General features: G+C 50.7%; 32 protein-coding genes, 1 tRNA gene and 3 pseudogenes. 19 read left to right on the top strand and 17 right to left on the bottom strand.

The window, feature by feature from the left end:
* Positions 1-265: 265 nt before the first annotated feature.
* A complete protein-coding gene (aqpZ, locus tag ACJHWR_RS22695; RefSeq protein WP_000488716.1) occupies positions 266-961 on the bottom strand; it encodes an aquaporin Z in 696 nt (231 codons plus the stop codon).
* A gap of 425 nt (positions 962-1,386) precedes the next feature.
* Between aqpZ and ACJHWR_RS22690 the strand changes: the two genes are divergently transcribed.
* The gene (locus ACJHWR_RS22690; protein ID WP_000599806.1) at positions 1,387-3,045 is read left to right on the top strand and encodes an ATP-dependent endonuclease; all 1,659 of its coding nucleotides are present in this window, start codon (positions 1,387-1,389) and stop codon (positions 3,043-3,045) included.
* On the opposite strand, the gene ACJHWR_RS22685 is transcribed toward ACJHWR_RS22690, so the two are convergent.
* Positions 3,042-3,998, bottom strand: coding sequence for a VirK/YbjX family protein (locus ACJHWR_RS22685; RefSeq protein WP_001355621.1), 957 nt, complete (start codon positions 3,996-3,998; stop codon positions 3,042-3,044). The genes ACJHWR_RS22690 and ACJHWR_RS22685 overlap by 4 nt on opposite strands.
* A gap of 150 nt (positions 3,999-4,148) precedes the next feature.
* Between ACJHWR_RS22685 and macA the strand changes: the two genes are divergently transcribed.
* A complete protein-coding gene (gene macA, locus ACJHWR_RS22680; RefSeq protein ID WP_000746458.1) occupies positions 4,149-5,264 on the top strand; it encodes a macrolide transporter subunit MacA in 1,116 nt (371 codons plus the stop codon).
* On the top strand, positions 5,261-7,207 hold the full coding sequence (gene macB / locus ACJHWR_RS22675) for a macrolide ABC transporter ATP-binding protein/permease MacB (protein ID WP_000188130.1): 1,947 nt from the start codon (positions 5,261-5,263) through the stop codon (positions 7,205-7,207). The genes macA and macB overlap by 4 nt, the downstream gene beginning before the upstream one ends.
* A 72-nt stretch (positions 7,208-7,279) precedes the next feature.
* On the opposite strand, the gene cspD is transcribed toward macB, so the two are convergent.
* On the bottom strand, positions 7,280-7,504 hold the full coding sequence (gene cspD, locus ACJHWR_RS22670) for a cold shock-like protein CspD (protein WP_000410785.1): 225 nt from the start codon (positions 7,502-7,504) through the stop codon (positions 7,280-7,282).
* A 149-nt stretch (positions 7,505-7,653) separates the two neighbouring features.
* Between cspD and yljB the strand changes: the two genes are divergently transcribed.
* The 3 genes from yljB to clpA all read left to right on the top strand — a co-directional run bounded on the left by yljB (position 7,654) and on the right by clpA (position 10,454).
* Complete coding sequence (yljB, locus tag ACJHWR_RS22665) at positions 7,654-7,728, top strand: protein YljB (protein ID WP_001406719.1); 75 nt, start codon at positions 7,654-7,656, stop codon at positions 7,726-7,728.
* Positions 7,729-7,826: 98 nt separating this feature from the next.
* Positions 7,827-8,147: an ATP-dependent Clp protease adapter ClpS gene (gene clpS, locus ACJHWR_RS22660; protein ID WP_000520781.1), complete on the top strand. Its 321-nt coding sequence runs from the start codon at positions 7,827-7,829 to the stop codon at positions 8,145-8,147.
* Positions 8,148-8,177: 30 nt separating this feature from the next.
* Entirely contained in the window at positions 8,178-10,454 is a 2,277-nt protein-coding gene (gene clpA / locus ACJHWR_RS22655; RefSeq protein ID WP_000934041.1) for an ATP-dependent Clp protease ATP-binding subunit ClpA, read from the top strand.
* A 283-nt stretch (positions 10,455-10,737) separates the two neighbouring features.
* Here the strand turns inward: clpA and ACJHWR_RS22650 are convergent.
* From ACJHWR_RS22650 to trxB, 8 genes and pseudogenes are all read right to left on the bottom strand, one after another.
* Positions 10,738-10,825 (bottom strand) — tRNA-Ser (locus tag ACJHWR_RS22650).
* A 253-nt stretch (positions 10,826-11,078) separates the two neighbouring features.
* Positions 11,079-11,297, bottom strand: a complete 219-nt coding sequence (gene infA, locus ACJHWR_RS22645) for a translation initiation factor IF-1 (RefSeq protein WP_001040187.1) — start codon at positions 11,295-11,297, stop codon at positions 11,079-11,081.
* Positions 11,225-11,377 (bottom strand): annotated as a pseudogene (locus ACJHWR_RS22640) (hypothetical protein); the annotation flags it as partial. The pseudogene ACJHWR_RS22640 and the gene infA, both read right to left, overlap by 73 nt.
* A 59-nt stretch (positions 11,378-11,436) precedes the next feature.
* Positions 11,437-11,581: pseudogene (locus ACJHWR_RS22635) on the bottom strand (hypothetical protein); the annotation flags it as partial.
* Complete coding sequence (aat, locus tag ACJHWR_RS22630; protein WP_001241678.1) at positions 11,582-12,286, bottom strand: leucyl/phenylalanyl-tRNA--protein transferase; 705 nt, start codon at positions 12,284-12,286, stop codon at positions 11,582-11,584.
* Positions 12,287-12,327: 41 nt separating this feature from the next.
* Positions 12,328-14,049 carry a heme ABC transporter ATP-binding protein/permease CydC gene (gene cydC / locus ACJHWR_RS22625; RefSeq protein ID WP_001202209.1) on the bottom strand — a complete coding sequence of 574 codons (1,722 nt, stop codon included), beginning with the start codon at positions 14,047-14,049 and terminating at the stop codon, positions 12,328-12,330.
* Complete coding sequence (gene cydD, locus ACJHWR_RS22620) at positions 14,050-15,816, bottom strand: heme ABC transporter permease/ATP-binding protein CydD (protein ID WP_001043594.1); 1,767 nt, start codon at positions 15,814-15,816, stop codon at positions 14,050-14,052.
* 122 nt (positions 15,817-15,938) lie between these two features.
* Positions 15,939-16,904 carry a thioredoxin-disulfide reductase gene (trxB, locus tag ACJHWR_RS22615; RefSeq protein WP_000537432.1) on the bottom strand — a complete coding sequence of 322 codons (966 nt, stop codon included), beginning with the start codon at positions 16,902-16,904 and terminating at the stop codon, positions 15,939-15,941.
* A 544-nt stretch (positions 16,905-17,448) separates the two neighbouring features.
* Between trxB and lrp the strand changes: the two genes are divergently transcribed.
* The 8 genes from lrp (at position 17,449) to dmsC (ending at position 29,792) form a co-directional block, all read left to right on the top strand.
* Positions 17,449-17,943, top strand: a complete 495-nt coding sequence (gene lrp / locus ACJHWR_RS22610; protein ID WP_000228473.1) for a leucine-responsive transcriptional regulator Lrp — start codon at positions 17,449-17,451, stop codon at positions 17,941-17,943.
* 134 nt (positions 17,944-18,077) lie between these two features.
* A complete protein-coding gene (ftsK, locus tag ACJHWR_RS22605) occupies positions 18,078-22,109 on the top strand; it encodes a DNA translocase FtsK (protein ID WP_139499024.1) in 4,032 nt (1,343 codons plus the stop codon).
* Positions 22,110-22,267: 158 nt separating this feature from the next.
* Positions 22,268-22,879 (top strand): outer membrane lipoprotein chaperone LolA, encoded by a 612-nt coding sequence (gene lolA / locus ACJHWR_RS22600; RefSeq protein WP_001295343.1) that lies wholly within the window; start codon positions 22,268-22,270, stop codon positions 22,877-22,879.
* Between the two features lie 10 nt (positions 22,880-22,889).
* Positions 22,890-24,233 carry a replication-associated recombination protein RarA gene (gene rarA / locus ACJHWR_RS22595; RefSeq protein ID WP_000067755.1) on the top strand — a complete coding sequence of 448 codons (1,344 nt, stop codon included), beginning with the start codon at positions 22,890-22,892 and terminating at the stop codon, positions 24,231-24,233.
* 90 nt (positions 24,234-24,323) lie between these two features.
* Positions 24,324-25,616, top strand: coding sequence for a serine--tRNA ligase (serS, locus tag ACJHWR_RS22590; RefSeq protein ID WP_000886683.1), 1,293 nt, complete (start codon positions 24,324-24,326; stop codon positions 25,614-25,616).
* Positions 25,617-25,854: 238 nt separating this feature from the next.
* On the top strand, positions 25,855-28,299 hold the full coding sequence (dmsA, locus tag ACJHWR_RS22585; protein ID WP_000850334.1) for a dimethylsulfoxide reductase subunit A: 2,445 nt from the start codon (positions 25,855-25,857) through the stop codon (positions 28,297-28,299).
* A gap of 10 nt (positions 28,300-28,309) precedes the next feature.
* A complete protein-coding gene (gene dmsB / locus ACJHWR_RS22580) occupies positions 28,310-28,927 on the top strand; it encodes a dimethylsulfoxide reductase iron-sulfur subunit DmsB (protein ID WP_000213103.1) in 618 nt (205 codons plus the stop codon).
* Position 28,928: 1 nt separating this feature from the next.
* Positions 28,929-29,792, top strand: a complete 864-nt coding sequence (gene dmsC / locus ACJHWR_RS22575; protein ID WP_000534644.1) for a dimethyl sulfoxide reductase anchor subunit DmsC — start codon at positions 28,929-28,931, stop codon at positions 29,790-29,792.
* Between the two features lie 35 nt (positions 29,793-29,827).
* On the opposite strand, the gene ycaC is transcribed toward dmsC, so the two are convergent.
* Entirely contained in the window at positions 29,828-30,454 is a 627-nt protein-coding gene (ycaC, locus tag ACJHWR_RS22570) for an isochorismate family cysteine hydrolase YcaC (protein ID WP_000165876.1), read from the bottom strand.
* Positions 30,455-30,768: 314 nt separating this feature from the next.
* Here ycaC and ACJHWR_RS22565 point away from each other — a divergent pair, with 314 nt between their 5' ends.
* A complete protein-coding gene (locus ACJHWR_RS22565; RefSeq protein ID WP_000109295.1) occupies positions 30,769-31,917 on the top strand; it encodes an MFS transporter in 1,149 nt (382 codons plus the stop codon).
* Positions 31,918-32,126: 209 nt separating this feature from the next.
* Complete coding sequence (locus ACJHWR_RS22560; protein ID WP_000918513.1) at positions 32,127-33,557, top strand: APC family permease; 1,431 nt, start codon at positions 32,127-32,129, stop codon at positions 33,555-33,557.
* Here ACJHWR_RS22560 and ACJHWR_RS22555 read toward each other — a convergent pair.
* The 5 genes and pseudogenes from ACJHWR_RS22555 to ycaO form a co-directional block, all read right to left on the bottom strand.
* A pseudogene (locus tag ACJHWR_RS22555) lies at positions 33,558-33,668 on the bottom strand (LysR family transcriptional regulator); the annotation flags it as partial. It lies immediately after the preceding gene.
* 98 nt (positions 33,669-33,766) lie between these two features.
* Positions 33,767-34,507: a pyruvate formate lyase 1-activating protein gene (pflA, locus tag ACJHWR_RS22550; RefSeq protein WP_000111039.1), complete on the bottom strand. Its 741-nt coding sequence runs from the start codon at positions 34,505-34,507 to the stop codon at positions 33,767-33,769.
* A 191-nt stretch (positions 34,508-34,698) separates the two neighbouring features.
* The gene (pflB, locus tag ACJHWR_RS22545) at positions 34,699-36,981 is read right to left on the bottom strand and encodes a formate C-acetyltransferase (protein ID WP_001292812.1); all 2,283 of its coding nucleotides are present in this window, start codon (positions 36,979-36,981) and stop codon (positions 34,699-34,701) included.
* Positions 36,982-37,035: 54 nt separating this feature from the next.
* Complete coding sequence (gene focA, locus ACJHWR_RS22540; protein WP_000642546.1) at positions 37,036-37,893, bottom strand: formate transporter FocA; 858 nt, start codon at positions 37,891-37,893, stop codon at positions 37,036-37,038.
* A 405-nt stretch (positions 37,894-38,298) separates the two neighbouring features.
* Positions 38,299-40,059, bottom strand: coding sequence for a 30S ribosomal protein S12 methylthiotransferase accessory factor YcaO (ycaO, locus tag ACJHWR_RS22535; RefSeq protein ID WP_001361418.1), 1,761 nt, complete (start codon positions 40,057-40,059; stop codon positions 38,299-38,301).
* A 129-nt stretch (positions 40,060-40,188) separates the two neighbouring features.
* Between ycaO and ACJHWR_RS22530 the strand changes: the two genes are divergently transcribed.
* From ACJHWR_RS22530 to aroA, 3 genes are all read left to right on the top strand, one after another.
* The gene (locus ACJHWR_RS22530; RefSeq protein ID WP_000642852.1) at positions 40,189-40,881 is read left to right on the top strand and encodes a DUF421 domain-containing protein; all 693 of its coding nucleotides are present in this window, start codon (positions 40,189-40,191) and stop codon (positions 40,879-40,881) included.
* A 198-nt stretch (positions 40,882-41,079) separates the two neighbouring features.
* Positions 41,080-42,168, top strand: coding sequence for a 3-phosphoserine/phosphohydroxythreonine transaminase (serC, locus tag ACJHWR_RS22525; protein ID WP_000057149.1), 1,089 nt, complete (start codon positions 41,080-41,082; stop codon positions 42,166-42,168).
* A gap of 70 nt (positions 42,169-42,238) precedes the next feature.
* Positions 42,239-43,522: a 3-phosphoshikimate 1-carboxyvinyltransferase gene (aroA, locus tag ACJHWR_RS22520; RefSeq protein ID WP_000445250.1), complete on the top strand. Its 1,284-nt coding sequence runs from the start codon at positions 42,239-42,241 to the stop codon at positions 43,520-43,522.
* Positions 43,523-43,691: the final 169 nt, after the last annotated feature.

Genomic DNA, 43,691 nt, shown 5'->3' with positions numbered 1-43,691 from the left:
CATTGCATTCCGGGAGCGTCCATATATGTTACCTCGCGCCCGACCCGGTAGCCGCAAGGGATAAGCCGAGGGTACCGCGCAGCGGCGATTTTGTTCGCCAGAGCCCGGGGGGCAGGGGGCGGCGGCGATTGGCCGCCCCCTGCGCGCTCCTTGCGTCAGTGGCAATATGTGGCTTAGCTCATGAAAGGAGCGCAACAAGATGATGAATCAACATATAACAACATTTTAAAAAAAGCCTGACATTGCGCCAGGCCTTCTGCGTTAATTAATTACGCTTTTCCAGCAGGGTCCGGTAAATCAGACCACCGATAATACCGCCGACAATTGGCACCACCCAGAAGAACCACAGTTGTTCTAACGCCCAGCCGCCCTGGAAGATAGCAACCGCGGTGCTGCGCGCCGGGTTAACAGAAGTGTTAGTCACCGGAATACTGATTAAGTGAATCAGGGTTAAGGCCAGACCAATAGCTATCGGCGCAAAACCTGCCGGAGCGAATTTGTCGGTTGCGCCGTGGATCACTAACAGGAAGCCCGCACTCAATACCAGTTCAACTACCAGCGCGGAAAGCATGGAATAACCGCCTGGCGAATGCTCGCCATAACCGTTAGAAGCAAAACCGCTGGCTGCCGCGTCAAAACCTGTTTTACCACTGGCAATTAAATACAGCAGCGCCGCCGCAACAATACCGCCGACAACCTGGGCAATTACGTAGCCAACGACTTCTTTTGCCGGGAAACGTCCGCCAGCCCATAAACCAATAGTGACCGCCGGGTTAAAATGACCACCAGAAATATGACCAACAGCAAAGGCCATCGTCAGAACGGTCAGACCGAATGCAAGCGCCACGCCGGCAAAACCAATGCCTAATTCCGGGAAGCCTGCGGCCAGTACGGCACTACCACAGCCACCAAAAACAAGCCAGAAAGTACCAAAACATTCAGCTGCTAATTTTCTGAACATATCCACCTCAATTAAAAATTGACCCTGTGAAAAATATGGTCGTTTTATAGGGTCGTCGTAAAAAAGTGACGACGGAAATAATGCGCGGCTATTTTAAAAACGAAGGCGAGTCATTCACCAGATAAATAAATCCAGTAAATTTGATTTAGGGCAACAGCGGGTTGCCCCATATAGTCATTTGTCTGATTGACAGTGTAGTGCAAGCAAAAGATTTAATCCTTTAGGCGTAATAAAAAATAATTTATCATGCTAATTATTTGATTTTGTTGTTTTTGCAGGCTTATCAGCAAGAGGGAGTATAACGCGATTATTCGCTCATTTTTCAGACATTTGCCATGCTTAAATGTGATGTCATCACGTATTAGCATGGCCTTTCCCGTTATACTGCCAGCGTAAAGGATAAGTCACATATTTCTGGAGGGGATATGATTCTTGAGCGCGTTGAAATTGTGGGTTTTCGCGGTATCAACCGTTTGTCGTTGATGCTGGAACAAAACAACGTCCTGATTGGGGAGAACGCGTGGGGTAAATCCAGCTTGCTGGACGCCTTAACCCTGCTGCTATCGCCAGAATCAGATCTCTACCATTTTGAGCGCGACGATTTCTGGTTCCCGCCGGGAGATATCAACGGACGGGAACATCATTTGCATATTATTTTGACCTTCCGCGAATCGCTGCCAGGCCGACATCGGGTACGCCGCTATCGGCCACTGGAAGCGTGCTGGACGCCATGCACCGATGGCTATCACCGTATTTTTTATCGTCTGGAAGGGGAGAGTGCGGAAGACGGCAGCGTGATGACACTCCGCAGTTTTCTCGATAAAGACGGACATCCGATTGATGTCGAGGATATTAACGATCAGGCACGCCATCTGGTGCGTTTAATGCCGGTGCTGCGCTTGCGTGATGCCCGTTTTATGCGCCGTATTCGTAACGGCACGGTGCCAAATGTCCCTAATGTGGAAGTCACCGCGCGCCAGCTCGATTTCCTCGCCCGTGAGTTATCCTCACATCCGCAAAATCTCTCTGATGGGCAGATTCGTCAGGGACTTTCCGCAATGGTACAGCTGCTTGAGCATTATTTCTCTGAGCAGGGGGCCGGACAGGCGCGATATCGTTTAATGCGGCGGCGAGCCAGCAATGAGCAACGAAGCTGGCGCTATCTGGATATCATCAACCGGATGATTGACCGACCTGGAGGGCGCTCGTATCGGGTTATTTTGCTCGGCCTGTTTGCTACTTTGTTGCAGGCAAAAGGCACATTGCGACTGGATAAAGACGCCCGTCCATTGTTGCTGATCGAAGATCCAGAAACCCGTTTACACCCCATTATGCTTTCAGTTGCCTGGCATCTGTTGAATCTTCTGCCATTGCAGCGCATCGCTACTACCAACTCGGGAGAGTTGCTTTCGTTAACGCCGGTAGAGCATGTTTGCCGACTGGTACGTGAGTCCTCGCGCGTTGCCGCCTGGCGTCTGGGGCCGAGTGGTTTGAGTACCGAAGATAGCCGACGCATCTCTTTCCACATTCGTTTTAATCGTCCATCATCGCTGTTTGCACGCTGCTGGCTGCTGGTGGAAGGGGAAACAGAAACCTGGGTTATCAACGAACTGGCGCGCCAGTGTGGACACCATTTCGATGCCGAAGGGATTAAGGTCATTGAATTTGCCCAGTCCGGGCTAAAACCACTGGTGAAATTTGCCCGGCGAATGGGGATTGAATGGCATGTACTGGTCGATGGCGATGAAGCAGGGAAGAAATATGCCGCTACGGTACGCAGCCTGTTGAATAACGATCGGGAAGCCGAACGAGAACATTTAACGGCGTTACCGGCGCTGGATATGGAACATTTTATGTATCGCCAGGGATTTTCCGATGTGTTCCACCGCGTGGCGCAAATCCCGGAAAATGTACCGATGAATCTGCGCAAAATTATCTCGAAAGCGATCCATCGCTCTTCCAAACCCGATCTTGCCATTGAAGTGGCAATGGAGGCCGGACGTCGTGGTGTGGATTCCGTACCGACGCTGCTGAAAAAAATGTTCTCACGCGTGCTGTGGCTGGCGCGCGGTCGCGCGGATTAACCGCGAAACATCGTGGCCATTTGTGGCTGAATAGCGTCGAGCATCTCATAGCGCCGACGGTATTCAGCCCGTTTTTTACTGGCGATTTCGGCAATCTCTTTTCGTGCTATCTGTGCTGGAAGGCGGTAATGGCGTTCAGCATCACATACGCCGCCAACCGATTCCCAGAAAGCGTTGTAATCAGCGTGGATCTTGCCTTCTTTATCGCGATAACGCAGGCTGCGGTAAATATGCGTTTCATTGCTGACGGCAATAATCTGCTCTACCTGCAAACGTTGGGCAAACAGACAGGCCGCTTCCATCACGAGGCGTTTGGGAAATAGCCCGTGGCAGGCTTTCGTCGCATTCTGGATTTCCTGATGTGGGATTTCCCATTTTGCGCCTTGCAGTCCGCCAATAAACATTGTTCTTTTCCCCTGATATTCACACAGGGTAAACGTGATCTCTGCCAGAGGAATACCTTCGCTGTTGCGAAACAGGATTGTGCTGTCACCTTCTTTATCCATTGAGATCATCATGGTCAGCTCAAGTGTGAACTGCTCGCCGTTTTTGCCTTCCAGCTTCGCCAGTTGCAGCCCGGGGGTATTCAAATATAAGCTGAATTCTTCCGCCGACATACACCCGCGGAGTAACGCATAATGGTAACGTAACGCCTCCAGCAATTGCTTACGGCTAAGATTCGCCGCAAGGTAAGGGCGATGCAGACGCACAGGCAGTCGCGGCTGGCGCGTTAACAACACATTGAGATTAGGCCAGTGGGAAAGTTCGTTCATCCACTCAACGCTTAAACGCGGCATAATCAACGAGCGCAGCAAAAATTTCTGGCGAAAACTACGGCGATGCCAGAATTTACCCGGCCGACACTGTCCACGTGCCAGACTAAGAAAAAGTGACAGGCTGCTGAGAGATTCAGATGGCGTAAAGGTCCGTTCAGTTAGCTGCGACATATTCATGAAATCAATGGTTATACATGACGTCGATTTCACCATTGCGTATCTTAACCAAACATCAATAGTGTGATTACTAACGTAAATTTTAGGGTTTTGTTGATATTTCGTTGAAGTTAATGACCCGGATTGGCATATGGAGTATTCAGAATATTTATGAAAAAGCGGAAAACCGTGAAGAAGCGTTACGTTATTGCGCTGGTGATAGTCATCGCCGGACTGATTACGTTATGGAGAATTCTTAACGCACCCGTTCCGACTTATCAGACGCTGATTGTGCGCCCCGGTGATTTACAGCAAAGCGTGCTGGCGACCGGAAAGCTGGACGCGCTGCGTAAGGTTGACGTGGGCGCGCAGGTCAGCGGTCAGTTGAAAACGCTGTCGGTGGCGATTGGCGATAAAGTAAAAAAAGACCAGCTTTTAGGGGTTATTGATCCTGAACAGGCTGAAAACCAGATCAAGGAGGTGGAAGCAACGCTGATGGAGCTACGCGCGCAGCGGCAGCAGGCGGAAGCGGAGCTGAAACTGGCGCGGGTGACGTATTCCCGTCAGCAACGTCTTGCACAAACGCAAGCGGTTTCACAGCAGGATCTCGATACCGCCGCGACGGAGATGGCTGTGAAACAGGCGCAAATTGGCACCATTGACGCGCAAATCAAGCGCAATCAGGCCTCACTCGATACGGCTAAAACCAATCTCGATTACACCCGCATCGTTGCCCCGATGGCCGGGGAAGTCACGCAAATCACCACTCTGCAAGGCCAGACGGTGATTGCCGCACAACAAGCACCGAACATTCTGACGCTGGCAGATATGAGCACCATGCTGGTAAAAGCGCAGGTTTCTGAAGCGGATGTAATCCACCTGAAGCCGGGGCAAAAAGCCTGGTTTACGGTACTAGGCGATCCGCTGACGCGCTATGAGGGGCAAATCAAGGATGTGCTACCGACGCCGGAAAAGGTTAACGACGCTATTTTCTATTACGCCCGTTTTGAAGTCCCCAACCCCAATGGTTTGCTGCGGCTGGATATGACCGCGCAAGTGCATATTCAGCTCACCGATGTGAAAAATGTGCTGACGATCCCTCTGTTGGCGTTAGGCGATCCGGTTGGCGATAATCGTTATAAAGTCAAATTGTTGCGTAATGGTGAAACACGCGAGCGTGAAGTGACGATTGGCGCACGTAACGATACCGATGTTGAGATTGTCAAAGGGCTGGAAGCGGGCGATGAAGTGGTGATTGGTGAGGCCAAACCAGGAGCTGCACAATGACGCCTTTGCTCGAATTAAAGGATATTCGTCGCAGCTATCCTGCCGGTGATGAGCAGGTTGAGGTGCTGAAGGGCATCAGCCTCGATATTTATGCCGGTGAGATGGTAGCGATTGTTGGCGCTTCGGGTTCCGGCAAATCGACCCTGATGAATATTCTCGGCTGCCTGGATAAGGCCACCAGCGGCACCTATCGCGTCGCCGGTCAGGATGTTGCCACGCTGGACGCCGATGCGCTGGCGCAACTGCGCCGCGAGCATTTCGGCTTTATTTTCCAGCGTTACCATTTGCTTTCGCATTTAACCGCCGAGCAGAACGTTGAAGTTCCCGCCGTCTATGCTGGTCTTGAGCGGAAACAGCGGCTGCTTCGCGCCCAGGAGTTGCTGCAACGACTGGGGCTGGAAGACCGTACAGAGTATTATCCGGCACAGCTTTCGGGTGGTCAGCAACAGCGTGTCAGCATCGCGCGGGCATTGATGAACGGCGGTCAGGTAATTCTTGCCGATGAACCAACCGGTGCACTGGACAGCCATTCTGGCGAAGAGGTGATGGCGATCCTGCATCAGCTGCGCGATCGCGGGCATACGGTGATTATCGTCACCCACGATCCGCAGGTTGCTGCTCAGGCCGAGCGGGTGATCGAAATTCGTGACGGCGAAATTGTGCACAATCCTCCCGCCGTTGAAAAAGTGAATGCTACTGGCGGGACGGAACCTGTTGTCAACACGGCGTCTGGCTGGCGGCAGTTTGTCAGCGGTTTTAACGAGGCGCTGACGATGGCATGGCGGGCGCTGGCAGCGAATAAAATGCGTACTTTACTGACCATGCTGGGGATTATTATCGGTATTGCGTCGGTGGTTTCCATTGTCGTGGTGGGCGACGCCGCCAAACAAATGGTGCTGGCGGATATTCGTTCTATTGGTACGAATACTATTGATGTCTATCCCGGGAAAGATTATGGCGATGACGATCCGCAATATCAGCAGGCGCTGAAGTACGACGACTTAATCGCCATCCAAAAACAACCGTGGGTCGCCTCAGCCACACCTGCCGTCTCGCAAAACCTGCGCCTGCGTTATAACAATGTTGATGTGGCTGCCAGTGCCAATGGCGTGAGCGGCGATTATTTTAATGTCTATGGCATGACCTTCAGTGAAGGGAACACCTTTAATCAGGAGCAGCTGAACGGTCGTGCGCAGGTGGTGGTTCTCGACAGTAATACTCGCCGCCAGCTTTTCCCCCATAAAGCAGATGTGGTTGGCGAGGTGATTCTGGTCGGCAATATGCCCGCCAGAGTCATTGGTGTGGCGGAAGAAAAACAGTCGATGTTTGGTAGCAGTAAAGTGCTGCGTGTCTGGCTACCTTACAGCACGATGTCCGGGCGAGTTATGGGCCAGTCGTGGCTGAACTCCATTACTGTCAGGGTGAAAGAAGGATTTGACAGCGCCGAGGCGGAACAGCAACTCACGCGTTTACTTTCACTGCGCCACGGTAAGAAGGATTTCTTTACCTGGAACATGGATGGTGTCTTGAAAACCGTTGAAAAGACCACACGTACTTTACAACTGTTTCTGACGCTGGTGGCGGTGATTTCGCTGGTGGTGGGCGGTATTGGTGTAATGAATATTATGCTGGTGTCAGTGACCGAGCGGACGCGGGAAATTGGCATTCGCATGGCTGTAGGTGCGCGAGCAAGCGATGTTTTGCAACAGTTCCTGATCGAAGCCGTACTGGTTTGCCTGGTCGGTGGCGCGTTGGGAATAACACTGTCACTGTTAATTGCTTTCACCTTGCAGCTTTTCTTACCCGGCTGGGAGATTGGTTTTTCACCGTTGGCACTGCTGCTGGCGTTTCTCTGCTCGACGGTCACCGGGATTTTATTTGGCTGGTTACCCGCACGAAATGCGGCACGACTGGATCCAGTAGATGCTCTGGCACGAGAGTAATTTTTGAGATAAAAATGCCAGCCGATCGGGCTGGCATTTTGCCTTTAGGATGTACACAATGAGACAGAAGAGCTATGCGACTGCCGCTTCTACTTCGACGGGCACAATAACACTGGCGTGATTGCCTTTTGGCCCCTGGTGGACATCAAACTGAACGGATTGTCCAGCTTTTAGCGTTCTGTAACCATCCATCTGAATGGTGGAATAATGAGCGAAAATATCTTCGCCGCCGCCTTCAGGGCAGATGAAACCAAACCCTTTGGCATTGTTGAACCACTTAACAGTACCCTTTTCCATGCTTCGACATCCTTCGCAAATCTTATACAAGTAAGATGGAATAAACCGGGGTCAGAGAGGGGGCTGTTCAAAACCTCGCCAACTCTAGAAATACAATTTAGAGAATTAGGGCGAGCCGTCAAGCATTTGACAGGGGACAGGGGGCAGGTATGAATCAAAAATTTGAAGCAGTTAACGCTATTGACAGGAATGTGACAGATGTCGCTGATGCCAACGATAGATGATAGTTATCTATCATGTGGAGTAGATTGGTCAGGCAAATAAGCTCTTGTCAGCGGCAGGGCGTTCTGCCGATAACCGTAACCGAAGATGATAACTGACAATGGGTAAAACGAACGACTGGCTGGACTTTGATCAACTGGCGGAAGAAAAAGTTCGCGACGCGCTAAAACCGCCATCTATGTATAAAGTGATATTAGTCAATGATGATTACACTCCGATGGAGTTTGTTATTGACGTGTTACAAAAATTCTTTTCTTATGATGTAGAACGTGCAACGCAATTGATGCTCGCTGTTCACTACCAGGGGAAGGCCATTTGCGGAGTCTTTACCGCCGAGGTTGCAGAAACCAAAGTGGCGATGGTGAACAAGTACGCGAGGGAGAATGAGCATCCATTGCTGTGTACGCTAGAAAAAGCCTGAATGCAGGCATAAAAATTGGGGGAGGTGCCTATGCTCAATCAAGAACTGGAACTCAGTTTAAATATGGCTTTCGCCAGAGCGCGCGAGCACCGTCATGAGTTTATGACCGTCGAGCACTTGTTACTGGCGCTGCTCAGTAACCCATCTGCCCGGGAGGCGCTGGAAGCGTGTTCTGTGGATTTGGTTGCGCTCCGTCAGGAACTGGAAGCCTTTATTGAACAAACCACACCCGTTCTGCCTGCCAGTGAAGAGGAGCGCGACACACAGCCGACGCTGAGTTTTCAGCGTGTACTGCAACGTGCGGTCTTCCATGTCCAGTCCTCCGGTCGCAATGAGGTTACCGGTGCAAACGTTCTGGTCGCTATTTTTAGCGAACAGGAGTCGCAGGCGGCATATCTGTTGCGTAAACATGAAGTCAGCCGTCTCGATGTGGTGAACTTTATCTCTCATGGCACGCGTAAAGACGAGCCGACACAGTCTTCTGATCCTGGCAGCCAGCCAAACAGCGAAGAACAAGCTGGTGGGGAGGAACGTATGGAGAATTTCACGACGAACCTGAATCAGCTTGCGCGAGTGGGCGGAATCGACCCACTGATTGGTCGTGAGAAGGAGCTGGAGCGTGCTATTCAGGTTCTCTGCCGTCGCCGTAAAAACAACCCGCTGCTGGTGGGGGAATCTGGTGTCGGTAAAACCGCGATTGCGGAAGGTCTTGCCTGGCGAATTGTTCAGGGCGATGTGCCGGAAGTGATGGCTGACTGTACGATTTACTCTCTCGATATCGGTTCTCTGTTAGCGGGCACTAAATATCGCGGCGACTTTGAAAAACGTTTTAAAGCGTTGCTCAAGCAGCTGGAGCAGGACACTAACAGCATCCTGTTTATTGATGAGATCCACACCATTATCGGTGCGGGTGCAGCGTCTGGTGGTCAGGTCGATGCGGCTAACCTGATCAAACCGTTGCTCTCCAGCGGTAAAATTCGCGTAATTGGTTCGACAACCTATCAGGAGTTCAGCAACATTTTCGAGAAAGACCGTGCTCTGGCGCGTCGCTTCCAGAAAATTGATATTACTGAACCGTCGATCGAAGAAACTGTTCAAATCATCAATGGCCTGAAACCGAAGTACGAAGCGCACCATGACGTGCGTTATACCGCAAAAGCGGTGCGTGCAGCGGTAGAGCTGGCGGTGAAATACATTAACGATCGTCATCTGCCGGATAAAGCCATTGACGTTATCGACGAAGCGGGCGCTCGCGCACGCCTGATGCCGGTAAGCAAACGCAAGAAAACCGTTAATGTGGCGGATATTGAGTCTGTGGTGGCCCGTATTGCGCGCATTCCAGAGAAGAGTGTTTCGCAGAGTGACCGCGATACCCTGAAAAACCTCGGCGATCGCCTGAAAATGCTGGTCTTCGGTCAGGATAAAGCCATTGAGGCGCTGACTGAAGCCATTAAGATGGCGCGTGCAGGTTTAGGTCACGAACATAAACCGGTCGGTTCGTTCCTGTTTGCCGGTCCTACCGGGGTCGGGAAAACAGAGGTGACGGTACAGCTTTCGAAAGCTTTGGGCATTGAGCTTCTGCGCTTTGATATGTCCGAGTATATGGAACGCCATACCGTCAGCCGTCTGATTGGTGCGCCTCCGGGATACGTTGGTTTTGATCAGGGGGGGCTGCTGACCGATGCGGTCATCAAGCATCCGCACGCGGTACTGCTGCTGGACGAAATCGAGAAAGCGCATCCGGACGTGTTCAATATTCTGTTGCAGGTGATGGACAACGGTACGCTGACCGATAACAACGGACGCAAAGCGGACTTCCGTAACGTGGTATTGGTGATGACCACCAACGCTGGGGTACGAGAAACTGAGCGTAAATCGATTGGTCTTATCCATCAGGACAACAGCACCGATGCGATGGAAGAGATCAAGAAGATCTTTACGCCGGAGTTTCGTAACCGTCTCGACAACATTATCTGGTTCGATCATCTCTCCACCGACGTGATCCATCAGGTAGTGGATAAATTCATCGTCGAGTTGCAGGTTCAGCTGGATCAGAAAGGTGTTTCTCTGGAAGTGAGCCAGGAAGCGCGTAACTGGCTGGCCGAGAAAGGTTACGACCGGGCAATGGGCGCACGTCCGATGGCGCGTGTCATCCAGGACAACCTGAAAAAACCGCTCGCCAACGAACTGTTGTTTGGTTCGCTGGTGGACGGCGGTCAGGTGACGGTTGCGCTGGATAAAGAGAAAAATGAGCTGACTTACGGATTCCAGAGTGCACAAAAGCACAAGGCGGAAGCAGCGCATTAATCTGATTGTCTGGTAGGTTGGTGAAGTCCGTAATCTCGAAAGAGGTTACGGACTTTTTGTTTGTAGGGTGGAGGAGGTTCAGACCCTTTTTTTGATGATGATGGTAAGTTGTTGATAATTAGTGCTGCGGGAAGGTAAGGATAAAAAAGGGTGGTAGCAGGAAAATGAGATGGTTTTGCTTTATTAATAACGGACTAAACGTGTAGTATTTGAGCTCACTGCCGTACAGGCAGATAAAATGCGAAAAAAAGCCCGTACTTTCGTACGAGCTCTTCTTTAAATATGGCGGTGAGGGGGGGATTCGAACCCCCGATACGTTGCCGTATACACACTTTCCAGGCGTGCTCCTTCAGCCACTCGGACACCTCACCAAATTGTTTTGCTGCCAAACCTCATGGGTGGCAACGGGGCGCTACTATAGGGAGTTGGAGTAAAACGGTCAAGAAGAATTTTAATGATAATTATTGTTTGCTCATACTGTAAACAAGTTGTGCAGTATATCTACATCGAGACAAGTTATGGACTTATACTTCCAAAGTACTTCATACATATCACAAAATAAAAAGGTCGGTTAAACCGACCTTTTACTCGTTCTTTCTCTTCGCCCATCAGGCGGTAAAACAATCAGCGACTACGGAAGACAATGCGGCCTTTGCTCAGGTCGTACGGGGTCAGTTCAACAGTCACTTTGTCGCCCGTCAGGATGCGGATGTAGTTTTTGCGCATTTTACCGGAGATGTGTGCAGTAACCACGTGACCGTTTTCTAACTCTACGCGGAACATGGTATTAGGCAACGTTTCAAGAACGGTACCTTGCATTTCAATATTGTCTTCTTTGGCCATCTAATCCTCTGGGGTATCACTACCGTAATTTGAACCGGCAAGATAATGCCGAAGTTCTGTAAATAAGTAAAGATTTGCGCGCTAAATCGCAACAAACAGGTTCGGCACATTACTCCGAAAACACACGGCTAAGCCGCACCAAAAGCGCAACGTATAAGGGAGCGGTGAGATAAACGATGGGCGTTACCTGACGCGAAAAATTCCTTATCGGCAGCGGGGTAATGAGCGTAACCAACTCTGCGACCGCAATTATAACACTCTGGGGAGAAATGTGCCGAAAACATTCATTCTTGTGGTGAAAACAAGCACCGTGGTACCCAGAAATTATTCGGCAATCGTCCGAGGCGCATTTGATTGAGATAATTTAGATAATCCCGGCGGGGAATTTCGCAGGCACCAAGCGAAGCTGTGTGATCGTTAAGGACCTGGCAGTCGATAAGCTTACCGCCATGACCAATAAATTCCTCACAGAATACCAGAAGCGCCGTTTTAGACGCATTTTCCATCCGGCTGAACATGGACTCGCCACAAAATAGCGTTCCCTGGGCCACGCCGTACATACCGCCGACAAGCTCATCTTCACGCCAGACTTCAATAGAGTGGGCATGACCGAGTTCGTGAAGGCGATGGTAGGCTTCGACCACGCCACGCGTGATCCAGGTTCCTTCTTCGCGATCGCTGGCACAGCCTTCAATGACCTGACCAAAAGCGTAATTCATCGTGACTCGATAGGGCGAGCGTTTATGAAATCGCTTCATACTACGGCTGATATGCAGTGATTCTGGCCATAGCACCGCGCGGGGATCGGGCGACCACCAGAGGATGGGGTCGCCTGGAGAAAACCACGGAAAAATACCACGCTGGTAAGCCATTAACAGGCGCGCAGGGCTAAGATCGCCCCCCAGTGCCAGCAGGCCGTTAGGCTCACGTAATGCGCCTTCCGGGGAAGGGAAGGCTATTGAATGGCGAGAAAGCTGAACCAGGCGCATGACCGCAAAACTCCACGCAAGTCGGATCGTTCAATAATAGCTTACAAACCCTGCTTAAACTGGTAATAACGCCCCTGTCGGGCAAGCAGTTCTGCGTGAGTACCTTGCTCAATAATTTGCCCGTTGTCCATCACTATTATTTGCTGGAAACGAGAGAGCCCGCGAAGTCGATGGGTGACCATTAACACCGTTTTCTCACGCATCATTTCTGCAAGTAATTCAAGGATCTGACTTTCAGTTGTGGCATCTAAGCCTTCGGTAGGTTCATCCAGCAATACCAGTGGCGCATCATGTAACAGCGCACGGGCGATAGCCAGACGGCGCAGTTCACCACCGGAGAGCTGGCGTCCGCCTTCACCCAACCAACTGTTGAGACCTGCATCCTCGAGCAGCTTCTCCAGACCAACGCGACGCAAGATCTCCGCCAGAGCCTCATCACTACTATCAGGCGAGGCGAGTAACAGATTATCACGCAGCGTGGCGCTAAACAGATGCACTCGCTGTGGCACAACGCTGATGGTCTGTCGTAGAGTCGCTTCATTCAGGCTGGCTATGGGGCTATCGTTAAGCAAAATCTCGCCCTGTTGCGGGTCCCATGCGCGGGTCAGCAGTTGTAACAATGTTGATTTGCCGCATCCGGTTCGCCCGAGAATCGCTATATGTTCTCCGGCGTTTACCTGAAGAGAAATCCCTTTAAGTGCCTGTTGGGATTGCTCTGGATAAGTGAACTGAACATCCCGTAATGTCAGCGAAACACGATCGGCAACACGAGTTTGGGTATCAGGGAAGGTGACTTCCGGTTTTTGATCCGTTAAGTCAGTGATCCGTACGGCAGAGGCAATGACTTGCCCCAGATGCTGAAATGCACCCGTTACTGGTGCCAGTGCTTCAAACGCGGCTAACGCGCAGAAGACAAACAGGGCAATTAACGCGCCGGGTTGAGCATTGCCGCCAACGCCGCCAGACGCCATCCACAGCATCAGGATCACCGCTAACGCGCCAATGAGCAGCATTATCGCTTGCGACAATGCGGTGAGTTCAGATTGACGACGTTGCGATTCCAGCCACTGAATTTCGGTATTCTCTAACTGCGTGCGATAACGATCGCTGGCACCAAAAATGGTCAGCTCAGCTTGCCCTTGCAGCCAGGCCGTCAGTTGTTGGCGATACTGCCCGCGAAGATGAGTCAGATTTTGCCCGGTGCTTTTTCCCGCACGATAAAACAGTGGTGGCATAAGGAAAAGCGTCAGTAACATAATGCCGCCCAGCGTAAAGGCGAGGGTGAAATCAAGGAAACTTAACCCGATTGTCACCACCATAATCACCACAAAAGCGCCCACCAGCGGCGAGATAACGCGCAGGTAAAGATGATCGAGCGTATCAACATCCGCCACCACGCGGTTGAGCAATTCGCCCTGACGATAGCGCGCCAGTCCGGCAGGGGAGAGGGGCAGCAATTTGCTGAAGGTATAAATGCGCAGATGCTGCAACACGCGGAAAGTCGCGTCGTGACTTACCAGGCGTTCAAAATAGCGCCCGGCAGTACGGGTGATTGCTGCGCCACGCACGCCCGCAGCGGGTAGCATATAGTTGAAGCTGTACAGTCCGGCAACCCCCGCAACCGCTGAGGCGGAGAGGAACCAGCCCGAAAGTGTCAACAGACCGATGCTGGCGAGCAGCGTGACAATTGCCAGCACAATACCAAGACTTAACATCCATTTATGACGTTTATACAGTGCCAGATAGGGTAGCAAAGCGCGCATTTAAATCTCCTCCTGACGATGGGCCAGCAATGTGGCGAAAGGACCACCAGCCACGCTTAATTCCGCGTAACGTCCTTGCTCAATAATCTGACCATCCTGCATTACCCAAATGACATCCCAGTCAGCAAGATCTTCTAACTGGTGGGTGACCATTAACGTTGTCTGGCGCAGAGAGGCGGCATTAAGCGCCTCCATTACGCGCTGTTCACTGTGAGCATCAAGGCTGGCAGCGGGTTCATCCAACAGTAATAGCGAACAGGGATTCAGTAATGCTCGGGCCACCGCCACGCGCTGCGCCTGCCCCACGGAAAGGCGGGCAGCCTGGTCACCAACAGGCGTATCAACGCCTTGTGGCAGGAGCGGTAGAAACTCACTGACCCAGGCGTTATCCAGTGCTGCTTGTAACTCGTGTTCGTTGGCATCAGGTCGCGCCAGTAGTACGTTATCCCGTAGTGTTGCTGCCGGTAATTGTGGGTTTTGCCCAACCCAGGAGAGATGTTTACGCCATGATTCTGGTGATAAATCGCGTAATTCTATCCCGTTGATTCGTAGCGATCCCTGATATGAGAGAAAACCAGAAAGCGCGTTCAGCAGTGAGCTTTTACCTGAACCGCTGCGACCAACCAACACTGCACGTTGGCCTGCTGGCAAAGTAAAGTTCAGCGGTCCGGCCAGCGTTTTACCTTCTGGTGATGTAATAAACAGCTCCTCGGCTTCAATGGTCACCGGATCGGTCGATGCTAATTCCGCCTCACCACGCTGCGGATGGGCAAGCGGGGTTTCCATAAACGTTTTCAAACTGTCAGCTGCACCAACAGCCTGGGCTTTAGCATGATAAAACGTACCGAGATCGCGTAATGGCTGGAAAAACTCCGGCGCAAGGATCAGGGCCAGAAAACCCGCAGCCAGCGTCACGCCAGTATCATAGTGACCAAAATCCAGCTCGCCGAGATAGGAAAAACCAAAGTAGACCGCCACCAGAGCAATTGACAGCGAGGTAAAAAATTCGAGAATGCCGGAGGATAAAAACGCCAGCCGTAGCACTTCCATTGTCCGTTGGCGGAAATCTTCCGAAGCAGAACGAATACTTTCAATTTCAGCTTCACCACGACCAAAAATACGCAATGTTTCCATGCCGCGCAGGCGATCGAGAAAATGCCCACTTAAGCGAGCAAGAGCGAGAAAGTTACGTCGGTTAGCATCGGCAGCCCCCATTCCAACCAGCGCCATAAACAACGGAATTAACGGAGCAGTGCCCAGCAGAATGAGCGCCGCAGCCCAGTTAGAGGGGAAGATAGCCACCACAATCAGCAACGGCACCGACACTGCCAGCGCCATTTGCGGCAGGTAGCGTGCATAGTAATCATGCATATCGTCAATTTGCTCGAGTACCAGCGTCGCCCAGCTCCCCGCCGGTTTACCCTGAATCCACGCTGGCCCTGCTTGTTGCAGACGGTCGAGAACCTGACGGCGGATGGCAAAGCGGATATGCTGCCCGGCGTGATAACCCACCCGTTCGCGTAACCAGACCACCCATGCGCGCAGTACAAAGGTCAGAACCAGTAACGTAAAGGGAAGCAGCAGGGCTTCACGGGGAATATTCTCCATAATCATATGTTGCAGAATTCGCGCCATGAACCAGGCCTGGGCAATGATCAATATGCCGCTCACAAAGCCCAGCAGACGAGAAATATTCAGCCAACGTTGGGAGATGACGCTTTGCTGTTTTAACCAGCGGGTTAACTCTTTTTGACGGGATTTATTCATTGCACGCTTAGCAGGTGAGTTATCAGAATTATTTGCAGAGCAATGTTACAACGAGGAAAAAATAAAGGCGACCCATAGTCGCATGGTGTCGCCTTCTTTACTTTTGTTACTGATTTGTAAAATTATTTTGCGTCAGCTAAACCATCGAGGTAGCGTTCCGCATCAAGTGCTGCCATGCAGCCTGTACCAGCAGATGTAATAGCCTGGCGATAAATGTGATCCATCACGTCGCCTGCGGCAAAGACGCCAGGGATGCTGGTCTGGGTGGCATTACCATGAATACCCGACTGTACTTTGATGTAGCCGTTTTCCAGTTCCAGCTGCCCTTCGAAAATAGCCGTATTCGGGCTGTGACCGATAGCAACAAACAGACCGGCAACGTCGAGTGACTCGATGTTATCGCTGTTTTGCGTATCGCGCAGACGAACGCCAGTGACGCCCATCTGATCGCCGGTCACCTCTTCCAGCGTACGGTTGGTGTGTAGAATGATGTTGCCGTTCTCCACTTTATCCATCAGACGCTTAATAAGGATTTTTTCCGCGCGGAAACCGTCACGGCGGTGAATCAGATGCACTTCCGAAGCGATGTTAGACAGATACAGCGCCTCTTCAACCGCGGTATTGCCGCCGCCGATGACCGCAACTTTCTGGTTGCGATAGAAGAAACCGTCGCAGGTAGCACAAGCAGAAACCCCACGGCCTTTAAACGCTTCCTCAGAAGGAAGGCCGAGATAGCGTGCAGAAGCTCCGGTGGCAATAATCAGCGCGTCGCAAGTGTATTCGCCGCTATCGCCAGTCAGACGGAACGGACGATTCTGCAAATCAACTTTGTTGATGTGATCAAAGATGATTTCAGTTTCAAATTTGGTGGCATGTTCGTGCATGCGCTCCATTAATAACGGACCGGTCAGATCGTTTGGATCGCCAGGCCAGTTTTCCACTTCCGTGGTGGTGGTCAGTTGGCCGCCTTTTTCCATGCCGGTAATCAGCACAGGTTGCAGGTTGGCGCGCGCCGCGTAGACAGCAGCGGTGTATCCCGCCGGGCCTGAACCCAGGATAAGCAGTTTACTGTGTTTGGTCGTGCCCATGAGATCCCCATAGTTGTTGGCAGACAATGGGCAGGATTGTAGGGAATTTACAGACGTAAAAAAAGAGTATGACGATTTTGTTAACAATTTGTGCAATCGGCAGCATCGATAAGCAGGTCAAATTCTCCCGTCATTATCACCTCTGCTACTTAAATTTCCCGCTTTATAAGCCGATTAAATGATGAATAAACGCCCCTGTTAATGAATATCTGGCATGTTGTACTAAAAATCGATGTTTTGCTTTGACAATCCCCTGGTGTTTTGCGAAAACATTCTAGGAAGAAAAAAAACAGTATTCTTATATGCGCATAATCATGCATGTAAATACCATGTTTACCGTGCTAGTGAAATCTACGTATGGCGTGGACAGACGCCATTCGTGATGTCGATAGCTGCCACAAGGCAACGGTCTTCTCACCGTAGACCCAGGCATTGCGCGCCGTGAATCTTCATGATTTCGGTCTATCGTGACGGGTAGCGACTCTGAACAGTGATGTTTCAGGGTCAGACAGGAGTAGGGAAGGAATACAGAGAGACAATAATAATGGTAGATAGCAAGAAGCGCCCTGGCAAAGATCTCGACCGTATCGATCGTAACATTCTTAATGAGTTGCAAAAGGATGGGCGTATTTCTAACGTCGAGCTTTCTAAACGTGTGGGACTTTCCCCAACGCCGTGCCTTGAGCGTGTGCGTCGGCTGGAAAGACAAGGGTTTATTCAGGGCTATACGGCGCTGCTGAACCCCCATTATCTGGATGCATCACTTCTGGTATTCGTTGAGATTACTCTGAATCGTGGCGCACCGGATGTGTTTGAACAATTCAATACCGCTGTACAAAAACTTGAAGAAATTCAGGAGTGTCATTTAGTGTCCGGTGATTTCGACTACCTGTTGAAAACACGCGTGCCGGATATGTCAGCTTACCGTAAGTTGCTGGGGGAAACCCTGCTGCGTCTGCCTGGCGTCAATGACACACGGACATACGTTGTTATGGAAGAAGTCAAGCAGAGTAATCGTCTGGTTATTAAGACGCGCTAACACGGAACAGGTGCAAAATCGGCGTATTTTGATTACACTCCTGTTAATCCATACAGCAACAGTACTGGGGTAACCTGGTACTGTTGTCCGTTTTAGCATCGGGCAGGAAAAGCCTGTAACCTGGAGAGCCTTTCTTGAGCCAGGAATACACTGAAGACAAAGAAGTCACATTGACAAAGTTAAGTAGCGGCCGCCGCCTTCTGGAGGCGTTGCTGATCCTTATTGTCCTGTTTGCCGTCTGGTTGATGGCTGCCTTACTAAGCTTTAACCCTTCGGACCCCAGCTGGTCGCAAACGGCCTGGCATGAACCTATCCATAATTTAGGTGGGATGCCCGGTGCATGGCTGGCAGATACGCTGTTCTTTATTTTTGGAGTGATGGCTTACACCATTCCCGTCATTATTGTCGGCGGTTGTTGGTTTGCCTGGCGTCATCAGTCCAGCGACGAATACATTGATTATTTTGCCGTTTCGCTACGCATCATTGGCGTTTTGGCGCTCATCCTTACCTCCTGTGGTCTGGCGGCAATCAACGCTGACGATATCTGGTATTTTGCCTCCGGTGGCGTCATTGGCAGCTTACTGAGCACTACGCTACAACCACTGCTACACAGTAGCGGGGGAACTATTGCACTGCTCTGCGTTTGGGCAGCGGGCCTGACGCTGTTCACCGGTTGGTCATGGGTGACCATTGCTGAAAAACTCGGCGGCTGGATTTTAAATATTCTTACCTTCGCCAGTAATCGTACCCGTCGCGATGATACCTGGGTCGATGAAGATGAGTATGAAGACGACGAAGAATATGAAGAAGATGAAAGTCACGGCAAACAGCATGAATCACGCCGTGCCCGTATTCTTCGCGGCGCGCTAGCGCGTCGTAAACGGTTGGCGGAAAAATTCATTAATCCGATGGGGCGGCAAACAGACGCTGCGTTGTTCTCCGGTAAGCGGATGGATGATGACGAAGAGATTACCTACACTGCACGCGGTGTGGCTGCCGACCCTGACGACGTCCTCTTTTCGGGCAATCGTGCAACGCAGCCAGAATATGACGAGTACGATCCATTATTAAACGGTGCGCCAATTACCGAACCTGTTGCTGTAGCAGCTGCTGCTACCACGGCGACACAAAGCTGGGCTGCGCCGGTTGAACCTGTGACTCAGACGCCGCCTGTTGCCTCTGTTGATGTTCCACCTGCACAACCTACAGTAGCCTGGCAGCCTGTACCGGGGCCACAAACGGGAGAGCCGGTTATTGCTCCTGCACCGGAAGGTTACCCACAGCAGCCACAATATGCGCAGCCTGCAGTGCAATATAATGAGCCGCTGCAACAACCAGTACAGCCACAGCAGCCGTATTATGCACCTGCAGCTGAACAATCTGCGCAACAACCTTACTACGCTCCTGCGCCGGAACAGTCTGCGCAACAGCCGTATTACGCCCCTGCGCCAGAACAATCGGTGGCAGGTAACGCCTGGCAAGCCGAAGAGCAGCAATCCACTTTTGCTCCACAGTCTACATACCAGACGGAGCAAACTTATCAGCAGCCAGCCGCTCAGGAGCCGTTGTACCAACAGCCGCAACCCGTTGAACAGCAGCCTGTTGTGGAGCCTGAACCCGTTGTAGAAGAGACAAAACCCGCGCGTCCGCCGCTTTACTATTTTGAAGAAGTGGAAGAGAAGCGTGCCCGTGAACGTGAACAACTTGCGGCCTGGTATCAACCGATTCCAGAACCTGTTAAAGAACCAGAACCGATCAAATCTTCGCTAAAAGCACCTTCTGTTGCAGCAGTACCTCCAGTGGAAGCCGCTGCCGCCGTTTCTCCGCTGGCATCTGGCGTGAAAAAAGCGACACTGGCGACGGGGGCTGCCGCAACCGTTGCCGCGCCAGTCTTCAGTCTGGCAAATAGCGGTGGACCGCGTCCACAGGTCAAAGAGGGGATTGGCCCCCAGTTGCCACGACCGAAACGCATCCGCGTGCCAACTCGTCGTGAACTGGCGTCTTACGGTATTAAGCTGCCCTCACAGCGTGCGGCAGAAGAAAAAGCCCGTGAAGCCCAGCGCAATCAGTATGATTCTGGCGATCAGTATAACGATGATGAAATCGATGCGATGCAGCAGGATGAACTGGCGCGTCAATTCGCCCAGACACAGCAGCAACGCTACGGCGAACAGTATCAACATGATGTGCCCGTGAACGCAGAAGATGCAGATGCTGCGGCAGAGGCTGAACTGGCTCGTCAGTTTGCTCAAACTCAACAACAACGTTATTCCGGCGAACAACCGGCTGGGGCGAATCCGTTCACTCTGGATGATTTTGAATTTTCGCCAATGAAAGCGTTGCTGGATGATGGTCCACACGAACCGCTGTTTACGCCAATTGTTGAACCTGTACAGCAGCCGCAACAACCGATTGCACCGCAGCAACAGTATCAGCAGCCGCAGCAACCAGTTGCGCCGCAGCCGCAGTATCAGCAGCCGCAACAGCCGGTTGCACCGCAGCAGCAATATCAGCAGCCGCAACAGCCGGTTGCACCACAGCCGCAATATCAGCAGCCACAACAGCCAGTTGCGCCGCAGCCGCAGTATCAGCAGCCACAACAGCCAGTTGCGCCACAGCCGCAGGATACCCTGCTTCATCCGCTGTTGATGCGTAATGGCGACAGCCGTCCGTTGCATAAACCGACGACGCCGCTGCCTTCTCTGGATTTGTTGACGCCGCCGCCGAGCGAAGTGGAGCCGGTAGATACCTTTGCGCTTGAACAAATGGCGCGTCTGGTGGAAGCGCGTCTGGCTGATTTCCGTATTAAAGCCGATGTCGTCAATTACTCTCCGGGGCCAGTTATCACTCGCTTTGAACTTAACCTGGCACCTGGCGTAAAAGCGGCGCGCATTTCTAACTTGTCACGGGACCTTGCCCGTTCACTTTCGACGGTGGCGGTGCGTGTCGTTGAAGTTATTCCTGGCAAACCCTATGTAGGTCTGGAGTTACCGAATAAAAAACGACAAACCGTTTATCTGCGCGAAGTTTTGGATAACGCCAAATTCCGCGATAATCCGTCGCCATTAACCGTGGTGCTGGGTAAAGATATCGCCGGTGAGCCGGTGGTTGCCGATCTGGCAAAAATGCCGCACTTGTTGGTTGCGGGGACTACCGGTTCCGGTAAGTCTGTCGGGGTGAACGCGATGATCCTGAGCATGCTTTATAAAGCACAGCCAGAAGATGTGCGTTTCATCATGATCGACCCGAAAATGCTGGAGCTTTCGGTTTATGAAGGCATTCCGCATCTGTTAACGGAAGTTGTTACTGATATGAAAGATGCCGCCAACGCGCTGCGCTGGTGTGTTAACGAGATGGAGCGTCGTTATAAACTGATGTCTGCGCTGGGTGTGCGTAATCTGGCGGGTTATAACGAAAAAATTGCTGAAGCCGATCGCATGATGCGTCCGATTCCAGACCCGTACTGGAAGCCGGGTGACAGTATGGATGCCCAGCATCCGGTGCTGAAAAAAGAACCGTACATTGTGGTGTTGGTGGACGAATTTGCCGACCTGATGATGACGGTAGGTAAAAAAGTGGAAGAGCTTATAGCACGTCTGGCGCAAAAAGCCCGTGCCGCGGGTATCCACCTCGTACTGGCAACGCAGCGTCCATCGGTTGATGTTATTACTGGTCTGATTAAAGCGAATATTCCGACCCGTATCGCCTTTACCGTATCCAGTAAGATTGACTCACGTACCATTCTTGATCAGGCTGGCGCGGAATCACTGCTGGGTATGGGGGATATGCTTTACTCTGGGCCGAACTCCACGTTGCCGGTACGTGTTCATGGTGCTTTTGTTCGCGATCAGGAAGTTCATGCCGTGGTGCAGGACTGGAAAGCGCGTGGTCGCCCACAGTATGTTGATGGCATCACCTCCGACAGTGAAAGCGAAGGTGGCGCGGGCGGTTTCGATGGCGCTGAAGAACTGGATCCGTTGTTCGATCAGGCGGTGCAGTTTGTCACTGAAAAACGCAAAGCATCAATTTCTGGCGTACAGCGTCAGTTCCGCATTGGTTATAACCGTGCAGCGCGTATTATCGAACAGATGGAAGCGCAGGGGATTGTCAGCGAACAGGGGCACAACGGTAATCGTGAAGTGCTGGCCCCACCGCCGTTTGACTAATTAATGCATCGTATGCCGGAAAAGGCGCGGTAGCGTCGCATCCGGCACTCTATCAACTGAAAATTCAGTATTTTCTTCTTTCCTCAAGCTGATTATTAGCCTGGAATAGAGAGTAGAGGGAGCTCCCGGTCGGGAGTGACGTAATTTGAGGAATAATGATGAAAAAAATTGCTATCACCTGTGCATTACTCTCAAGCTTAGTAGCAAGCAGCGTTTGGGCTGATGCCGCAAGCGATCTGAAAAGCCGCCTGGATAAAGTCAGCAGCTTCCACGCCAGCTTCACACAAAAAGTGACTGACGGTAGCGGCGCGGCGGTGCAGGAAGGTCAGGGCGATCTGTGGGTGAAACGTCCAAACTTATTCAACTGGCATATGACTCAACCTGACGAAAGCATTCTGGTTTCTGACGGTAAAACACTGTGGTTCTATAACCCGTTCGTTGAGCAAGCTACGGCAACCTGGCTGAAAGATGCCACCGGTAATACGCCGTTTATGCTGATTGCCCGCAACCAGTCCAGCGACTGGCAGCAGTACAATATCAAACAGAATGGCGATGACTTTGTCCTGACGCCGAAAGCCAGCAATGGCAATCTGAAGCAGTTCACCATTAACGTGGGACGTGATGGCACAATCCATCAGTTTAGCGCGGTGGAGCAGGACGATCAGCGCAGCAGTTATCAGCTGAAATCCCAGCAAAATGGGGCTGTGGATGCAGCGAAATTTACCTTCACCCCGCCGCAAGGCGTCACGGTAGATGATCAACGTAAGTAGAGGCACCTGAGTGAGCAATCTGTCGCTCGATTTTTCGGATAATACTTTTCAACCTCTGGCCGCGCGTATGCGGCCAGAAAATTTAGCACAGTATATCGGCCAGCAACATTTGCTGGCTGCGGGGAAGCCGTTGCCGCGCGCTATCGAAGCCGGGCATTTGCATTCTATGATCCTCTGGGGGCCGCCGGGTACCGGCAAAACAACCCTCGCTGAAGTGATTGCCCGCTATGCGAACGCTGATGTGGAACGTATTTCTGCCGTCACCTCTGGTGTGAAAGAGATTCGCGAGGCGATCGAGCGCGCTCGGCAAAACCGCAATGCAGGTCGCCGCACTATTCTTTTTGTTGACGAAGTTCACCGTTTCAACAAAAGCCAGCAGGATGCATTTCTGCCACATATTGAAGACGGCACCATCACTTTTATTGGCGCAACCACTGAAAACCCGTCGTTTGAGCTTAATTCGGCACTGCTTTCCCGTGCCCGTGTCTATCTGTTGAAATCCCTGAGTACAGAGGATATTGAGCAAGTACTGACTCAGGCGATGGAAGACAAAACCCGTGGCTATGGTGGTCAGGATATTGTTCTGCCAGATGAAACACGACGCGCCATTGCTGAACTGGTGAATGGCGACGCGCGCCGGGCGTTAAATACGCTGGAAATGATGGCGGATATGGCCGAAGTCGATGATAGCGGTAAGCGGGTCCTGAAACCTGAATTACTGACCGAAATCGCCGGTGAACGTAGCGCCCGCTTTGATAACAAAGGCGATCGCTTTTACGATCTGATTTCCGCATTGCATAAGTCGGTACGTGGTAGCGCACCCGATGCGGCGCTGTACTGGTATGCGCGAATTATTACCGCCGGTGGCGATCCGTTATATGTTGCGCGTCGTTGCCTGGCAATTGCTTCCGAAGATGTCGGCAATGCCGACCCACGGGCGATGCAGGTGGCAATTGCGGCCTGGGATTGCTTTACTCGCGTTGGCCCGGCGGAAGGTGAACGCGCCATTGCTCAGGCGATTGTTTACCTGGCCTGCGCGCCAAAAAGCAACGCTGTCTACACCGCGTTTAAAGCCGCGCTGGCCGATGCTCGCGAACGTCCCGATTATGACGTGCCGGTTCATTTGCGTAATGCGCCGACGAAATTAATGAAGGAAATGGGCTACGGGCAGGAATATCGTTACGCTCATGATGAAGCAAACGCTTATGCTGCCGGTGAGGTTTATTTCCCGCCGGAAATAGCACAAACACGCTATTATTTCCCGACAAACAGGGGCCTTGAAGGCAAGATTGGCGAAAAGCTCGCCTGGCTGGCTGAACAGGATCAAAATAGCCCCATAAAACGCTACCGTTAATGTTATCGTTGCGGTAATGTTGTTACTGTATCCCTGTGGTCGCAGGCTGTGGCCACATCTCCCATTTAATTCGATAAGCACAGGATAAGCATGCTCGATCCCAATCTGCTGCGTAATGAGCCAGACGCAGTCGCTGAAAAACTGGCACGCCGGGGCTTTAAGCTGGATGTAGATAAGCTGGGCGCTCTTGAAGAGCGTCGTAAAGTATTGCAGGTCAAAACGGAAAACCTGCAAGCGGAGCGTAACTCCCGATCGAAATCCATTGGCCAGGCGAAAGCGCGCGGGGAAGATATCGAGCCTTTACGTCTGGAAGTGAACAAACTGGGCGAAGAGCTGGATGCAGCAAAAGCCGAGCTGGATGCTTTACAGGCTGAAATTCGCGATATCGCGCTAACCATCCCTAACCTGCCTGCAGATGAAGTGCCGGTAGGTAAAGACGAAAATGACAACGTTGAAGTCAGCCGCTGGGGCACCCCGCGTGAGTTTGACTTTGAAGTTCGTGACCATGTGACGCTGGGTGAAATGCACTCTGGCCTCGACTTTGCAGCCGCAGTTAAGTTGACTGGTTCCCGCTTTGTGGTAATGAAAGGGCAGATTGCTCGCATGCACCGCGCACTGTCGCAGTTTATGCTGGATCTGCATACCGAACAGCATGGCTACAGTGAGAACTATGTTCCGTACCTGGTTAACCAGGACACGCTGTACGGTACGGGGCAACTGCCGAAATTTGCTGGCGATCTGTTCCATACTCGTCCGCTGGAAGAAGAAGCAGACACCAGTAACTATGCGCTGATCCCAACGGCAGAAGTTCCGCTGACCAACCTGGTACGCGGTGAAATCATCGATGAAGATGATCTGCCAATTAAGATGACCGCCCACACCCCATGTTTCCGTTCTGAAGCTGGTTCATATGGTCGTGACACTCGTGGTCTGATCCGTATGCACCAGTTCGACAAAGTTGAAATGGTGCAGATCGTGCGCCCGGAAGACTCAATGGCGGCGCTGGAAGAGATGACCGGTCATGCGGAAAAAGTCCTGCAGCTGCTGGGCCTGCCGTACCGCAAAATCATCCTTTGCACCGGCGACATGGGCTTTGGTGCTTGCAAAACTTACGACCTGGAAGTATGGATCCCGGCGCAAAACACCTACCGCGAGATCTCTTCATGCTCTAACGTCTGGGATTTCCAGGCACGTCGTATGCAGGCACGCTGCCGCAGCAAGTCTGACAAGAAAACCCGTCTGGTTCATACCCTGAACGGTTCTGGTCTGGCTGTTGGCCGTACGCTGGTTGCGGTAATGGAAAACTATCAGCAGGCTGATGGTCGTATTGAAGTACCAGAAGTTCTACGTCCGTATATGAACGGACTGGAATATATTGGCTAATACCCAATTTTTCTGAATCTAAAAAGCGCCTGCGGGCGCTTTTTTTGTCTCCCTTTGATACCGAACAATAATTACTCCTCACTTACACGTAATACTACTTTCGAGTGAAAATCTACCTATCTCTTTGATTTTCAAATTATTCGATATATACAAGCCTATATAGCGACCTGCTATAGAAATAATTACACAATACGGTTTGTTACTGGAATCAATCGTGAGCAAGCTTGAGTGAGCCATTATGAAAACGAAAATCCCTGATGCGGTATTGGCTGCTGAGGTGAGTCGCCGTGGTTTGGTAAAAACGACAGCGATCGGCGGCCTGGCAATGGCCAGCAGCGCATTAACATTACCTTTTAGTCGGATTGCGCACGCTGTTGATAGTGCCCTTCCGGCAAAGTCAGACGAAAAGGTAATCTGGAGCGCCTGTACAGTTAACTGTGGTAGCCGCTGCCCGCTACGTATGCACGTTGTGGACGGTGAAATTAAATATGTTGAAACGGATAATACCGGCGATGACAACTATGACGGCCTGCACCAGGTGCGCGCCTGTCTGCGTGGGCGTTCCATGCGTCGCCGTGTCTACAATCCGGACCGCCTGAAATATCCGATGAAACGAGTCGGGGCGCGCGGTGAAGGCAAATTCGAGCGCATTAGCTGGGAAGAAGCCTACGACATCATCGCGACCAATATGCAGCGCCTGATCAAAGAGTACGGCAACGAGTCTATCTATCTGAACTATGGTACCGGTACGCTGGGCGGCACCATGACCCGCTCCTGGCCGCCGGGAAATACCCTGGTCGCTCGCCTGATGAACTGCTGCGGCGGTTATCTGAACCATTACGGTGACTACTCTTCCGCGCAAATTGCGGAAGGTTTGAACTATACCTACGGCGGCTGGGCAGATGGTAACAGCCCGTCGGATATCGAAAACAGTAAACTGGTAGTGCTGTTTGGTAATAACCCTGGCGAAACGCGAATGAGTGGCGGTGGGGTGACTTACTATCTTGAACAGGCGCGCCAGAAATCTAATGCTCGCATGATCATCATCGATCCGCGCTATACCGACACCGGTGCCGGGCGCGAAGATGAGTGGATCCCTATTCGTCCGGGAACAGATGCCGCACTGGTTAACGGTCTGGCGTATGTCATGATCACCGAAAACCTGGTGGATCAGGCATTCCTCGATAAATATTGCGTTGGCTACGACGAGAAAACACTGCCAGCCAGTGCGCCGAAAAATGGTCACTATAAAGCTTATATTCTGGGTGAAGGGCCAGATGGCGTGGCTAAAACGCCGGAATGGGCCTCGCAAATCACTGGTGTTCCGGCAGACAAAATCATCAAATTGGCTCGTGAAATCGGTAGTACCAAACCGGCGTTTATCAGCCAGGGATGGGGCCCGCAGCGTCACGCTAACGGTGAAATCGCAACCCGTGCTATCTCGATGCTGGCGATTCTGACCGGTAACGTTGGTATTAACGGAGGCAACAGCGGCGCGCGTGAAGGTTCATACAGCTTACCGTTTGTCCGTATGCCGACCCTCGAAAACCCGATCCAGACCAGCATTTCGATGTTTATGTGGACCGATGCCATTGAACGTGGCCCGGAAATGACAGCGCTGCGTGATGGTGTGCGCGGGAAAGATAAGCTGGATGTGCCGATCAAAATGATCTGGAACTATGCCGGTAACTGCCTGATTAATCAGCATTCTGAAATCAACCGTACCCATGAAATCCTTCAGGATGATAAGAAGTGCGAGCTGATTGTGGTTATCGACTGCCACATGACCTCATCGGCGAAATATGCTGACATCCTGCTGCCTGACTGCACCGCTTCAGAACAGATGGACTTTGCACTGGATGCATCCTGCGGGAATATGTCTTACGTGATTTTCAACGATCAGGTGATTAAACCGCGCTTTGAATGTAAGACCATCTATGAAATGACCAGCGAACTGGCAAAACGTCTTGGCGTTGAGCAACAATTTACTGAGGGCCGTACCCAGGAAGAGTGGATGCGGCATCTGTATGCCCAGTCGCGGGAAGCGATTCCTGAACTGCCAACGTTTGAAGAGTTCCGTAAGCAGGGGATCTTTAAAAAGCGCGACCCACAAGGGCATCACGTTGCTTATAAAGCTTTCCGTGAAGATCCGCAGGCAAATCCACTGACCACGCCATCGGGGAAAATTGAGATTTATTCGCAGGCGCTGGCTGACATTGCCGCGACCTGGGAATTGCCAGAAGGTGATGTGATCGATCCACTGCCGATCTACACGCCGGGCTTTGAAAGTTATCAGGATCCGCTGAACAAACAGTATCCGCTGCAGCTTACGGGTTTCCACTATAAATCTCGCGTTCACTCAACTTACGGCAACGTTGATGTGCTGAAAGCAGCTTGCCGTCAGGAAATGTGGATCAACCCGCTTGATGCGCAAAAACGCGGTATCAACAACGGCGATAAAGTCAGGATCTTTAACGATCGTGGTGAGGTTCATATTGAGGCGAAAGTGACGCCACGAATGATGCCGGGTGTGGTCGCACTGGGTGAAGGTGCCTGGTATGACCCGGATACAAAACGTGTCGATAAGGGCGGTTGTATCAACGTACTGACCACTCAACGTCCGTCTCCTCTCGCTAAGGGGAATCCGTCACATACAAACCTTGTTCAGGTTGAAAAGGTGTAAGGAGTAACCGATGACAACCCAGTATGGATTTTTTATTGATTCCAGCCGTTGCACCGGTTGCAAAACCTGCGAGCTGGCCTGTAAAGACTACAAAGATTTGACGCCAGAAGTCAGTTTCCGCCGCATTTATGAATATGCTGGCGGCGACTGGCAGGAAGATAACGGTGTCTGGCACCAGAACGTGTTTGCCTACTATCTGTCGATTTCATGTAACCACTGCGAAGATCCGGCTTGTACTAAAGTCTGCCCGAGCGGTGCGATGCATAAACGTGAAGATGGTTTTGTTGTGGTCGATGAAGATGTGTGCATTGGCTGCCGCTACTGCCATATGGCTTGCCCGTATGGCGCACCGCAATATAACGAAACGAAAGGCCGTATGACCAAATGCGATGGTTGTTATGACCGTGTTGCGGAGGGGAAAAAGCCGATCTGTGTTGAATCTTGCCCGCTGCGGGCGCTGGATTTCGGCCCTATCGACGAGCTGCGTAAAAAACATGGCGATCTGGCGGCCGTTGCGCCGTTGCCGCGAGCTCACTTTACCAAACCGAATATTGTGATCAAACCCAATGCCAACAGCCGCCCGACCGGGGATACCACTGGCTATCTGGCAAACCCGAAGGAGGTGTGAGATGGGAAGTGGATGGCATGAATGGCCGCTGATGATCTTCACGGTCTTCGGGCAATGTGTAGCGGGTGGTTTTATCGTTCTGGCTTTGGCGCTGCTCAAAGGCGACCTGCGAGCAGAAGCCCAGCAGCGTGTTATTGCCTGCATGTTTGGTTTATGGGTGCTGATGGGCATTGGCTTTATCGCCTCTATGCTTCATCTTGGTTCACCGATGCGCGCCTTTAACTCGCTCAACCGGGTAGGGGCTTCAGCACTCAGTAACGAAATCGCCAGCGGTTCGATCTTTTTTGCTGTTGGTGGCATCGGCTGGTTACTGGCAATGCTGAAAAAGCTGTCACCGGCATTGCGTACGCTGTGGCTGGTGGTGACGATGGTTCTTGGCGTCATCTTTGTCTGGATGATGGTGCGTGTCTATAACAGCATCGATACCGTACCTACCTGGTACAGCATCTGGACGCCGATGGGCTTCTTCCTGACGATGTTTATGGGCGGCCCGTTACTGGGTTACCTGTTGTTGAGTCTGGCTGGCGTCGATGGCTGGGCGATGCGTCTGCTGCCAGCAATTTCTGTACTGGCACTGGTAGTGAGTGGCGTGATGTCAGTGATGCAGGGCGCAGAGCTGGCGACTATTCATAGTTCTGTGCAGCAGGCCGCAGCGCTGGTGCCGGACTATGGTGCGCTGATGTCCTGGCGGATCGTGCTTTTGGCCGTTGCCCTGTGCTTGTGGATTGCACCACAGCTAAAAGGTTATCAGCCTGCGGTTCCGCTACTTTCTGTATCATTCATTCTGCTTCTGGCAGGGGAATTAATCGGTCGCGGCGTATTCTATGGTTTGCATATGACCGTGGGGATGACCGTCGCAAGCTAATCAGTAACAACCGGGGTTTCGGCCCCGGTTCTCTTTTATTTCTGCTTCGTTAACGTGTCATAACTGGTCATCAAATTACGATAATCAGGAATGTGGTTAGAGAACAACGTCGCCAGTCCTTCAATATCATTACGCCAGTCACGGTGCAGCTCGCAAGCCACGCCGAACCATGTCATCAATTGCGCACCTGCTTGCGACATGCGATCCCATGCCGAATGCCGGGTAATTTCATTAAAGGTCCCTGAGGCGTCAGTCACGACAAAGACGTCAAACCCTTCTTCAATGGCTGAAAGCGCCGGGAATGCCACGCAAACTTCAGTTACCACACCGGCAATAATTAACTGTTTTTTACCTGTCGCTTTGACTGCTTTTACAAAATCTTCGTTATCCCAGGCGTTAATATTTCCCGGGCGAGCAATGTAAGGTGCATCGGGGAATTGTGCTTTCAGTTCTGGAACTAATGGACCGTTAGGACCGGTTTCAAAACTGGTGGTAAGAATAGTTGGTAAGTTAAAATACTTAGCCAGGTCACCCAGCGCCAGCACGTTATTTTTAAACTTATCGGGTTCGATATCCCGTACAAGGGAAAGTAAACCAGCCTGGTGATCAACAAGCAAAACGGCAGCATCATTTTTATCAAGACGAACATACGGTTTGGTCATCCTCTTCTCCTTTCGAGAGTCAGTGGTACGTCTGAAATCGGTCAGACGCGATGCATTGCTCTGAAAGCATAGACGGGAAATATGAGTTTGCTGTGACCATGAAATTTTTCGACTGAACGAAGCGTATGAAATTTGTGTTAGATCAATAAAAACAATCAGATGAGATTAATCGTCTCTCCAGCATTAGCGTTATGAATGAGTAATATAAATCGATAATACCTCAGCTGCGATATGCGCGTATTTTCACCCATTGACAATGTTTTTGGCGGTGGCATGATGCGCATGAAATTTGAACTTCCTCACGGTTTTAATTCATGTCCACGTATACCCGGCCTGTCATGCTTTTGCTGTCTGGCCTGCTTTTGTTGACTCTGGCGATTGCGGTGTTAAATACACTCGTGCCGCTTTGGCTCGCCCAGGAACACATGTCCACATGGCAGGTAGGCGTTGTCAGCTCATCCTATTTTACCGGCAACCTGGTCGGTACATTGCTGACAGGGTATGTCATTAAGCGCATTGGCTTTAACCGCAGCTATTATCTGGCCTCCTTCATTTTTGCCGCTGGCTGTGCCGGCCTTGGCCTGATGATTGGATTCTGGAGCTGGTTGGCTTGGCGTTTTGTCGCCGGCGTCGGCTGTGCCATGATTTGGGTGGTTGTTGAGAGCGCGCTGATGTGCAGTGGGACGTCACGTAACCGTGGGCGTTTGCTTGCTGCGTATATGATGGTTTATTACGTGGGAACGTTTTTAGGCCAGTTACTGGTCAGCAAAGTTTCAACCGAGCTGATGTCCGTATTGCCGTGGGTTACAGGTTTGACGTTGGCAGGGATCTTACCGCTGTTGTTTACGCGTGTGCTGAATCAGCAGGCTGAAAACCATGATTCGACGTCAATTACGTCAATGCTAAAACTCCGTCAGGCGCGGCTTGGCGTGAATGGCTGCATTATCTCAGGAATCGTTCTGGGATCTCTATATGGCCTGATGCCGCTGTACCTCAATCACAAAGGGGTGAGCAATGCCAGCATTGGTTTCTGGATGGCGGTACTGGTCAGTGCGGGTATCCTTGGACAATGGCCGATTGGACGTCTGGCGGATAAGTTTGGTCGACTGCTGGTGTTGCGTGTTCAGGTCTTTGTCGTCATTCTCGGCAGTATCGCGATGCTTAGCCAGGCGGCGATGGCCCCAGCGTTATTCATCCTCGGTGCCGCTGGCTTTACGCTATATCCGGTGGCGATGGCATGGGCTTGCGAGAAAGTTGAACATCATCAACTGGTGGCGATGAACCAGGCCTTACTGTTGAGCTATACCGTGGGAAGTCTGCTTGGCCCGTCATTTACTGCCATGCTAATGCAGAATTTCTCCGATAATTTATTGTTTATCATGATCGCCAGCGTATCGTTTATCTATTTGCTGATGCTGCTTCGCAACGCCGGTCATACGCCGAAACCCGTTGCTCACGTGTAAATGAATTAACGCAGAGTGTGAACTTACTGTTTCACACTCTGTTTTTTTGTTTCTTCTATCTGACTTGCTTTTTTCAAAATTTTATTCGTTTCAAAATAAAATGTGCAGCAGGTTATAATTTTGCATTTCGCTATTTCCGCACTTCTTATTTGCCGCGCATAATCCCTCGTTTTACAGATGCCCCTTTACTTTTGGCGAAGGATTTGTCTATGGCTGGGAATGTTCAGGAAAAACAGCTGCGATGGTACAACATTGCGCTGATGTCTTTTATCACTGTCTGGGGTTTTGGCAACGTTGTTAATAACTACGCCAACCAGGGGCTGGTGGTTGTTTTTTCATGGGTGTTTATCTTTGCGCTCTATTTCACACCTTATGCGCTAATTGTTGGTCAGTTAGGCTCGACCTTCAAAGATGGGAAGGGCGGGGTCAGTACCTGGATTAAACACACGATGGGACCCGGACTGGCTTACCTCGCCGCGTGGACCTACTGGGTAGTGCATATTCCCTATCTGGCACAAAAACCCCAGGCAATACTGATTGCGCTCGGTTGGGCGATGAAAGGCGACGGTTCGTTAATCAAAGAATATTCAGTCGTAGCGTTACAGGGGTTAACGCTGGTGCTGTTTATCTTCTTTATGTGGGTTGCTTCACGCGGTATGAAATCGCTGAAAATCGTCGGTTCTGTGGCAGGGATTGCGATGTTTGTTATGTCGCTCCTGTATGTGGCGATGGCGGTAACCGCGCCTGCGATTACTGAAGTGCATATTGCGACCACAAACATTACCTGGGAAACGTTCATTCCTCATATCGACTTTACCTACATCACCACTATTTCAATGCTGGTTTTCGCGGTTGGCGGAGCAGAGAAGATTTCTCCTTACGTTAATCAAACGCGCAACCCAGGAAAAGAATTTCCAAAAGGGATGTTATGCCTGGCGGTGATGGTTGCGGTTTGTGCCATTCTGGGCTCGCTGGCGATGGGGATGATGTTTGATTCGCGTAATATCCCGGATGACTTAATGACTAACGGTCAGTATTACGCCTTTCAGAAACTGGGCGAGTATTACAACATGGGTAATACTTTAATGGTGATTTACGCCATTGCGAATACCCTGGGACAAGTAGCTGCGCTGGTATTCTCGATTGATGCGCCGCTTAAAGTACTATTAGGCGATGCTGATAGCAAATATATTCCAGCCAGTTTATGTCGTACCAACGCTTCTGGTACGCCCGTTAATGGCTATTTTCTGACCCTGGTGCTGGTGGCGATCCTGATTATGCTGCCGACGCTGGGTATCGGCGATATGAATAATCTCTACAAGTGGTTGCTGAATCTTAACTCGGTGGTGATGCCACTACGTTATCTGTGGGTATTTGTTGCATTTATTGCAGTCGTTCGTCTGGCGCAGAAATATAAACCAGAGTATGTCTTTATTCGTAACAGGCCGCTGGCGATGACTGTCGGGATCTGGTGTTTTACCTTTACCGCTTTTGCCTGCCTGACAGGGATCTTCCCGAAAATGGAAGCCTTCACTGCAGAGTGGACCTTCCAGTTAGCGCTGAATGTTGCAACGCCGTTTGTCCTGGTTGGACTGGGGCTGATATTCCCGCTGCTGGCGCGTAAAGCGAATAGTAAATAATTATTGTGGTCGGTGACGCTGACTCTGGCAGATCTGACCCGTTTTTACATAATCGAGAAATGCGCGCAAGCCGCAGGACATATACTGGCGGTTTGGGTAATACATTTGGAAGCTGTGCTGTAAGGGCGCTAGAAATAGAGCCCTGAATTATTTATGCAGCACGGAATAAAAAAGCGGCAACTCAATAAAGTTGCCGCTTTACGGGGAAATTAGAACATTACCTTATGACCGTACTGCTCAAGAATGCTTTTCACGCGTTCCATGGTCTCTTTCTTCGGTGGTTTAACACCATCAAGTTTGTATTCTTCACCCATCGCCACCCATTTGTGTTTGCCCAGCTCGTGGTAGGGGAGAAGCTCGATTTTCTCAACGTTGCCCATATCACGGGTAAATTCACCGAGGCGATGCGCTGAATCGTCATCGTCAGACCAGCCAGGGACAACAACGTAGCGGATCCACACCTTAACATCTTTGTTCGCCAGATATTTAGCGAACTCCAGTGTACGGTGGTTAGATACGCCAACCAGATTCTGGTGAATTTCGTCGTTCATCTGTTTGAGATCGAGCATTACCAGGTCGGTTACTTCCAGCAGTTCATCAATCACCGGATCGTAACGACGAACAAAACCGTTGGTATCCAGACAGGTATGAATGCCTTCTTTTTTGCAGGCGCGGAACCAGTCACGAACAAACTCAGCTTGCAGGATTGCTTCACCGCCGGATGCGGTAACGCCGCCGCCGGAAGCGTTCATAAAGTGGCGATAGGTCACCACTTCCTTCATCAAATCTTCAACGGTAACTTCTTTACCGCCATGCGTGTCCCAGGTGTCGCGGTTATGACAATACAGGCAGCGCATCAGGCAGCCCTGGAAAAAGGTGATAAAGCGAATACCCGGGCCGTCTACGGTTCCACAGGATTCAAAGGAGTGAATGCGACCAATAACTGACATTGCGGTGTTTCTCCAGATGTGGCCCATCTGAGGCCGTGTTGGTGCGCAGCTCGAAGGCTACGTCGAGTCTGTTTTGGCAGTCACCTTAAAGTATAGATAGCTGACAAAAAAGGCTCTCGTGCTAAAAAAGGCCCCACTTTCGTGGAGCCTTTATTGTACGCTTTTTACTGTACGATTTCAGTCAAATCTAATTACATAGATTGAGTGAAGGTACGAGTAATAACGTCCTGCTGCTGTTCTTTAGTCAGCGAGTTGAAACGTACTGCGTAGCCAGATACACGGATGGTCAGCTGCGGATATTTTTCCGGGTTTTCCATCGCGTCGAGCAGCATTTCACGGTTCATCACGTTAACGTTCAGGTGCTGACCACCTTCGATGGACGCTTCGTGGTGGAAGTAACCATCCATCAGACCAGCCAGGTTGGTCTTACGAACTTCGTCGTCTTTACCCAGTGCGTTCGGAACGATAGAGAAGGTGTAGGAGATACCATCTTTAGCGTAAGCAAACGGCAGTTTAGCAACGGAAGTCAGAGAGGCTACTGCACCTTTCTGGTCACGACCGTGCATCGGGTTAGCACCCGGCCCGAACGGCGCGCCAGCACGACGACCGTCTGGGGTGTTACCAGTTTTCTTACCATACACAACGTTAGAAGTGATGGTCAGAACAGACTGAGTCGGGATAGCGTCACGGTAGGTGTGCAGTTTCTGAATTTTCTTCATGAAACGTTCTACCAGGTCAACAGCCAGGTCATCTACACGCGGATCGTTGTTACCAAACTGCGGGTATTCGCCTTCGATTTCGAAGTCGATAGCCAGACCGTCTTCGTCACGAATCGGTTTAACTTTCGCATATTTGATTGCAGACAGGGAGTCAGCAGCAACGGACAGACCAGCGATACCACACGCCATGGTGCGGATAACGTCACGGTCGTGCAGCGCCATCAGAGAGGCTTCGTAGCTGTACTTGTCGTGCATGTAGTGGATGATGTTCAGTGCAGTGATGTACTGTTTAGCCAGCCAGTCCATGAAGTGATCCATGCGCTCCATCACTTCATCGTAGTTCAGGAGATCGCCTTTGATCGGTTCAGACTTCGGACCAACCTGCATTTTCAGTTTTTCGTCAACGCCGCCGTTGATTGCGTACAGCATGGTTTTCGCCAGGTTTGCACGCGCACCGAAGAACTGCATTTGTTTACCAACGATCATCGGGCTTACGCAGCAAGCGATAGCGTAGTCATCGTTGTTGAAGTCCGGACGCATCAGGTCATCGTTCTCATACTGCAGAGAAGAGGTGTCGATGGACACTTTAGCAGCGAATTTCTTGAAGTTCAGCGGCAGTTTTTCGGACCACAGAATGGTCATGTTCGGTTCCGGAGACGGACCCATGGTGTACAGGGTGTTCAGGAAACGGAAGCTGTTTTTGGTAACCAGGGTACGACCGTCGAGGCCCATACCACCGATAGATTCGGTTGCCCAGATTGGGTCGCCAGAGAACAGTTCATCGTATTCCGGAGTACGCAGGAAGCGAACCATACGCAGTTTCATGACCAGGTGGTCAACCATTTCCTGCGCTTCTTGTTCGGTGATCTTGCCAGCTTTCAGGTCACGTTCGATGTACACATCCAGGAAGGTGGAGGTACGACCGAAGGACATTGCAGCACCGTTCTGAGACTTAACAGCAGCCAGGTAGCCGAAGTAAGTCCACTGGATAGCTTCCTGAGCGTTGGTAGCCGGACCAGAGATGTCGTAGCCGTATTTCGCAGCCATTTCTTTCATCTGACCCAGAGCGCGGTGCTGTTCAGCGATTTCTTCGCGCAGACGGATAGTCTGTTCCAGGTTTACGCCGTTTTCCAGATCAGCCTGCAGAGAGGTGAACTGAGCGTATTTGTCTTTCATCAGGTAGTCGATACCGTACAGCGCAACGCGACGGTAGTCACCGATGATACGACCACGGCCATAAGCATCTGGCAGACCGGTCAGAACACCGGATTTACGGCAACGCAGGATGTCCGGAGTGTAAACGTCGAACACGCCCTGGTTGTGAGTTTTACGGTATTCAGTGAAGATTTTTTTGATCATCGGGTCCAGTTCGCGGTTGTACGCTTTGCAGGAACCTTCGATCATTTTGATACCACCGAACGGGATAAGAGCACGTTTCAGCGGAGCTTCAGTCTGCAGACCAACAACTTTTTCCAACGCTTTGTTGATGTAGCCAGCGTCGTGAGAGGTGATGGTGGAAGCAACAGCGGTGTCAAAGTCAACTGGCGCGTGAGTGCGGTTTTCCAGTTTAACGCCTTCCATTACTTTGTCCCACAGGGTGGTGGTCGCTTCAGTAGCGCCAGCCAGGAAGGACTCGTCACCCTCGTACGGAGTGTAGTTTTTCTGAATGAAGTCACGGACGTTTACTTCATTCTGCCAGTCACCTTTGGTAAAACCTTCCCAGGCTGTGGCTAACTTTTCATTAAGCTCGGACATGTAACACCTACCTTCTTAAGTGGATTTTTTATTTACTGCGTACTTCGACAACCATTAATGGTGATCGTTTTCACGCAGGTAAATGACCCAGTATGTCAACCCAACCAACAAACCACCGCCGATAATATTACCGATCGTAACCGGAATCAGGTTATCAGTGATGAAGTTCATCACGGTCAGGTGAGAAAAATTTTCCGGTGCAGAACCGACAGCGGTCCAGAATTCCGGAGATGCGAAGTCGCGGATTACAATACCCATCGGGATCATAAACATGTTTGCGATACTGTGCTCAAAACCGCTGGCAACAAACATCGCGACCGGCAGCACCATAATGAACGCTTTATCCATCAGGCTGCGGCCAGAATAACTCATCCATACTGCCAGACATACCATCAGGTTTGCCAGGATACCAAGGCAGACGGCCTCAATAAAAGTATGGTGCACTTTGTGGTCGGCGGTTTGTAGGACGTTTAGTCCCCATTGACCATTCGCGGTCATATACTCGCCGGAAAGCCACATTAAAAGTACAAACAGCAGTGCGCCGACCAGGTTGCCAAAATAGACATTTAGCCAGTTTTTCGCCAACTGACCCCAGGTGATGCGCCCACTCGCCTTAGCAACAACAATCAACACTGTGGAAGTAAAGAGATCGGCTCCGCAGACAACACAAAGAATCAGCCCCAGAGAGAAGCAAATGCCGCCAACCAGTTTTGCCATGCCGAAGGGCATTGTTCCTGTGCCAGTGGTTGCTGTGATATAGAAGACGAATGCGATTGAGATGAAAACACCGGCGGTAATCGCCAGATAGAAAGTCTTAAGCGGATGTTTCGTTGCTTTATAGACACCTGCCTCTTCGGCCACTTTGGCCATTGCTGCAGGAAGTAAAAGATCAAAAGGGTTGTCAGCTTTCACACTAACTCTCTCTTTATTAAGTCGGCGACGAGATACTAACAAAGCATTATAGATGAGAAATTGATATAGATCATATCTCGCCTGGCTTATAGGCCCGTAACTCGCATGGTTTTTATGCAAATACGGAGTAAATATTTGATTATCCAAATAAAAATAAATTTTAAAAATTAACAAATGAGTTGAATTTTTTCCGCATCCTCCGCTAAAACAGTTAATTAAAAGGGAGCACCAGGCGAATAAAGTAACAATATCGATCGTATTTATTAAATACAAATTACCGATACTTAACTTTATAATTACAATTATTTTATTAATGCAAATATATGTAAAGCGGGGCATTAAAAAAACGCCCCGTAATATAACTCAGATGAATCAAATAGCCTACATTGCGTAGGCTATTTGATTTTATTTTGCCCAGAATGCCGCTTTGGCGCGCTGCAGCTTTTCGTAGGCTTTCAGCAACGATTGATGTGCAGCAAACGCGTGCAGATCGCTATCTACTGGTTGCAAGCCATAAAACGCCGCTTCGCCGCTCATTGCCGCACTGGCGGCTTCCACGGCGTCTGCGCCATACATACGAACGAAGGCATTCAGATATTGCAGCGGTTGGCGGTCTTCTTCCTGTGCCAGTAATAACAACGTTTGCAGACAGCGATAATAGTTGGCGCGTTCCGGACTGAACACTGATGAGTTAAATTCCATCGTCCATTCAGTCCAGACCAGAGCCTGTTCCAGATCGCCACCAGCCAGCGCCAGCATGGCTTTTAATTCACCGATACGCAGGGTGTACCAACCGTTATCCGGTCCGGTCGCCAGACCCAGTAGTTCACGTACGCGAGTAAAGTCATCAAAACCTTCTTCATCCAGTTGCTCGATGAGGTTCAGGTAATCTTCTTTTTCCCACACACTGCCTGGTAGCGAGAGAATGGTTTCACGTAAATGGCTACCCATACTGTTATTCGCTAACCACAGATCTTCAGCCGGATAAATATCGGACATGCCAGGCACGATAATACGGCAAGCATAAACGCCCAGATGCTCGTAATCGGCAATATAAACTTCTTTATCTTCTTTGTTGAAGATAGCCATCAGCGTAGCAAACTCTTCTTCCGTAGTGCCGGAGAAATTCCAGTCCACAAACGGATAATCGGCATCCTGCTTGAACAGGTCCCAGGAGATTAAACCGCTGGAATCGATAAAGTGCGTTTCGAGGTTGGTATGTTCAGCAACTTCTTCATCATCGAAGGTTGGCGGAGTAAACACATCCAAATCTTTCAGGCCACGACCTTGCAGCAGCTCGGTCACGGTACGTTCCAGTGCTACGCCAAAATCAGGATGCGCACCGAAAGAGGCAAAGCAGGTGCCGTTAGCAGGATTAAACAGAACCACGCAAATCACCGGATACTGGCCGCCAAGCGAACCATCATAAGCAAAGATTGGGAAACCTTCTGCTTCCAGTGTTTCGATCGCTTCAACCACCGCTGGGTAACGCGCCAGCACGTCTGCCGGGATTTCCGGCAAGCTGATGCTTTCAGCAATAATGCGGTTTTTCACGTAGCGTTCGAAAACTTCGGACAATCCCTGAACGCGTGCTTCGTTACGGGTATTGCCAGCAGACATACCGTTAGAAACGTACAAGTTACCAATGATATTCATCGGAATATAAATGGTCTGGTTGTCGGACTGGCGCGTAAACGGTAGACCACAAATACCACGATCTTCGTTACCGGATTGCAGGTCAATCAGCATACTACCGGTCAGTTCATTCTCCGGATCGTAAAATGCGCGCAGACGGTCATCGAGCAGCCCTTCTGGTACATCGTCATTTTCGGTCAGTGGGAACCATTTTTCGTTGGGATAATGCACGAATGGGCCGTTGGCGATGGTTTCGCCCAGCCAGAAGTCCGCAAAAAAGTAGTTGGTTGAGAGACGCTCGAAATATTCACCGAGTGCAGAAGCCAGCGCCGCTTTTTTGGTTGCGCCTTTACCGTTGGTAAAACACAGTGCGCACTCTTTGTCGCGAATATGTACAGACCAGACGTTAGGCACGGGATTCAGCCAGGAGGCCTCTTCAATCTGAAAGCCGAGGTCTGAAAGTTTTTGCTGGAAGCGAGCGATGGAATCTTCCAGTGCGGCATCTTTGCCGGGGATAAATGTTTGCGTCATGAAAATCACTTTAGTCGTACGGAAAGCGCGCAATAATACGGGTTTTATCTCAAAGGCGCTATCACCGCCGCCATGCCGATGAACTGTTGACTATGCTTTTAGTGGATAAACCACGATAAGAGCATAAAAATGAAGGCGTTCGATCTCCACCGTATGGCATTTGATAAAGTGCCTTTTGATTTCCTTGGCGAAGTGGCACTACGTAGTCTTTATACCTTTGTACTGGTTTTTTTGTTCCTCAAAATGACCGGAAGACGCGGTGTGCGGCAGATGTCGCTTTTTGAAGTGTTAATCATTCTGACGCTGGGATCAGCGGCGGGAGATGTGGCGTTTTATGATGATGTGCCGATGGTCCCGGTACTTATCGTCTTTATCACTCTGGCGTTGTTATACCGCCTGGTAATGTGGTTGATGGCGCACAGTGAAAAACTGGAAGATCTTCTGGAAGGCAAGCCGGTTGTCATTATTGAAGATGGCGAGCTGGCCTGGTCAAAACTCAACAACTCCAACATGACGGAATTTGAGTTCTTTATGGAGCTACGATTGCGCGGTGTGGAACAGCTGGGGCAGGTACGTCTGGCGATTCTCGAAACCAACGGGCAAATCAGTGTTTATTTCTTTGAAGATGACAAGGTGAAACCGGGCTTACTTATTTTACCCAGTGACTGTACTCAGCGTTACAAAGTGGTGCCGGAGTCGGCGGACTATGCCTGCATCCGTTGCAGTGAAATCATTCATATGAACGCGGGGGAAAAACAATTATGTCCGCGCTGTGCAAATCCAGAATGGACGAAGGCAAGTCGGGCAAAACGGGTGACGTGACAGTAAAAACATCGGCTTTTTGCTAATAATCCGAGAGATTCTTTTGTGTGATGCAAGCCACATTTTTGCCCTCAACGGTTTTACTCATTGCGATGTGTGTCACTGAATGATAAAACCGATAGCCACAGGAATAATGTATTACCTGTGGTCGCAATCGATTGACCGCGGGTTAATAGCAACGCAACGTGGTGAGGGGAAATGGCTCAAATCTTCAATTTTAGTTCTGGTCCGGCAATGCTACCGGCAGAGGTGCTTAAACAGGCTCAACAGGAACTGCGCGACTGGAACGGTCTTGGTACGTCGGTGATGGAAGTGAGTCACCGGGGCAAAGAGTTCATTCAGGTTGCAGAGGAAGCCGAGAAGGATTTTCGCGATCTTCTTAATGTCCCCTCCAACTACAAGGTATTGTTCTGCCATGGCGGCGGTCGCGGTCAGTTTGCTGCTGTTCCGTTGAATATTCTCGGTGATAAAACCACTGCAGATTATGTTGATGCCGGTTACTGGGCGGCAAGTGCCATTAAAGAAGCGAAAAAATACTGCACGCCTAATGTCTTTGACGCCAAAGTGACTGTTGATGGTCTGCGCGCGGTTAAGCCAATGCGCGAATGGCAACTCTCTGATAATGCTGCTTATATGCATTATTGCCCGAATGAAACCATCGACGGTATCGCCATCGACGAAACGCCAGACTTCGGCAAAGATGTGGTGGTCGCCGCCGACTTCTCTTCAACCATTCTTTCCCGTCCGATTGACGTCAGCCGTTATGGCGTGATTTACGCTGGCGCGCAGAAAAATATCGGCCCGGCAGGCCTGACAATCGTCATCGTTCGTGAAGATTTGCTGGGCAAAGCGAATATCGCGTGTCCGTCGATTCTGGATTATTCCATCCTCAACGATAACGGCTCCATGTTTAACACGCCGCCGACATTTGCCTGGTATCTGTCTGGTCTGGTCTTTAAATGGCTGAAAGCGAACGGCGGTGTAGCTGAAATGGATAAAATCAATCAGCAAAAAGCAGAACTGCTGTATGGGGTGATTGATAACAGCGATTTCTACCGCAATGACGTGGCGAAAGCTAACCGTTCGCGGATGAACGTGCCGTTCCAGTTGGCGGACAGTGCGCTTGACAAATTGTTCCTTGAAGAGTCTTTTGCTGCTGGCCTTCATGCGCTGAAAGGTCACCGTGTGGTCGGCGGAATGCGTGCGTCTATTTATAACGCCATGCCACTGGAAGGCGTTAAAGCGCTGACAGACTTCATGGTTGAGTTCGAACGCCGTCACGGCTAATGTCGAAATTTTGCTTAATCCCCACAGCCAGCCTGTGGGGTTTTTATTTCTGTTGTAGAGAGTTGAGTTCATGGAATCCCTGACGTTACAACCCATCGCCCGTGTCGATGGCACTATTAATCTGCCCGGTTCCAAGAGCGTTTCTAACCGCGCTTTATTGCTGGCGGCATTAGCACATGGCAAAACAGTATTAACCAATCTGCTGGATAGCGATGATGTTCGCTATATGCTTAATGCGTTAAAGGCATTAGGGGTAAGCTATACGCTTTCAGCCGATCGTACGCGTTGCGAAATCATCGGTAACGGCGGTCCATTACACGCAAAAAGCGCCCTGGAGTTGTTCCTCGGTAACGCCGGAACGGCAATGCGTCCGCTGGCGGCAGCTCTTTGTCTGGGTAGCAATGATATTGTGCTGACCGGTGAACCGCGTATGAAAGAACGCCCCATTGGTCATCTGGTGGATGCGCTGCGCCTGGGCGGGGCGAAGATCACTTACCTGGAACAAGAAAATTATCCACCATTGCGTTTACAGGGCGGCTTTACTGGCGGCAACGTTGACGTTGATGGCTCCGTTTCCAGCCAGTTCCTCACCGCACTGTTAATGACTGCGCCTCTTGCACCGGAAGATACGGTGATTCGTATTAAAGGCGATCTGGTCTCTAAACCTTATATCGACATCACACTCAATCTGATGAAGACGTTTGGTGTTGAAATTGAAAATCAGCACTATCAACAATTTGTCGTTAAAGGCGGGCAGTCTTATCAGTCTCCGGGTACTTATTTGGTCGAAGGCGATGCATCTTCGGCTTCTTACTTCCTGGCAGCAGCAGCAATCAAAGGCGGCACTGTAAAAGTGACCGGCATTGGACGCAACAGTATGCAGGGTGATATTCGCTTTGCTGATGTGCTGGAAAAAATGGGTGCGACCATTTGCTGGGGCGATGATTATATTTCCTGCACGCGTGGTGAACTGAACGCCATTGATATGGATATGAACCATATTCCCGATGCGGCGATGACCATTGCCACCGCGGCGTTATTTGCAAAAGGCAACACCACGCTGCGCAATATCTATAACTGGCGTGTTAAAGAGACCGATCGCCTGTTTGCGATGGCAACAGAACTGCGTAAAGTCGGTGCGGAAGTCGAAGAGGGGCACGATTTTATTCGCATTACGCCACCGGAAAAACTGAAATTTGCTGAGATCGCCACTTATAATGATCACCGGATGGCGATGTGTTTCTCGCTGGTCGCATTATCAGATACGGCAGTGACGATTCTTGATCCCAAATGCACGGCCAAAACATTTCCGGATTATTTCGAGCAGCTGGCGCGGATTAGCCAGGCAGCCTGAATGAACAACGTGCAATAAATAGCCAAATCTTTCTTTATCAAAACGTCGGCACATTGCCGTAATGCCGATCAGTTAAGGATCAGTTGACCGATCCAGTGGCTGTGTAAGAATCCGGAAACGCTCACTTGTTTCCGGATTTTTTTATGCACATTGGACAGGCTCTTGATCT

The sequence above is a fragment of the Escherichia sp. WS568 genome, assembly GCF_046486085.1.
In the GTDB taxonomy this organism is placed as follows: Bacteria; Pseudomonadota; Gammaproteobacteria; order Enterobacterales; family Enterobacteriaceae; genus Escherichia; species Escherichia coli.
The sequence above is the reverse complement of the archived record's forward strand: the minus strand, read 5'-3'. Positions and strand labels throughout refer to the sequence as shown.

Bases quoted from the DNA above. Each gene is read 5' to 3' on its own strand.
- aqpZ (WP_000488716.1), bottom strand. From the start codon at position 961: ATGTTCAGAAAATTAGCAGCTGAATGTTTTGGTACTTTCTGGCTTGTT.
- ACJHWR_RS22690 (WP_000599806.1), top strand. From the start codon at position 1,387: ATGATTCTTGAGCGCGTTGAAATTGTGGGTTTTCGCGGTATCAACCGT.
- ACJHWR_RS22685 (WP_001355621.1), bottom strand. From the start codon at position 3,998: ATGAATATGTCGCAGCTAACTGAACGGACCTTTACGCCATCTGAATCT.
- macA (WP_000746458.1), top strand. From the start codon at position 4,149: ATGAAAAAGCGGAAAACCGTGAAGAAGCGTTACGTTATTGCGCTGGTG.
- macB (WP_000188130.1), top strand. From the start codon at position 5,261: ATGACGCCTTTGCTCGAATTAAAGGATATTCGTCGCAGCTATCCTGCC.
- cspD (WP_000410785.1), bottom strand. From the start codon at position 7,504: ATGGAAAAGGGTACTGTTAAGTGGTTCAACAATGCCAAAGGGTTTGGT.
- clpS (WP_000520781.1), top strand. From the start codon at position 7,827: ATGGGTAAAACGAACGACTGGCTGGACTTTGATCAACTGGCGGAAGAA.
- clpA (WP_000934041.1), top strand. From the start codon at position 8,178: ATGCTCAATCAAGAACTGGAACTCAGTTTAAATATGGCTTTCGCCAGA.
- infA (WP_001040187.1), bottom strand. From the start codon at position 11,297: ATGGCCAAAGAAGACAATATTGAAATGCAAGGTACCGTTCTTGAAACG.
- aat (WP_001241678.1), bottom strand. From the start codon at position 12,286: ATGCGCCTGGTTCAGCTTTCTCGCCATTCAATAGCCTTCCCTTCCCCG.
- cydC (WP_001202209.1), bottom strand. From the start codon at position 14,049: ATGCGCGCTTTGCTACCCTATCTGGCACTGTATAAACGTCATAAATGG.
- cydD (WP_001043594.1), bottom strand. From the start codon at position 15,816: ATGAATAAATCCCGTCAAAAAGAGTTAACCCGCTGGTTAAAACAGCAA.
- trxB (WP_000537432.1), bottom strand. From the start codon at position 16,904: ATGGGCACGACCAAACACAGTAAACTGCTTATCCTGGGTTCAGGCCCG.
- lrp (WP_000228473.1), top strand. From the start codon at position 17,449: ATGGTAGATAGCAAGAAGCGCCCTGGCAAAGATCTCGACCGTATCGAT.
- lolA (WP_001295343.1), top strand. From the start codon at position 22,268: ATGAAAAAAATTGCTATCACCTGTGCATTACTCTCAAGCTTAGTAGCA.
- serS (WP_000886683.1), top strand. From the start codon at position 24,324: ATGCTCGATCCCAATCTGCTGCGTAATGAGCCAGACGCAGTCGCTGAA.
- dmsA (WP_000850334.1), top strand. From the start codon at position 25,855: ATGAAAACGAAAATCCCTGATGCGGTATTGGCTGCTGAGGTGAGTCGC.
- dmsB (WP_000213103.1), top strand. From the start codon at position 28,310: ATGACAACCCAGTATGGATTTTTTATTGATTCCAGCCGTTGCACCGGT.
- dmsC (WP_000534644.1), top strand. From the start codon at position 28,929: ATGGGAAGTGGATGGCATGAATGGCCGCTGATGATCTTCACGGTCTTC.
- ycaC (WP_000165876.1), bottom strand. From the start codon at position 30,454: ATGACCAAACCGTATGTTCGTCTTGATAAAAATGATGCTGCCGTTTTG.
- ACJHWR_RS22565 (WP_000109295.1), top strand. From the start codon at position 30,769: ATGTCCACGTATACCCGGCCTGTCATGCTTTTGCTGTCTGGCCTGCTT.
- ACJHWR_RS22560 (WP_000918513.1), top strand. From the start codon at position 32,127: ATGGCTGGGAATGTTCAGGAAAAACAGCTGCGATGGTACAACATTGCG.
- pflA (WP_000111039.1), bottom strand. From the start codon at position 34,507: ATGTCAGTTATTGGTCGCATTCACTCCTTTGAATCCTGTGGAACCGTA.
- pflB (WP_001292812.1), bottom strand. From the start codon at position 36,981: ATGTCCGAGCTTAATGAAAAGTTAGCCACAGCCTGGGAAGGTTTTACC.
- ycaO (WP_001361418.1), bottom strand. From the start codon at position 40,059: ATGACGCAAACATTTATCCCCGGCAAAGATGCCGCACTGGAAGATTCC.
- ACJHWR_RS22530 (WP_000642852.1), top strand. From the start codon at position 40,189: ATGAAGGCGTTCGATCTCCACCGTATGGCATTTGATAAAGTGCCTTTT.
- serC (WP_000057149.1), top strand. From the start codon at position 41,080: ATGGCTCAAATCTTCAATTTTAGTTCTGGTCCGGCAATGCTACCGGCA.
- aroA (WP_000445250.1), top strand. From the start codon at position 42,239: ATGGAATCCCTGACGTTACAACCCATCGCCCGTGTCGATGGCACTATT.